The sequence below is a fragment of the Brevibacillus laterosporus DSM 25 genome (assembly GCF_002706795.1).
GTDB classification, from domain to species: Bacteria; Bacillota; Bacilli; order Brevibacillales; family Brevibacillaceae; genus Brevibacillus_B; species Brevibacillus_B laterosporus.
Genome location: NZ_CP017705.1, coordinates 1,367,501 through 1,425,171, shown reverse-complemented (window position 1 = coordinate 1,425,171; position 57,671 = coordinate 1,367,501). Strand labels below are relative to the sequence as shown.

At 40.0% G+C, this 57,671-nt stretch carries 58 protein-coding genes and 1 pseudogene (2 of these 59 running past the window's edge); 43 read left to right on the top strand and 16 right to left on the bottom strand.

From position 1 onward, the window contains the following. Positions 1-317, top strand: partial view of a hypothetical protein gene (locus BrL25_RS06885; protein ID WP_018673727.1) — the 3' end only. 514 nt of this gene lie to the left of the window's left edge; 317 of the gene's 831 nt are visible here — the last part of the coding sequence; the start codon falls outside the window, past its left edge; the stop codon is at positions 315-317. A gap of 160 nt (positions 318-477) precedes the next feature. Continuing rightward, a complete protein-coding gene (locus BrL25_RS06880) occupies positions 478-876 on the top strand; it encodes an ankyrin repeat domain-containing protein (protein ID WP_018673728.1) in 399 nt (132 codons plus the stop codon). A 254-nt stretch (positions 877-1,130) separates the two neighbouring features. On the opposite strand, the gene BrL25_RS06875 is transcribed toward BrL25_RS06880, so the two are convergent. The 4 genes from BrL25_RS06875 to BrL25_RS25520 form a co-directional block, all read right to left on the bottom strand. Continuing rightward, positions 1,131-2,342: a Kelch repeat-containing protein gene (locus BrL25_RS06875; protein WP_018673729.1), complete on the bottom strand. Its 1,212-nt coding sequence runs from the start codon at positions 2,340-2,342 to the stop codon at positions 1,131-1,133. Between the two features lie 299 nt (positions 2,343-2,641). Then, a complete protein-coding gene (locus BrL25_RS25525; RefSeq protein WP_081621652.1) occupies positions 2,642-2,845 on the bottom strand; it encodes a hypothetical protein in 204 nt (67 codons plus the stop codon). Between the two features lie 136 nt (positions 2,846-2,981). Beyond that, positions 2,982-3,353, bottom strand: coding sequence for a hypothetical protein (locus BrL25_RS06865; RefSeq protein WP_018673730.1), 372 nt, complete (start codon positions 3,351-3,353; stop codon positions 2,982-2,984). Between the two features lie 471 nt (positions 3,354-3,824). Next, positions 3,825-4,025, bottom strand: coding sequence for a hypothetical protein (locus BrL25_RS25520; protein ID WP_236847673.1), 201 nt, complete (start codon positions 4,023-4,025; stop codon positions 3,825-3,827). Between the two features lie 163 nt (positions 4,026-4,188). Between BrL25_RS25520 and BrL25_RS06855 the strand changes: the two are divergent. Beyond that, positions 4,189-4,466: pseudogene (locus BrL25_RS06855) on the top strand (YolD-like family protein). An 89-nt stretch (positions 4,467-4,555) separates the two neighbouring features. On the opposite strand, the gene BrL25_RS06850 reads toward BrL25_RS06855, so the two are convergent. Then, entirely contained in the window at positions 4,556-4,723 is a 168-nt protein-coding gene (locus BrL25_RS06850) for a transcriptional regulator (protein ID WP_099327234.1), read from the bottom strand. A gap of 832 nt (positions 4,724-5,555) precedes the next feature. On the opposite strand from BrL25_RS06850, the gene BrL25_RS06840 reads away from it, so the two are divergent. The 4 genes from BrL25_RS06840 (at position 5,556) to BrL25_RS06825 (ending at position 7,581) form a co-directional block, all read left to right on the top strand. Next, on the top strand, positions 5,556-6,005 hold the full coding sequence (locus BrL25_RS06840) for a LytTR family DNA-binding domain-containing protein (protein WP_018673734.1): 450 nt from the start codon (positions 5,556-5,558) through the stop codon (positions 6,003-6,005). After that, positions 6,005-6,424 carry a DUF3021 domain-containing protein gene (locus BrL25_RS06835; protein WP_018673735.1) on the top strand — a complete coding sequence of 140 codons (420 nt, stop codon included), beginning with the start codon at positions 6,005-6,007 and terminating at the stop codon, positions 6,422-6,424. Before BrL25_RS06840 ends, BrL25_RS06835 begins: the two co-directional genes overlap by 1 nt. Positions 6,425-6,617: 193 nt before the next feature. Beyond that, positions 6,618-7,025 carry an NUDIX hydrolase gene (locus BrL25_RS06830; RefSeq protein WP_018673736.1) on the top strand — a complete coding sequence of 136 codons (408 nt, stop codon included), beginning with the start codon at positions 6,618-6,620 and terminating at the stop codon, positions 7,023-7,025. A 76-nt stretch (positions 7,026-7,101) separates the two neighbouring features. Next, positions 7,102-7,581: a DUF2306 domain-containing protein gene (locus BrL25_RS06825; protein ID WP_018673737.1), complete on the top strand. Its 480-nt coding sequence runs from the start codon at positions 7,102-7,104 to the stop codon at positions 7,579-7,581. A 221-nt stretch (positions 7,582-7,802) separates the two neighbouring features. Here BrL25_RS06825 and BrL25_RS06820 read toward each other — a convergent pair whose 3' ends face one another. From BrL25_RS06820 to BrL25_RS06810, 3 genes are all read right to left on the bottom strand, one after another. Continuing rightward, positions 7,803-8,978, bottom strand: a complete 1,176-nt coding sequence (locus BrL25_RS06820; RefSeq protein ID WP_018673738.1) for a CapA family protein — start codon at positions 8,976-8,978, stop codon at positions 7,803-7,805. A gap of 340 nt (positions 8,979-9,318) precedes the next feature. Beyond that, on the bottom strand, positions 9,319-9,609 hold the full coding sequence (locus BrL25_RS06815) for a DUF3817 domain-containing protein (protein ID WP_018673739.1): 291 nt from the start codon (positions 9,607-9,609) through the stop codon (positions 9,319-9,321). 63 nt (positions 9,610-9,672) lie between these two features. Then, positions 9,673-11,022: an MDR family MFS transporter gene (locus BrL25_RS06810; protein ID WP_018673740.1), complete on the bottom strand. Its 1,350-nt coding sequence runs from the start codon at positions 11,020-11,022 to the stop codon at positions 9,673-9,675. A 346-nt stretch (positions 11,023-11,368) separates the two neighbouring features. Here BrL25_RS06810 and BrL25_RS06805 point away from each other — a divergent pair, with 346 nt between their 5' ends. After that, the gene (locus BrL25_RS06805; protein WP_018673741.1) at positions 11,369-13,204 is read left to right on the top strand and encodes an ABC transporter substrate-binding protein; all 1,836 of its coding nucleotides are present in this window, start codon (positions 11,369-11,371) and stop codon (positions 13,202-13,204) included. On the opposite strand, the gene BrL25_RS06800 is transcribed toward BrL25_RS06805, so the two are convergent. Next, entirely contained in the window at positions 13,201-13,548 is a 348-nt protein-coding gene (locus tag BrL25_RS06800) for a hypothetical protein (RefSeq protein WP_018673742.1), read from the bottom strand. The genes BrL25_RS06805 and BrL25_RS06800 overlap by 4 nt on opposite strands. A gap of 179 nt (positions 13,549-13,727) precedes the next feature. Between BrL25_RS06800 and coaA the strand changes: the two genes are divergently transcribed. The 22 genes from coaA to BrL25_RS06685 all read left to right on the top strand — a co-directional run bounded on the left by coaA (position 13,728) and on the right by BrL25_RS06685 (position 37,956). Beyond that, the gene (gene coaA / locus BrL25_RS06795) at positions 13,728-14,687 is read left to right on the top strand and encodes a type I pantothenate kinase (protein WP_018673743.1); all 960 of its coding nucleotides are present in this window, start codon (positions 13,728-13,730) and stop codon (positions 14,685-14,687) included. Between the two features lie 187 nt (positions 14,688-14,874). After that, positions 14,875-15,627, top strand: a complete 753-nt coding sequence (gene hemQ, locus BrL25_RS06790; protein ID WP_018673744.1) for a hydrogen peroxide-dependent heme synthase — start codon at positions 14,875-14,877, stop codon at positions 15,625-15,627. Between the two features lie 188 nt (positions 15,628-15,815). Further along, positions 15,816-17,243 (top strand): aspartate ammonia-lyase, encoded by a 1,428-nt coding sequence (aspA, locus tag BrL25_RS06785; protein ID WP_018673746.1) that lies wholly within the window; start codon positions 15,816-15,818, stop codon positions 17,241-17,243. Between the two features lie 126 nt (positions 17,244-17,369). Next, the gene (locus tag BrL25_RS06780) at positions 17,370-18,587 is read left to right on the top strand and encodes an AraC family transcriptional regulator (protein ID WP_018673747.1); all 1,218 of its coding nucleotides are present in this window, start codon (positions 17,370-17,372) and stop codon (positions 18,585-18,587) included. 290 nt (positions 18,588-18,877) lie between these two features. Further along, complete coding sequence (gene hutU, locus BrL25_RS06775; RefSeq protein WP_018673748.1) at positions 18,878-20,542, top strand: urocanate hydratase; 1,665 nt, start codon at positions 18,878-18,880, stop codon at positions 20,540-20,542. A gap of 40 nt (positions 20,543-20,582) precedes the next feature. Next, positions 20,583-21,863 carry an imidazolonepropionase gene (gene hutI, locus BrL25_RS06770; protein ID WP_018673749.1) on the top strand — a complete coding sequence of 427 codons (1,281 nt, stop codon included), beginning with the start codon at positions 20,583-20,585 and terminating at the stop codon, positions 21,861-21,863. Between the two features lie 607 nt (positions 21,864-22,470). After that, the gene (locus tag BrL25_RS06760; RefSeq protein ID WP_018673751.1) at positions 22,471-23,316 is read left to right on the top strand and encodes a DegV family protein; all 846 of its coding nucleotides are present in this window, start codon (positions 22,471-22,473) and stop codon (positions 23,314-23,316) included. 325 nt (positions 23,317-23,641) lie between these two features. After that, positions 23,642-24,646, top strand: coding sequence for a LacI family DNA-binding transcriptional regulator (locus BrL25_RS06755; protein ID WP_018673752.1), 1,005 nt, complete (start codon positions 23,642-23,644; stop codon positions 24,644-24,646). Continuing rightward, a complete protein-coding gene (gene rbsK, locus BrL25_RS06750) occupies positions 24,643-25,590 on the top strand; it encodes a ribokinase (RefSeq protein ID WP_018673753.1) in 948 nt (315 codons plus the stop codon). Before BrL25_RS06755 ends, rbsK begins: the two co-directional genes overlap by 4 nt. An 85-nt stretch (positions 25,591-25,675) precedes the next feature. Next, on the top strand, positions 25,676-26,071 hold the full coding sequence (gene rbsD, locus BrL25_RS06745; RefSeq protein WP_018673754.1) for a D-ribose pyranase: 396 nt from the start codon (positions 25,676-25,678) through the stop codon (positions 26,069-26,071). A 15-nt stretch (positions 26,072-26,086) separates the two neighbouring features. Further along, entirely contained in the window at positions 26,087-27,619 is a 1,533-nt protein-coding gene (locus BrL25_RS06740) for a sugar ABC transporter ATP-binding protein (RefSeq protein ID WP_018673755.1), read from the top strand. Positions 27,620-27,638: 19 nt separating this feature from the next. Continuing rightward, positions 27,639-28,535 carry an ABC transporter permease subunit gene (locus BrL25_RS06735; RefSeq protein ID WP_176452427.1) on the top strand — a complete coding sequence of 299 codons (897 nt, stop codon included), beginning with the start codon at positions 27,639-27,641 and terminating at the stop codon, positions 28,533-28,535. 28 nt (positions 28,536-28,563) lie between these two features. Next, on the top strand, positions 28,564-29,499 hold the full coding sequence (rbsB, locus tag BrL25_RS06730; protein ID WP_018673757.1) for a ribose ABC transporter substrate-binding protein RbsB: 936 nt from the start codon (positions 28,564-28,566) through the stop codon (positions 29,497-29,499). Positions 29,500-29,666: 167 nt separating this feature from the next. Then, the gene (locus BrL25_RS06725; protein ID WP_018673758.1) at positions 29,667-30,215 is read left to right on the top strand and encodes a hypothetical protein; all 549 of its coding nucleotides are present in this window, start codon (positions 29,667-29,669) and stop codon (positions 30,213-30,215) included. Between the two features lie 250 nt (positions 30,216-30,465). Beyond that, positions 30,466-30,960: a DoxX family membrane protein gene (locus tag BrL25_RS06720; RefSeq protein WP_018673759.1), complete on the top strand. Its 495-nt coding sequence runs from the start codon at positions 30,466-30,468 to the stop codon at positions 30,958-30,960. Between the two features lie 265 nt (positions 30,961-31,225). Beyond that, positions 31,226-32,092, top strand: a complete 867-nt coding sequence (gene glcT / locus BrL25_RS06715; RefSeq protein ID WP_018673760.1) for a glucose PTS transporter transcription antiterminator GlcT — start codon at positions 31,226-31,228, stop codon at positions 32,090-32,092. A 152-nt stretch (positions 32,093-32,244) separates the two neighbouring features. After that, a complete protein-coding gene (locus BrL25_RS06710; RefSeq protein ID WP_018673761.1) occupies positions 32,245-32,745 on the top strand; it encodes a PTS sugar transporter subunit IIA in 501 nt (166 codons plus the stop codon). 66 nt (positions 32,746-32,811) lie between these two features. After that, entirely contained in the window at positions 32,812-33,576 is a 765-nt protein-coding gene (gene nagB / locus BrL25_RS06705) for a glucosamine-6-phosphate deaminase (RefSeq protein ID WP_018673762.1), read from the top strand. A gap of 97 nt (positions 33,577-33,673) precedes the next feature. Next, the gene (locus tag BrL25_RS06700) at positions 33,674-35,119 is read left to right on the top strand and encodes a PTS transporter subunit EIIC (protein WP_018673763.1); all 1,446 of its coding nucleotides are present in this window, start codon (positions 33,674-33,676) and stop codon (positions 35,117-35,119) included. Between the two features lie 228 nt (positions 35,120-35,347). After that, positions 35,348-36,028 carry a copper homeostasis protein CutC gene (locus BrL25_RS06695; protein ID WP_018673764.1) on the top strand — a complete coding sequence of 227 codons (681 nt, stop codon included), beginning with the start codon at positions 35,348-35,350 and terminating at the stop codon, positions 36,026-36,028. 37 nt (positions 36,029-36,065) lie between these two features. Then, positions 36,066-36,398 (top strand): prenylated flavin chaperone LpdD, encoded by a 333-nt coding sequence (lpdD, locus tag BrL25_RS06690; RefSeq protein ID WP_018673765.1) that lies wholly within the window; start codon positions 36,066-36,068, stop codon positions 36,396-36,398. Between the two features lie 100 nt (positions 36,399-36,498). Further along, on the top strand, positions 36,499-37,956 hold the full coding sequence (locus BrL25_RS06685) for a YfcC family protein (protein ID WP_018673766.1): 1,458 nt from the start codon (positions 36,499-36,501) through the stop codon (positions 37,954-37,956). Positions 37,957-38,084: 128 nt separating this feature from the next. On the opposite strand, the gene BrL25_RS06680 is transcribed toward BrL25_RS06685, so the two are convergent. Beyond that, positions 38,085-39,005: a pseudouridine-5'-phosphate glycosidase gene (locus BrL25_RS06680; protein WP_018673767.1), complete on the bottom strand. Its 921-nt coding sequence runs from the start codon at positions 39,003-39,005 to the stop codon at positions 38,085-38,087. Continuing rightward, a complete protein-coding gene (locus tag BrL25_RS06675; protein ID WP_018673768.1) occupies positions 39,002-40,096 on the bottom strand; it encodes a carbohydrate kinase in 1,095 nt (364 codons plus the stop codon). Before BrL25_RS06675 ends, BrL25_RS06680 begins: the two co-directional genes overlap by 4 nt. A 208-nt stretch (positions 40,097-40,304) precedes the next feature. On the opposite strand from BrL25_RS06675, the gene BrL25_RS06670 reads away from it, so the two are divergent. Together BrL25_RS06670 and BrL25_RS06665 are read left to right on the top strand one after the other, a co-directional pair. Then, positions 40,305-41,096 carry a DeoR/GlpR family DNA-binding transcription regulator gene (locus BrL25_RS06670; protein WP_018673769.1) on the top strand — a complete coding sequence of 264 codons (792 nt, stop codon included), beginning with the start codon at positions 40,305-40,307 and terminating at the stop codon, positions 41,094-41,096. Positions 41,097-41,177: 81 nt separating this feature from the next. Continuing rightward, a complete protein-coding gene (locus BrL25_RS06665; RefSeq protein ID WP_018673770.1) occupies positions 41,178-41,738 on the top strand; it encodes a hypothetical protein in 561 nt (186 codons plus the stop codon). 61 nt (positions 41,739-41,799) lie between these two features. On the opposite strand, the gene BrL25_RS06660 is transcribed toward BrL25_RS06665, so the two are convergent. After that, positions 41,800-42,576, bottom strand: coding sequence for a Cof-type HAD-IIB family hydrolase (locus BrL25_RS06660; RefSeq protein ID WP_018673771.1), 777 nt, complete (start codon positions 42,574-42,576; stop codon positions 41,800-41,802). Positions 42,577-42,790: 214 nt separating this feature from the next. Between BrL25_RS06660 and BrL25_RS06655 the strand changes: the two genes are divergently transcribed. The 7 genes from BrL25_RS06655 to BrL25_RS06625 all read left to right on the top strand — a co-directional run bounded on the left by BrL25_RS06655 (position 42,791) and on the right by BrL25_RS06625 (position 48,937). Then, positions 42,791-43,789 carry a LacI family DNA-binding transcriptional regulator gene (locus BrL25_RS06655; RefSeq protein ID WP_018673772.1) on the top strand — a complete coding sequence of 333 codons (999 nt, stop codon included), beginning with the start codon at positions 42,791-42,793 and terminating at the stop codon, positions 43,787-43,789. Between the two features lie 115 nt (positions 43,790-43,904). Then, on the top strand, positions 43,905-44,645 hold the full coding sequence (locus BrL25_RS06650; RefSeq protein WP_018673773.1) for an SIMPL domain-containing protein: 741 nt from the start codon (positions 43,905-43,907) through the stop codon (positions 44,643-44,645). Positions 44,646-44,783: 138 nt separating this feature from the next. Continuing rightward, the gene (locus tag BrL25_RS06645; protein WP_018673774.1) at positions 44,784-45,803 is read left to right on the top strand and encodes an aromatic acid exporter family protein; all 1,020 of its coding nucleotides are present in this window, start codon (positions 44,784-44,786) and stop codon (positions 45,801-45,803) included. Positions 45,804-45,828: 25 nt separating this feature from the next. Further along, a complete protein-coding gene (locus BrL25_RS06640) occupies positions 45,829-46,605 on the top strand; it encodes a polysaccharide deacetylase family protein (RefSeq protein WP_018673775.1) in 777 nt (258 codons plus the stop codon). Between the two features lie 92 nt (positions 46,606-46,697). Continuing rightward, the gene (locus BrL25_RS06635) at positions 46,698-47,717 is read left to right on the top strand and encodes a phosphotransferase (RefSeq protein ID WP_236847675.1); all 1,020 of its coding nucleotides are present in this window, start codon (positions 46,698-46,700) and stop codon (positions 47,715-47,717) included. Positions 47,718-47,967: 250 nt separating this feature from the next. Continuing rightward, complete coding sequence (locus BrL25_RS06630; protein WP_003340731.1) at positions 47,968-48,129, top strand: aspartyl-phosphate phosphatase Spo0E family protein; 162 nt, start codon at positions 47,968-47,970, stop codon at positions 48,127-48,129. 181 nt (positions 48,130-48,310) lie between these two features. Beyond that, complete coding sequence (locus BrL25_RS06625; RefSeq protein ID WP_018673777.1) at positions 48,311-48,937, top strand: SurA N-terminal domain-containing protein; 627 nt, start codon at positions 48,311-48,313, stop codon at positions 48,935-48,937. Positions 48,938-49,081: 144 nt separating this feature from the next. Here the strand turns inward: BrL25_RS06625 and BrL25_RS06620 are convergent, their stop codons facing one another. From BrL25_RS06620 to BrL25_RS06605, 4 genes are all read right to left on the bottom strand, one after another. Continuing rightward, entirely contained in the window at positions 49,082-50,866 is a 1,785-nt protein-coding gene (locus BrL25_RS06620; RefSeq protein ID WP_018673778.1) for a PAS domain S-box protein, read from the bottom strand. Between the two features lie 262 nt (positions 50,867-51,128). Continuing rightward, on the bottom strand, positions 51,129-53,273 hold the full coding sequence (locus BrL25_RS06615; RefSeq protein WP_026315334.1) for a PAS domain S-box protein: 2,145 nt from the start codon (positions 53,271-53,273) through the stop codon (positions 51,129-51,131). Between the two features lie 45 nt (positions 53,274-53,318). Beyond that, on the bottom strand, positions 53,319-53,780 hold the full coding sequence (locus BrL25_RS06610) for a YiiD C-terminal domain-containing protein (RefSeq protein WP_018673780.1): 462 nt from the start codon (positions 53,778-53,780) through the stop codon (positions 53,319-53,321). Between the two features lie 33 nt (positions 53,781-53,813). Beyond that, entirely contained in the window at positions 53,814-54,161 is a 348-nt protein-coding gene (locus BrL25_RS06605) for a DUF952 domain-containing protein (RefSeq protein ID WP_018673781.1), read from the bottom strand. 191 nt (positions 54,162-54,352) lie between these two features. Here BrL25_RS06605 and BrL25_RS06600 point away from each other — a divergent pair, with 191 nt between their 5' ends. The 4 genes from BrL25_RS06600 to BrL25_RS06590 all read left to right on the top strand — a co-directional run. Beyond that, complete coding sequence (locus BrL25_RS06600; RefSeq protein WP_018673782.1) at positions 54,353-55,975, top strand: long-chain fatty acid--CoA ligase; 1,623 nt, start codon at positions 54,353-54,355, stop codon at positions 55,973-55,975. Positions 55,976-56,058: 83 nt separating this feature from the next. Beyond that, a complete protein-coding gene (locus BrL25_RS25135) occupies positions 56,059-56,199 on the top strand; it encodes a hypothetical protein (protein WP_018673783.1) in 141 nt (46 codons plus the stop codon). Between the two features lie 241 nt (positions 56,200-56,440). Then, positions 56,441-57,034 carry a fatty acid metabolism transcriptional regulator FadR gene (locus tag BrL25_RS06595; protein WP_018673784.1) on the top strand — a complete coding sequence of 198 codons (594 nt, stop codon included), beginning with the start codon at positions 56,441-56,443 and terminating at the stop codon, positions 57,032-57,034. Between the two features lie 244 nt (positions 57,035-57,278). Then, positions 57,279-57,671 carry the 5' portion of a GNAT family N-acetyltransferase gene (locus tag BrL25_RS06590; protein ID WP_018673785.1) on the top strand. It continues 504 nt past the right edge of the window, so the window shows 393 of its 897 coding nt (coding positions 1-393); its start codon is at positions 57,279-57,281; its stop codon lies off the right edge, out of view.

The window sequence follows — 57,671 nt, the reverse complement described above, 5'->3', positions numbered from 1 at the left end:
ACTACGGAGACAGTTTGTCTACGTTAATAAAAACGGGTATGAGTAGTAACGCTGCCATAAGTGCGGCTTTTGCTGATACTCTAAACGAACTTCCAAAAATGAAAAAAAATAAAATAAGATCGTTTTCTGATTTTAAACGGTATGTTGATGACTCAAATGTAATGGATTGGAATAACAACGAGTTTGGTAGATACTATTCATATATGAAGGATAAAGATGACGCATTTAAGCAAGCAAAACCTTTCCTAATTTTAGCAGAGAAAAAAGTTTCAAGCTCAGATTATAGAAAAGTATATGATGGAGGTTGGTGGAAATAATTATTTTTTGATTGGTATTTATTAGGCTGACTACTAAGAAAAACCTGTTACATTTTAAATAGTGTGACAGGTTTTTTTAATCGTTTGTCGACTAGATAAAATGTTAACAGATATGATAATCTTTAGTTATAAATGTCCTACTAAACTGAGGTGTCTTAGAATGAAGAGGATAGTTTGGTTAGTGTTGTTTCTCATTGTAATCGTGGGGAGTCCATTAATTTTCGTTAATTCTCCAAAAGAACATATCACTTACAATGAGCAATACGATGATGTATTCAATCCAAAAGAGTTTCTAAGAGCTGCAAGAGATGGAGACCTAATTAAGGTAGAATCTTTTATTGCTAATAATATTAATCCGAATGTTACAAATACTGATGGCAGAACAGCTCTCTACTATGCTACACTTGAAAAGAACTATGAAATAGTAAATTTATTACTTGATAACAATGCAGATCCAAATATAAAAGACTATTACGAAGAGTCACCCCTTAAAATTGCAAAAGGATACAATGATCAAAAATTAATAGATATACTTGTAAATAAGGGTGCAATTGAATAAAAGTTCGTTGGATTTTATTATAGCAATTGGAACATGTTAATGGATTATTAATATCCCTCTCGGAATACAGAGATAATTTTGCATGACATGAGAATATGGGGAAAAAATTTAGCCACTCGGAAAGTAAAACCGTGTGGCTTTTATATTTGGAGGCGTCGTTGAGATGAAGTTTATCTATTATTTATATTTAAACAACTTACCAATCACCTTAAAAAACATGAGAACCCCTCCCTAGATACGAAAGGGGTATCTTATTATCTACTGTATTCTTGAACTTCAAAGCTTTCAATGTGACTGTAGCTAATGAAGTCTTTTCTAGAATTGAAAGGTCCGATGTTGTATTTCTTATTAACGATGTATGCTTCTCTACCGTTTCCTTTTGCTCTACCTTCATACCATTCGGTAAAGTTTCTGATTTCTTCATTTGTCATTTCATATTCTTTGATTAAACCACTATCCATGTAAATAACTAAGAGTGCGTTTCCGGTTGGATTTGGAATTGGGTCTGGATCAGGCTCTGGATTCGGATCAGGATTAACTAAATCTGAAAGGCTTAATTCTAAGAAAGAGCCAAGATTCGGAAATTCTCCCATAGCATAAAGTTTATTGTTAATTATTTCAAAATTATTGATAGCTTTATTTAAAGGTGCAGCAGGATACTTTATTAATTTTTTTGATTTTAAATCATAATAAAATAAATTCTTATCACTTGGAAAGAAAACCTTTTCATTGTGGACTATTACATTCCTAGGCAAAGTAACTTCTGAAGGCATTTCAGCAATATGTGTCCATGTATCTTGTTCAGGGTCATAATTATAAATAGATGGAGTTTCTCCAGGTTTGGTATAAACAAGTACATAGATTGAGTTGTTTATCTTAAAAGGAATCGTTTCGGAGGTTTTAACAGGCATTGGGTTTTTGATATCCCAACTATTTGTTTTGGTATTGAATACCTCTACAACATTAGTTAAAGTATTATTAATCCCGAATCCACCAAAGGTATAAACATAATCACCTATAGAAATAGCACCCACATTACAACGCGGGGTTGGCATAGGTTGTTTATTAGTCCACTGATTAGAGAATGGATCATACTCTTCAACGACATTGGTTACGGCACTTTCAACTCCACCAATCGCATAAAATTTATCCTGATGCTCTACAAACTGTACTAAATACCTACTAATTGAAGAACTAGATAATTGTTCCCACTGATTTGTTTTGGGATCATACATCTCAAAGATTGCTGTATTTCCACCACTTATACTTCCACCACTTACAGTTCCACCATATACATAAATTTTATCATCATAAACTAAACTCCCCATTCCAAATCTTCCTGTTGGCATCGGACTTTTTTCTGTCCAAATATATTCATCTACTTCCGCTGCAAACGAATACGTTTGAAAACTAAACAAGGTCATGATCATCGCAATAGCGAATAGTCCTATTTTCTTTAGGTTCATTTGTCTAACACTCCTACTCTATCTGTATAGAAAGAGAAAAGTGCTTACCTCCTTTATGAGTGTATGTAAGAATAACGAATAAAAAATGTTGTAAGAATATTAGCTATGTCGGCCGACACATTTGCATTATACGAGATTAAATTTCATAAAACAAAACATAAATTGAAAAATATGTAATTAATTATGGTGTATTTTGTATATTTTTAAAAAAATATTTTCTTTTTTAATTATTATAGTTGATTGATCCTCAAATCATTTATACACAGAATAACCCCCTAGGAAGCCCTAGAGGGTTATTGTTATTTAAACAATTTACCAATCACCTTAAATATATCAAACGTAGTCCTGTTGTAAACTTTATTATAAGCATACTTCTTAGGATTTCTGAGCCATCCCCAACCTCTTGGCATCTTCAACCCAGCTCGATGTACTAATTGTCTTTTTAGGCTTGTCCTAGCTGCTAAACGCTTATTGAAACTCGGGAAAGGCTCATGTTCTACTATTTATAATTCCAAAATCCCTCTAGGAAATGAAGAGCCCCCCTTAAGTTCTCGGTTAACCTCAGGGATTTTTCCAATGTTTACTTAAGAGGGGCATTTCATAGTATCTAACAGGTGTTTTATCTTTAAGGATTTAAATTTAAGAATCAAAGAATCCTTCTTCATATAAATGATCAGATTCAGAGGATACATCTTCAATTAATAAACTTTCAAATTTATCCTCTGTAATTAATTGTTCGATAATGGATGTGATTGTCTCGGCTTTAATATTATCGACTATCACCATATCGCTAGACCAGAAATACAGTCCATTCATATTTTCACCATGTTCTCTATTTTGTTGTCTTATACTTTCAATGTTTTTATAAGTAAAGAATGAGGCAACATATCTTATTCGATTCGGGAAGGTTACGATGACATCTGTATTTTCGTCGTAGGGATCAAACTCTCCTTCACCAATTTCTGATCTAATCCAAATGTTTTTTTTCTGATGTTTCTTTAAAAGATTCATCTATAGAACCCCTTTTACAAATATTTAATTATAAAGCACCTTTATTTGGGTTTAGGCCTCTTAGGTATTTTTCGACCAAGTTATTAGCTTCCCTTTGAATAATAGGGCTTTTCATAGCTTTTTCAGTCTCTTTTAAGATAACTTTATCTTCATCGATCCTAGATTTTACAAAATATTTACCAATCTTCTGTCGTCCTTTGAGGACATCATTTGCAAGATCGATTACATCATCACCATATCTTTTCAGTAGGTCATAGGTTTTTTTTCCGGCTTTCGCTCCTTTTCCAGCAGGGAATAGAGAGAATTGCGAATCCTTTCTCTACATCACTAGCTTTTGGATCAAAAATGGTTTTTACATCATCTAAAATTAAGAAGTCCAGTCCTGCTTTGGCAGCGTCTAATAAAAAATTACCAGCATCAACTAACCATCTCTTACTAGAATCAATCCAATCAGAGGCCGTATCTTTTAAATCACCATGAATTAGAACTAGCTGAAGCGCTAGCTAGGTATAATTGTTTACCTTCTTTTGATATTTGTACCCTATCGCTTTGAATATTACCTTGCAGATGATCATTGTTACGTTGCTCTTGTTGATTTCCCAATGCCATTACTTCTCTTGCGCTGTTCATATTTTGCCTGTAAGAATTTGAAGCACTAGAAACTGATACCATGTTCATCCGCCTAATATTTTTTGAATAATAGAAATATACAAATGTATCAAAATAGTATATCGGAAGATTATGTGGGAATGTTTAGTATAAAATAAAAAATGCATATATAAAAAGATGATAGCTTACTAAATTCTTGGATTCACTTTTACCTTAATAAGCAGAAATGGTACGTCAGCTTCACGGGATAAGAAATTATTCGAGAAACCGATAATCGAAGAGGATGAGCTAGCCGAGTTTTGTTATAGAATATCTGACTCACATCAGTATGACTACGCATTAACAATTAGCTGGTGGAAAGAAACAAAAGAGGGTAGAGGAGTAATTGAATCAGCTTGGGGATGGGTAGAGAAGTTTGATTCAACGTTTAAGCAGATCAAGTTAAAGAACGATGAGGATTTTTGGTGGATACCTGTAGAAGATGTGGTCAATGTAGAAGCCTAAGCAGTGCATCTTACAACTACATAGAATGTATTGCCTGTGGGAACAGGGATACGGCAAACACCCCCGCCATTGATAACCTGGCGGGGTGTTTACATCTCCCAAAAGTCGGTTTGCTTCACAGTTGGATCTACTTTGCGTAAGGCGTCCAATATCTTTTTAGCGGTTCTCATCGTTGGAAGCTTTTCATCATTGGAGCAAAGTTGTCCAATTGTATCTCTGTTAACCTTTGAAGCCGAAGAAAGCCACTCCTGTTTCATTCCACGTCGATCGAGATATTTTCCAAGGTTTGTTCTTTTTTTTTCCTAGTCCAAATATTTATCTACCAAATCTTTAATTTTTGTTTTTCAAATATTTTCTAATTATCAAAACTGCTACTACGATTAAACCTACCCATATTACGACTCCAGTCCAAATTTGGAATCCAAACGAAAACATGGTAACAACCCCCTTCAGTTTCAATGATTTGCATTATACATTTTTTGGGGGGTAATTTCATAAAAAATTTTTTAGTCTAGTTTTGAGCTTGGGAGGTTGTAAAACTTAAAAACTTATCTCCAATTGCCAAACCTGACAAATGATACCGAATGGCAACATGAACACCCTTTACCTTTGGGCCCGGGAATATAATCAGATGGTTGAACCGCCCCATACTAACATCTTCCAACTCCCTTCTACCAACCTTCACCGAAACTATTTTTAATGCTGTAGATTGATTCGTATTTAGACTCGATGTTGGTATTTCAAAACCCGTTCCGATATAACCTAAAAGGACAGAATTGATAAATGTTTCTTTGTGTTCTTCTGAAGGGTTATACGGATAATGCATAAGAATGATGTTTCTTATTCGCTCTACATTTTTAAACATTAGTGCTAATGTAGGGCCTCTAAATTATATTGGAAACCCTTATCCCCCTGTATTAGTCTAATCTCCTTAAACTAATAGAAGCAAATAACATAAAAAAACGGTGGTGAATATACATATCATCATCGCTTTTTTGCTACTTATTTGTCATATTGAACCACTTATATAAGAAAATAAAATATAAATAGTTTCCATGGTATATTTTATTTATGGAGTGGAGGGTGCATATGCAAATCAAATTAATCATCGATGAGAATGTAAAGGAAACAGAAATCCATATTCATACAAATGCGTATACAAATGAAATTGAACGAATTATGAGGTATTTTGAGTCTTCTAACACAGAAGTAATTGATGGTTATGTACAACAGCAAATCTATATGTTGAAAATTATAGATATTTACTTTGTTTATTCAGAAGGTTCAAAGGTTTATTTTTCAACAGATGAGGATGAATATGAATCAAAGCGTAAATTATTTGAGCTGGAAGATTTATTAAAAAAGAACTTTGTCCGTGTCAATAAATCAACGCTCGTAAATGTGTCTAAAATTTCCTTTATGAAGATGGAGAAAATAGGTATGATGCAGCTTGTGATGGATAATGGATCAACAGCTCATGTTAGTCGTATGTATTTAAAGGTACTGAAGAAGCGGCTAGGAATCGGGAGGGATGCTTAATGAAAAAAATAATCCAATCTTCACTAATTGGGGCTCTTATTGGGTTAAGTACCTCTTATATCATTCTTACAATTGTTTTATTACAAAATCAAACCAGAGTAATTAATGGGCAAGAGCTTTTGTTGGAATTGCTTTTGGCTGTATTTCTAGGAGTGGGTTGCGGTCTTATCACACTTATTTTTTACTTTGATCGTTGGCCATTTGTGGTTAAATTATCAATACATTATGTTGTTGTCTTAATACTTGTGTTTATTTGTGGTGCAATTGGAGATTGGTATGAAAATCCAGCTGAGAATCCAGTCAGGTTTCTTATGTTTATTGGAGTTCAATTAATTATTTATATCCTTGTCTGGGCGGTGCTATATTGGCTGAATTTACGAGAAATGAAAAAAATTAACGAGAAATTAAAGAGGAAATAATCTTCAGACGATACCTGTAGAAGATGTAGTGGAGATTCGTATATAATAGATTATAATGATTGCTTATACGAATGTACGGGGATCCTTTCCGAGGCAACGATACACTTGGGATTAAAATAATAGAGTGGGAAGCTAAATAGTTCCCACTTTTTTATTTAAAATCAAGAATATTTCTACAAAAAGGAGTTCATTTATGACAAACAATATTCCAAGAGTGGGTGTAGGAGCTGCAATCATAGACGAGAATAGACGTATTCTACTTGTCTTACGCAAAAAAGCACCAGAAGCCGGTTGTTGGAGTCTACCTGGAGGCAAGGTGGACTACATGGAAACGATTGAAGATGCTGTGATACGTGAAATAAAAGAGGAGCTTAATATAAATATCGTTATTGACAGCCTATTATGTGTGACAAATCATATTGTTCAAGCAGAAAATGTCCATTGGGTTGCTCCTACTTTTATAGCTCACATCGCTAGTGGCGAGGTTCAAAATTTGGAACCACACGCTTTAGAGGAAGTAGGATGGTTTCCAATCGACGAATTACCGAATAACATTACGATAACCACCACTTATGCTATTGATCAGTTAAAAAATCAATAAGGACCTTCCCAGAGTCAATTGCTGTGATGATTAAGGACATCATCAAGAACTTATACATAAGGAGAGGTGATGTCAGTTGAGCGTTTTTCAGATACTGATTGCGTTGCATATCTTAGCAGGAACAGCATGTTTACTCACAGGATTATTGGCAATCATCATGAGGAAAAAAAGAGGTCTCCATACCATTTACGGGGAGATTTATCACGGATCGTACGTAGTGATTTTTCTGACATCCATTATAACGGCTATTTGGCATTGGGAGGAGAGCGCATATTTGTTTTTTATTGCGCTGTTTTCGTATGGATTAGCACTATATGGGTATTTAGCTAGAAAACGTAGATGGACTGAATGGGTAGGCAAGCATATTAACGGAATGCTTGGTTCCTACATTGGGGTTATTACAGCGGTTTTGGTCGTAAATCAAGCTAAGATTCCTGTTCTGAACCAGTGGCCGTCACTTTTGCTATGGTTACTGCCAACAATCATTGGTTCTCCGCTTATTGCTATGGTACAAAGACAATCTGGGAAAAGAAAAATGGCAACAAAGCGTGTATAGAGCTTTACAAAGGCATCATTCTATATCTTTAATAAAAAAAGGGGCATTGCTCGCTCAGGTTGTTTATTTGAGGAGTAGCCCTTTTTCTATTCGGAAATGGTTTTTTAATTGTTAATAGCTGTAAAATCGATATTCTTGATTCCTTTCCTGCTTTAAACGTTGCTTTGAGCGGATTCTGATTGCTAAATGATATACTCCCTGCACAGACTACTCATTCTGATTTATCCATTGTTTTCGTCTGTCCCTTTTGAAGCTGTAATTGTACCATCCTCTGCAATTTTAATTCCTGAAGAGATTGACTCTATTCGCTTTATCAATTGAAGAGAATTTTCCTCATTCATTGGTACAGCCTGACCGAGTTCCGCATGGTATGGCACCATTTTAAGCTCCTTAACTCCCTCCTTTGTCAGGGTAGCTTGTAGAACCATGGTTTCCCAGGTTTTAGGCTGTGTCGCACGGGTAAAGATGAAATTTCCCATGCTGTATGCGATCCATTTTCCATCAAGCTGCTCGAATCCTTGTAGTACATGAGGATGACCACCGACAATAAGGTCAGCCCCTGCGTTCACGAGAGCTCGGGCCAATTCTTTTTGGTGCTCTACTGGAAAATCTACTTTTTCTTTTCCCCAATGAGCGATGACAATGACTAGATCAGCTTCCTTCTTGGCAGCTTGTACGGCTTCAACTGCCCGTTTAGGATCATACATTACCGCAAGGCCAGTCTTATTTTTTCCTGCATACCAACTGGTTTCAGGAACGACACGACTAAAACCGAAAAATGCCATTTTAATACCATTACGTTCTACGAAAACAGGGGAGTAAGCACGATCAGCATGAACCCCAGCTCCTACATACTCGATTTTTTCCTTGTCCAACGTGTACATCGTATCTAATAATCCATCTTCTCCCTGGTCCATCGAGTGATTGTTGGCTAGATTGACTAGATCGATCCCTGATGCTTTCATGGCAGTAACTGCTTCCGGTGCTGATTTATAGACAAACTGTTTGTTTGCGGCTGGACTACCTTTTTCTGTGATTGGAGTCTCTAAATTGCCAATTGTATAATCATCGGCTAGAAATATATCTTTTACATGCTTGAAAGCATAGTCATAACCTTTATCCTTTAATAAAGTCTCCACATGTCCAGACATCATGATATCGCCCGCAAACGTAAGTCGAACATTCTTAGAAGTAGGGTCTGTAGAATCTGTAGAAGCATTGTTTTGAGAGGAGAAGAATTTGTCAATTTTTTCGGGAAGATAGATACAAGCGATGATAAGTAGGACTACTGTTAATAGAACAGTATTGGTCATAATAAGCAGGCGGAGTCGTTTACGTTGTTCTTGCTTCTTTTTGTTACGTCTGATTTGAAGACGACTCGGTTTTTGTTGATCCATTATTCACCTCAGGTACTAGATTTATCTATTAATAAGACGGTAAAGGAAAGAAAAAGTGACAAATTAAGGGTGGACACTAGAGTATGGGTACAAAGATTAGTCATTAAATATAGAAGAAGCATTCTGGCTGACCTATGAACGGACTAGCCAGTGGGGATATTATTCCTTGTGAAACCTTGTCCCAAACAGTAGTTTTGGTCCCTTTTATTCTAAGAAAACATCTGTCCTGAAAGGTTACAAATATCTTACAAAATGCTCATATCAAAATAAAAAAAGAGGCTCATGGGTAGCCTCTTCACTAGCATACTAATCATGCATTCTAAATATTACGTGTTCTTAGTTAGGCATCCTTTTTTAATCTCGCATCTAAAACAAAGGTTCCAAATGGAATAACGGATGCTAGCACAGCACCTATCGCACGGATAAATGACCATCTTAACGCAAAAGTAGCATGAGCCACAACAAATAGATAGAGAACAAACAGAACACCATGTAAGGGCCCAATCACTTGTACTCCAACGGGTAGATCAGCATAATACTTTAGTGGCATCGCGATAAACAGCAGGAGTAAGAAGGAAAGACCTTCTAAAAAGCCAATCACACGAACACGTCCCAAAACAGTTTTTAGCATAGATGGATGCGACCCTCTCTTTCTTATATGAACGAATATAGTTATGACTTACGATAGTTAACACTATTTTATTACAGTTTTCTTTCGAAAGTCCACGTCTTGTCCAGTCAATTTGTGAAAATTTGGTGATCGGAAAAAGAGGATTCCAGATAAGAGCAGTAAGATTAGGCAAATGCTAAATAAGGTTCCCCCACCAAAGGCAAGCAAAACGACTCCTCCTAAGAAAGGACCAAATGTGCGTGAGATATCCCAATGAATGCCGTGCAAAGAAAAATAACGGCCACGTTCCTCTGGAGGAGCAATTTCTGAAATGTACGTATGCAAACGCGTTAGCCCGATAGTTTCTCCTACAGTCCACGTTAATTGAACCAGAATAAGGACAATCATACTTTTAGAGAATCCATACGCGACAGCAGTTACCATAAAGCAAGAGCAGGATAACAGCATCACACGTTGAAAGGAGAAGCGCTCTGTTAATTTGACCAATGGTAGCTGTAGTACCACAGAGAAAATAGCTTTGATTGTTGATAGAGTTGCAATAATGGATACATAGTTAACAAAGCTTTTTTGCAGATAGATTCGGAAGGTGGTCTCAGTTTGAGCATAGAAAAAACTGATTGGTAGAGTGTAGATCATTAGCGTGAGTACATGTTTGTATCTAGTGATCAGCGTAGTAATTCGATGTAACGAGAAGAAGCGATGCCTACTCGTTCCTACAGAGACATGGTTTGTTTCGGTACGATCAGAAGATATTGCCTCTTTTTTTTCTGTTCTTGACGCTTCACACTGGTCAGATGAGGAAGAAAGAGTATCAGATGAGACAGGAGCTGTTTCAGGTAATTTCCACCAGCATACAAGCATGTAAATAAATATGGATAGGGCTTCTATACCAAACAGCCAAGTAGGATCATAGTGGAATAATAGCATTCCTCCTACAGGACCTAACGCAAGACCAGTATAGCTAATGGTATTGAGTAATCCGAACACTTCCACACGTTGACTATCTGTTGTGACATCAGCAATTTGAGCACGTTGAGCAGGAACAAACAATGATTGTCCCGCTCCATGCAACATGTACAGCAGGGCAAAACTAAGTACCGAGTCAGCCAAAATAAAACCTGCCATTGCTATGCTTTGCATGGTTAGGGCAAGCAGCATCACGGGTTTACGTCCTAAACGATCGGTAATACCACCCCCGAGCAATGTAACAATGATGTCGGTTAATGGTTGTAATCCGACAATGAGCATAGGTACTAGCACAGCCCCGTTTAATTTATCATGTAAGTATAACAAGAAAAATGGGGCGAGCATTGAGCTAGATAGACTCGTTATGAATGCTCCAAACATTCTGATCCAGATAGTGATATGATAGCGTTGAGTCCAATTTTTTTTCATTGGGTTAGGAAATTTCATAACTTGATCCCCCTTTGTTTTGCTGATTGTATGGCATAGGGGAGACAAGAAAAAGAGAAGAAGAGGAAGCTCTACTTTTTCCTCTTTTATAGAGGGGCAGATCTGAGAGAGATAAACAGTTGATATAAAAAGGGTTAGGAATAGTCGTCTACTACTCCTAACCAATTTTTACTTTATGAAGTAACATGTAGAGTTGGGACTATCTTTTCTGTTTTGCTTAGATTTTCATATGTACTTATCTTGTGTTATATTTTCAAATTTCGGATAACTAGTTGTGTAGCGAGAATCAATAGTTACGAAAATAGAGTAAATAGTGGTAGAGAATAAGTAAAAAGGAAGAGTCGTTATGTATATTTTAGATGATTTTATTCGATTTCGAACGGAATTAAATCATATTCCATTAAAAGAGCCTGTTTCGATTTCGCTTGAACAAATTGCTACTTTGTTGTGCTGTACCACTCGAAATAGTAAGTTCATTTTGCAAAAATGGATTGCTCTTCAATGGATTGCTTGGATACCTGGTAGAGGAAGAGGAAATCGTTCACAGCTTTCCTTTCTAGCTGAGCCAGACGAACTAGTAATTAGCCATGCACAACAGATGATTTATTCAGGGCAGGTAGCAGAGGCATTGTCACTCATACAAAAATATACGATTACTCTGCCAAAAGCTAATGAGAGATTTCAGCGTTGGTTTCGAGGGCAATTTGGATTGCAGTGGGAAAGGGAACAGGGTAAAAGGATCGAGACCTTGCGTCTGCCTCTAGGTGAACCATTAGCTATAGTTGACCCTATCCATGCATACCTACGCTCAGAGTGCCATATCAGTCAGCATATTTGTGAAATGCTGCTTCGCTATAATAAGACGTCGGGTAGTATGGAACCTCATTTGGCCTATCATATCGAAAAAAATGAATCTGGGGACCGTTGGACGATTTTTTTGCGCAAAGGGGTCTTGTTTCACCACGGGCGAGAAATGCTAGCAAGCGATGTAATTTTCAGCCTTAATCGATTAGCAAGGGAGAATTCCCCTTATCAATGGCTAACGTGGGAAATAAGAGAGATGATCCAGCATGATGATCGTGTTATTGAAATAAGGCTCACAGGTCCTCACCATTTATTTGATCGCTATCTAGGGAATGAACATCTTGCTATTGTGCCTAAGGATTATGTAGAGCAAGTAGGTGAGGATTTTGCAAGGATGCCGATAGGAACGGGGCCATTTAAACTTATTCGAAACGATGATGGTCTGGTCATACTAGAAGCGTTTGAAAGTTATTTCGGTATTAGGCCTCATCTCGATCGTGTGCAATTTATTAATTTGCAAACAAAAGCTGATGAAATCGAAATGAAAACCACATATGGCATGTGGTATGAAATGGATGAAGTAGAGCAAAAAGAAGAGAGTCACAGGGAGGATTGGCAAAGGGTAACAAGCGATGATTGGTGTGTTCAGTACTTGAGCTGCAATCAGCGAAAATCAGGACCAATTACTTCTCTTTCATTTCGCCGAGCGCTGCAACTGATCTTATCGCCTGAACAGATGCTGCACGAACTGGGAGGTGCACGTCACGAAATAGCTACGTGTTTTGCTTCTTGGAGGCGAGATAGCTTATTTTTAGAAGAGAGCGAACGACAATCTGATTTATGTCTTTCTGAACGTGTACATCTTTTACTTCAACAGAGCAATTACCAAGGAGAAGCCGTTCGTTTACATACATTTACAGATCAAGATCATGTGGAAGATTGCGAATGGATCAAAGAGCAGTGTGCGATGTATGGCATAAATATTGAAAATCATTATTATACCGTGAGTGAGCTACTGCAACCTATCACTATTGAGCAAGCTGATTTCATTCATGATAGTGCCACGATTGGTGATGATACAGAGCTATCTTTACTAGAAGTTTTTTTGTCACATAACAGTTTTGTGTATTCCCATGTAAAGGATGAGGACCGACAAAAAATTAAGATCGCGATCACTCATCTACAGAGTCTTTCCTCAGGGGTAGATAGACGGAAAGCTATCACCAAAATAGAGCAAATGTTACAACAACAGATAGCTTATCTGCCCCTTTATCGTAATCGGATAGGGCTAGTGGTTGATCCACGGTTGCGTGGAATCAGAGTTAATCGTCAAGGACATGTGGATTATCGTACATTGTGGTACAAGGATATGAGTTAAGTGAACAGACGATGGAGAAAAGGAGCTAGGAATGACAACAAAATACCAATTGCTGTGACGACTAGGAATCCTAGCACAATATATAATATTTTTTCTACCACCCAAGGTAACCCAGAGTTTTGTAAGCCTCTTTTCTCTTGGAAAAATGTCATGAGAACGACAGCACTGGTAAAGATAATGGTATATCTCACCACACGTAAGATGTATTCCATCCAAGTAAGCTCTTGGGTAGTCATCCCACCAGAATACAGATGGATTTCACGCTCCTCTGGCACAATTAGAATCATGATGGCTAAACCAACAAGAAAACCATATTTTGCACTTTTGATCAACTTTTCTTCCATAAGAGAACCTCCAATTCTTTTATTCTTGATGATTATTTTAACAGTTTTTTCCGTATCATTTGTAGGAAAATGCGAAAAAGGTCATTTTTTGTAGAATTCGAAGTGGAAGCATGGAAGCTAGAAAGGTATGATGGAGTGGACATTGTTTTTGATGCATTGCCTGAGAAGGAGGACTTACCGTGGCGAACTATGCCGACAGACGAATTTATTCCCCTTATATGATTTTTTCTAGGGAAGAGTGGAGAGGGCTACGAAATGAAACGCCCTTATCCATTTGTGAAGAGGATTTAGCTGATCTAGAAGGGCTTAATGAGAAACTATCACTACAAGAAATCAGTGAAATCTATCTGCCTCTCTCCAGGCTGTTAAATTTATATGTAGCAGAATCACAAGAGTTGTACAAAGCTGCCGATACTTTTCTGGGAAATCGTTCGGAAAAGGTACCATTTATCATTGGTATTGCTGGCAGTGTCGCTGTAGGGAAAAGCACGACAGCACGCGTACTATTATCCTTGTTGAAACGCTGGCCTAATCATCCGAAGGTGGAGTTGGTTACTACGGATGGCTTCCTTTACCCCAATGAGATATTGGAAGAACGTGGTCTGATGAAGCGTAAGGGCTTTCCGGAAAGCTATGATACAACAAGGCTGATCAATTTTTTAGCAGATGTAAAATCTGGCGTTAAAGAAGTGAGTTGTCCACTCTACTCTCACTTGACCTACAATATTTTGCGTGACCAAGAGCAAATCGTTTCTCAACCCGATATCTTGATCGTGGAAGGATTAAATGTCTTACAAGTAGGACGTATTATAGATAATGAAAGCATGCCACAGGTGTTTGTCTCTGACTTCTTTGACTTCTCAATCTATGTAGATGCCAGAGAACAAGACATTCGCGAGTGGTATTTAAATCGCTTTTTATTGTTAAGACAGACAGCTTTCCAGAAACCGGCTTCCTATTTCCATCGATATGCGCAGCTATCCGATGAAGAGGCGTTGGATGTAGCTAATAACATCTGGCGGGAAATCAATGCAGTTAATTTACATAAAAACATCTTGCCTACACGTTATCGAGCTGATTTGATTTTGACGAAGGGAAAACAACATGCCATTGAACAGGTTATGCTACGGAAGTTGTAAGATGACGCCGCTTTTGTCACAGAAAGTACAACTGTACGCCAAAGCCTAGCAAATCATTGTCTTTTCCAAAAGTTATCAGTAAGATAAAGAAGGACAGGTCTCTCGAATAAGGAAACAGAGGGCTTTTCGTGTATGTACATAGGCGGAGCAAAGGCTCACGCTAAACCATAAGAAGGGGTTGTGTCACATGTCAGCCAATGAAGCATTGCTCACGTTGGAAGGATGGTTTACCTATCATGACTTCCGGAAGATCAACTGGGAAAAATGGAAAAAAGCATCTAGCGAAGAACGCCAAGCGGCCCTTGACGAACTAACTTCCCTAATGCGCGTATGGAATGATGCAGAATCCGAGACTGGTGGTAGCACGGCTGTGTATTCTGTACTTGGACATAAAGCTGATCTATGCTTTATCTTCCTACGCCCTACAATGGGTGAATTGGATGAATTAAAAACAGCGATCAATAAAACTCGCTTTGCAGATTATACAGAGACGGATTACTCTTATATTTCCGTGGTAGAGTTAAGCAACTATGTGAACAATCCTGGTCAAGATCCTAAAGCAAATCCGCATGTGCGTGAGCGTTTGTACCCAATCTTACCAAAATGGGATCACTTCTGCTTCTATCCAATGAACAAGAAACGTGGAGAAAAAGACAACTGGTATTCCATGACAATGGACGAGCGTCGTGAATTAATGCAAACTCACGGTTTGACTGGTCGTAAATATGCTGGTAAAATCAAGCAAATTATTGGTGGCTCTGTGGGGTATGACGATTGGGAATGGGGCGTTACTTTATTCGCTCATGACCCAATTGAATTGAAACACATTGTATATGAAATGAGATTCGATGAAGTAAGTGCGCGTTATGGTGAATTCGGTATCTTCTTGGTTGGTAACCATGTAAATGAAGAAGCCCTACTAAAAATGTTTGCGCTTTAAAAAGGAATAAATGCGTTTAAAAGAAACCGATGAGCAAAGGCTTATCGGTTTTTTGCTTTTTTACCTTTTTGCACAATATGAGATGGCCAGACCTGTTGGAATGGGGCAAACTGGTATATGATAGATACATAAGTGAACTGACAATCAATACGGCTCTAGCTAGAGCGATCAAAGACGGGGGACTAACCATGAGTATCAGTCAAGAAACACGTCAGGAGAAAGATTTTCTTGGAACAAAAGAGGTACCATTGCATGCTTATTATGGCATTCAAACGTTGCGTGCTGTAGAGAATTTTCCGATCACAGGCTATCGTATTGATGGGGAGCTAATTAAAGCGCTAGGCTATGTAAAAAAAGCAGCAGCTTTAGCCAATATGGAAGTAAAGCAGCTTTCTTCCAAATTAGGTGATCCAATCGTACAAGCTTCTCAAGAATTGATTGATGGCAAATGGCAGGAGCAATTTATTGTCGATCCGATTCAGGGAGGCGCCGGTACCTCTATCAATATGAATGCTAACGAAGTGATTGCGAATCGAGCATTGGAAATCATGGGTGCGGTGAAAGGCGATTATTTTACCTTAAGCCCAAATACGCATGTAAACAAAGCACAATCCACAAACGATGCGATTCCAACAGCCGTACATATTGCGGTTTTGCGCTTAATTAATCAATTGCTAGGTACTATGGAAGCATTGAAAGATGCTTTTGTAGATAAAGCAAAGCAATTTGATCATATAATTAAAATGGGACGCACTCATTTGCAGGATGCTGTTCCAATTCGAATGGGCCAGGAATTTGAGGCATATAGCCGTGTATTGGATCGAGATATTAAACGAATTGGGCAGACTCGTCAGCACCTTTATGAAGTAAACATGGGGGCAACAGCAGTAGGTACGGGTCTAAATGCCGATCCAATCTATATTGAACGCGTTGTTAAAATTCTTGCAGAGCTGACTGAATTACCATTGGTTAGCGCAGAGAATTTGGTGGATGCTACGCAAAATACGGATGCTTATACAGAAGTATCTGCGGCTCTCAAGGTTTGTATGATCAATATGTCTAAAATTGCAAATGATCTGCGCTTACTTGCTTCTGGTCCACGTGCAGGATTAGGGGAAATTAGCTTACCTGCTCGTCAACCAGGGTCTTCTATTATGCCAGGAAAAGTAAACCCAGTAATGGCAGAGGTAGTCAATCAAGTGGCATTCCAAGTAATCGGGAATGATCATACGATCTGCTTAGCCTCTGAAGCAGGCCAATTAGAGTTAAATGTGATGGGGCCTGTGCTTGTATTTAATCTGATTCAGTCCTTGACTATTATGAATAATGTATTTACAGTGTTCCAGAAAAATTGTCTGGAAGGTATTGAAGCAAATATAGATCGTTGTCGCCAATACGTAGAAAATAGCGTGGGAATTATTACTGCACTTAATCCACATTTGGGTTATGAACCAGCAGCACGTATTGCAAGAGAGGCAACACTGACTGGCAGATCAGTACGCGAGCTGTGCTTGGACTATAATGTGTTGACGGAAGAGGAACTCGATATTATTTTAGACCCATATGAGATGACACATCCCGGAATTGCTGGCGCATCTCTTTTGGATCGCGAATAAAACGATAAAGTAAGATAATAGAAGCGACAATGTAACAAAAGGATGGGCGGTCAATTCCGATAGAATACACGGAAATGATCGTCTATTTTTGTACTATGTGAAACAAAGGGACAAAGGAGGGAGCCGATGCTTACTTTACAACAAGCAGCAGCGATACAGGCAACATTTGCTCACGAACTGATAACAGGAACAATGGTACATGAGGCAGAGTTTACGACGCGACAGCAACAGCTACAATTAACAATTTGTCCTAAGCTTGCAATGGTGATATCACTGGATCGTTATCCTGATTTGGCAGCGAGTAAGCCTGTAGGATGGTGCCAGGAAATCGGACAGCAATTACTCAAGGTATTGCACCAGGCTTTATCTGTTCCTTTTGTGTGGTGCTGGGTCTCAGAAGGAGTTATGGTCATATTGCTTGAACTGCTAGATGGTAACGAGAACAAGCACCAGGATTTTGCTGGTCAGAAAGCTCGTCAGATCGCTTCTGAAATTGTTCAACATGCCGATGAAAAAAGGATATCGATCTCCATCGGAATTGGGGGCGTCTATGATAATCCGCTGGATATGCAGCATTCTTATGAAGAAGCACAAATGGCTTTAAAAGATCGTTTTTTTCAAGGAAATCAGCTAGTTTTGCCCAAAAGGACGAAACAAGATAGAGATAGCAGAAGCAGAAGAAATTCGTCCATACTTAGCAAAAATCGAGCAGATGTTATTGCTAGTGTGAGAATTGGAGATGAACGCGCTACGCTAGAATCCTTGCGCACGCTGCTACATGATATGACGATGGTGGACCAGCAGGATGTGGAGAGCTTTCAATCGGAAGTGGTTGAGATTATAACAGCTATGTCAAGGACGGTGCTAGAGCTGGGAGCAGATGCTTCCACTATTTTAGCAGAGAATGCACGATTCATTCAGGATCTCTATAAAACAATACGCTACGATACCTTCTTGCAAAAAGTGGAGCGGTATAGCATAAGTCTGGTTCAACAGGGGGAACAGCTAGGCATGAAAAAATATTCTCCTGTTATTCGAAACGCGGTTTTGTATTTGAAGGAGCATCTAGGAGAAAAGATAGGGTTGAAGGAAGTAGCACAAAATTGCTGTTTGAGTGTTTATCATTTTAGCCATCTTTTTCAGCGAGAAACAGGATACAGCTTTATTGAGTACGTTCATCATATGAAGCTACAAAAAGCTGTTATCTATTTAGAAACAACCGATTTATCTATTAAAGAAATTGCTTTTGAACTAGGATTTGAAGATGCTAATTATTTTAGTCGTCTATTCAAAAGACATATGAACATGAGTCCACGCGAATATCGTACAGCAATATTGTGCTAGTATTTCGCAAATTACACTAGATGATTCGTAAGCGCATTCCGGTAAACTGAAGAAAACAAACGGTTTTTGGGAAAAATCATATAATTACAGTTGAGGCTAGGCAACCATCCTAAGGTAAAAGTCTTTGATATCGTCTGTGTTGACCCGTTACAAGATCCACGGAGAGCGACGGTACGAGTTTCTTATATAATATTTTGAATTTTCCAACAGGATATGCCAATCAAGCTCACAGCTAGAAATCCCATTGTGTTTGTAAGCAAATGTTTGTCTATACGAAAGGGGAATGTAGAATGACAACAACGAATAAAAGAGTAGTGCGAGCTCCACGCGGTAATGAATTAATCGCGAAAGGCTGGGAACAGGAAGCGGCTTTACGCATGCTGATGAATAATTTGGACCCAGAGGTTGCAGAACGTCCGGAGGATTTGGTTGTGTATGGAGGTATCGGTAAAGCCGCACGTAACTGGGCTAGTTTTGACAAGATCGTTGAATGCTTAAAAGAATTGGAAGCAGACGAGACATTGTTAATTCAATCGGGTAAACCAGTAGGAATATTCCGTACACATTCCCAAGCTCCGCGTGTGTTGTTATCTAACTCTATGTTGGTTCCCGCTTTTGCAAATTGGGAGACATTCCGTGAATTAGACCAAAAAGGCTTAATGATGTACGGGCAAATGACAGCTGGTAGCTGGATTTATATTGGAACACAAGGAATTCTGCAAGGAACTTATGAGACTTTTGCAGAAGCTGCACGCCAGCACAATAATGGCACATTAAAAGGTACCATTACTCTAACAGCAGGCATGGGCGGTATGGGGGGAGCTCAACCATTAGCGGTTACGATGAATGAAGGTGTGGTCATCGCAGTTGATATTGACGCTACTCGCATCCAACGTCGGATTGAGACTCGCTACTGTGATGTAATGGTACATGATTTAGATACAGCATGGCAGATGGCAACAGAAGCGAAAAATGAAGGTAGAGCACTGTCCATTGGTTTGGTCGGTAATGCCGCAGAGATTTTTCCAGAGATGGTTACACGGGGGCTAACGCCTGAATTTGTCACCGACCAGACCTCTGCACATGATCCTTTGAATGGATATGTACCAGTCGGTTATGGATTAGAAGGTGCAAAATCATTAAGAGAGAGCGATCCAGATCAATATATCCAACTGGCGAAACGTTCAATGGCCACCCATGTACAGGCCATGCTTGATTTACAAAAGGCAGGTTCGATCGTTTTTGATTATGGTAATAACATTCGGCAGGTTGCTTTTGATGAAGGCGTTGAGGATGCTTTTCATTTCCCGGGTTTTGTACCAGCCTATATTCGCCCATTATTTTGTGAGGGCAAAGGGCCGTTTCGTTGGGCTGCTTTGTCAGGCGATCCAAAAGATATCTATAAAACAGATGAGCTTGTCCTAAAGCTATTCCCAGAGAACGAGCATCTCCGCCGCTGGATTACGATGGCTCAGGAAAGAGTAGCATTCCAAGGCTTGCCTGCCCGTATCTGCTGGTTGGGGTATGGAGAGCGTGTCAAAATGGGGCTTGCTATCAATGAAATGGTACGAAGCGGTGAAATTTCTGCACCTATCGTTATTGGACGGGATCATTTAGATTGCGGTTCGGTTGCTTCTCCAAATCGTGAGACAGAAGCAATGAAGGATGGTAGTGATGCGGTAGCTGACTGGGCTATTTTAAATGCGTTGGTAAATACCTCAGCGGGTGCAAGCTGGGTATCCGTACATCATGGTGGTGGTGTAGGGATGGGCTATTCCTTGCATGCTGGAATGGTAGTTGTTGCAGATGGCTCTGTGGAAGCAGAAGAGCGCCTGAAACGTGTACTTACAACAGATCCGGGCATGGGAGTTATCCGTCACGCTGATGCTGGTTATGATCTAGCAGTTGAAACAGCAAAAGAGCGTGGGGTTCGAGTACCAATGCTAGATATCTAAGCAAGGAAAAACGGAGTATGGTCAATAGGGGGAAAGCGTGATGTCGAAAATCGACTTGCTTGTTCATAATATCAAAGCGCTCGTCACTATGGCTGGCTCAGCTCAGGCACGATCTGGAGCTGAGATGAAAGAAATCGGACTGGTTCAAGACGGGGCAGTGGCCATAGCAGATGGACGTATTGTGGCTGTTGGAACAGAACAGGATGTTCGGAAACAAATTCAAGGGTCAAGCATTTCTAAAGAGTGGGATGCTGAAGGAAAGCTAGTTACACCTGGATTAGTCGAACCGCATACGCATCTAGTTCATGGAGGCTCTCGTGAGCATGAATTGTCTCTTAAATTAAACGGGGCCAGCTATCTGGAAATTTTGGAACAGGGTGGGGGTATTTTAAGTACGGTGCGTGCCACGCGTGCGGCTACGGAGCAGGAGCTTTTTCTGAAGGCAAAGAAGAGCTTAGATCAAATGCTACAATTTGGTTCAACTACAGTAGAAGCAAAAAGTGGCTATGGCCTTAGCGTAGAGGAAGAATTAAAACAGCTTCGGGTAACCAGTGCGTTACAGCAAGCGCATCCGGTCGACTTAGTCTCTACATTTATGGGAGCACATGCAGTCCCCACCGAATTTAAGGGACGAACAGATGAATATGTTGCTTTAGTTATAAACGAGATGTTGCCAGAGGTAAAACGTACTGGATTGGCGGAATTCTGTGACGTATTTTGTGAGCATGGGGTGTTCAGTGTAGAGCAATCCAGGGCTATTATGCAGGCAGCTCGTAAGCTTGGCTTTAAACTGAAGCTACATGCAGATGAAATTGAGCCGTTGGGGGGAGCAGAGTTAGCCGCCGAGCTAGGCTGCATTTCTGCTGAGCATTTGTTAGCGGCAAGTGATGAAGGCTTATTAGCGATGAAGGAAGCAGGTGTGGTGGCAGTTTGTTTGCCAGCGACCTCCTTTAATCTTCGACTGAGCAAGCATGCTCGCGCTAGAAAAATGATCGAGTTAGGTGTTCCTGTTGCCCTCTCCACTGATTATAATCCAGGCAGTTCACCTACAGAATCGTTACAGCTTGTGATGACGCTAGGCTGCCTAAATCTGGGGCTAACGCCAGAGGAGGTATTGACGGCTATGACGATCAATGCAGCCCATGCGATTGGACGTGCAGAGCAGGTTGGAAGCCTTGAAGTGGGTAAACAAGCGGATTTGGTCATCTATGATGCGGATAATCTTGATTATTTGCCTTATCATTTTGGCATCAATCATGTCAAAACCGTTGTGAAAAATGGTCAGATTGTGGTACAAGATAGAAAAGTGGCTTATGAGTAAAACTGAAATAGAATAAGATTGAATGAAAGGCGTCAATTCTCAAAAAGGGATTGACGTCTTTTTTGCGAAGGAATTGAAAAATTGTTACTTAGAATTTTTGATGTAAGGAAGGGGATTAATTACGGCATAGGAAAAGGTTCCCATACTAAAATCCCGGCTCATTGAGAAGCGGGATTTTAGTATGTGGTTCTACATCCCCAGCATTTACATAGGTAACACCCTTCGTATTTACACCCACTACATAAAAGTCATCAAACACGGGCATTTCATTTTCATAGCGCGTGTAGGTAACGGCGTCCCAGCTATTATCTTTCGAGGTCTTACTAGCTTTATACTTTTTGAAATCTTCACCCAAAATTACTTTTAAAAGGGTTGCTGATTTTCTATCTAATAGTCGGCAAATATCAGCAAAGGTTACAAAATTGCCAAAATATATTTTTTATTTTATAGAAGTACTCTACATTACTAAAAAACAAATAAAAGCTCAGCTCAAATTGTGAACATGTTGAGAGAAAGTGTTCACTCCTCTAAGAAATAGGCCATAGGAAACAGATAGAGAAGGATATATAATTTTACTTATATCTCTTGAACATAAAGGAGCGTTTCAGTGAAAAAACAAATTGCCTGGGTAACAGACAGTACGGCTTATATACCGGCTGACCTTCGGGAGAAGCACGATATTTATGTTGTGCCACTCGAAATTATTTTCTCCGACGGTACCTACCGCGATGGCCTCGATATGACGCCTGAGCAAATGTACGAAAAAATCGAGAATACTCGAGAAGTTCCGAAGACCTCTCAACCTTCGCTGGGCAAGTTTGTGGAGCTATATGAGACCCTAAAACAAAAATATGATTGTGCGATTGCTGTACATGTATCGAGTAAGTTAAGTGGAACACTCAATGCTAGCCATAGCGCTGCAGCGATGGCGGAGTTCCCCGTAGAAGTCGTAGATTCAAAAACGATGTCCTATCCGATTACACATATGATTTTACAAGGAATGGAAATGGCGAAAACGGAAGCTTCACCAGAGAAGATCGCTAGTTCGTTGCGTCTTATCGCTGAGAAAGCGGAAAGCTACATCCTCCTTGGAAGTCTTGATCAGTTTTATCGTGGGGGACGAATGAATGGAGTACAGTTCTTCATGGGCAATCTACTCCAGATCAAACCAATTCTACGTATCAGAGATGGTATTTTTGAAGTCTATGAAAAAATCCGAACCGAAAACAAAGCAATTGTGTGCATGCTAGCACAACTCGATCAAGCAATGCAGAAACAAAAGATTAAGAACGTACAGATTCTACATGGGAACGTAGTGGAAAAAGCTCAAGCTCTCAAAAAGCGAATCAAAGAGAAGTATGACGATTTAGAAATTATTATTGGACCTATTAGTTCAACGATTGGTGCACATGCTGGGCAAGGGACAGTAGCACTATCATGGATTAATGAATAGTCAGAATAAAGTATATTCATGAGTATTGAAAGGAGCGGATATGCTCCTTTTTTGTTTGTTTTATGCCACGTTATTTTTACAACTTATGATTTTAGGGGACAGGATGGTAGTTACAAAGGCAGTTTCTACCAGTAATCACTTTCGCTTGACACCCTATCTGTGAGCGAGTATATTTGTGTTGTAAGATTATGAAACCGGTTACAGATTTGAATAAACTGAATACTACGAGATTTTATGCATGTATTTCTAAAATTTGTATGGTCTTATGTAATTTATGTGAAACCGGTTACACATTAGATGGTTAACGAATGTGGAGTGACGTATGATGGCAACGATTCGCGATGTAGCAAAGCTGGCAGGTGTATCTGTGGCAACTGTTTCTCGTGTGCTTAACAAAACGGGTTATGTGAATGTAGAGACAGGTCGCAAGGTTGAAAAAGCAATTCAACAGCTTCAGTATGAACCTAACTCGGTGGCGCGAGGCTTGGCGGGTAAGCGAACAAGTACGATTGCTTTTATCTTGCCGGATATCACGAACCCATTTTTTTCAGAAATGGCGCGTGGTGTGGAGGACAAAGCTAGAGAATTAGGATATACGGTTATCTTATGTAACTCTGATGATCAGGGGCAAAAGGAAAAAACATATATTGAAGTTCTTAAGAAAAAATATATTGATGGCATCATTATCGCTTCTCAAACTTTAAGGAGTGAAGACATCCAAAAGATGCAACAGGATCAGATTCCCTTGGTGGTCATGGATCGTGCTCCAGAGAATCAACATTGCTCTGTCATTAGATGTAACAACTATGTGGGGGCAAAGGAAGCTGTGGCTCATTTAGTGGAGCAGGGCTGTCGCAAAATTGGACATATCTATGGTCCACAAGAATTAATTACTGCCAGAGAGAGAATGCTTGCCTATGAAGAAAGTGTTCAAGGATTCGCTTGGTATTCGCCAAGCTTAATGGAACCGGGATATTTTCAATTAAATGGGGGACAGGAAGCGGTTAAAGAATTACTGAGAAGGCATCCAGATATTGATGGCATTTTTGTAGGTAATGATTTAATGGCCATTGGGGTGCTAAAAGGATTAAATCAACTAGGCAGAAGGGTTCCAGAAGATGTAGCGGTATGCGGCTTTGATGGCATTGCCCTAGCCTCGATGACGATTCCAGAATTAACAACGGTAGCTCAACCGATCTACGAGATGGGGGAGCTAGCGGCACTTACACTAACCCAGCAAATAGAGAGTACAAAACTAGTACCGAGTGTGTTTGAACTAGAGCCCATCTTTATTGAGCGCAGTTCAACCAGAAGGGAGCCATTGGGATGAAACCACTACGAATAGCTGTCATTGGCAGTCTTAACATGGATGTTGTAGTAGAAGCCCCGCGTCAGCCAAAAATGGGGGAGACAATCAGCGGAGATCATGTACATTTTATCCCTGGGGGTAAGGGAGCGAATCAAGCGGTTGCTGCTGCGCGTCTAGGAGCCCACACTGCCATGATCGGTTCCTTGGGGAGAGATGCATTTGGAGATTCCTTGGTGAAAGCGATGAAGCAGGAAGGAATTCAGGTCAATACGATAAAACGTGTTGAAAATGCTCCTACTGGGATCGCATCTATTTTGTTAGCAGAAGGAGATAACCAAATTATTGTAGTAGCGGGTGCCAATGCTCATACCTCTATGGCAGATGTTGATCTGCATGCTGATACGGTGAAGGCGGCAGACATCGTGCTACTGCAATTGGAAATTCCCATCGAGACGGTTGTTTATACGGCAAAGCTCGCCAAAGAAGCCGGTAAAATGGTCATCTTAAATCCAGCTCCAGCGCAGAAGCTTCCAGATGAATTATTTGGTTACATCGATGTGATGACACCCAATGAATCAGAATTATATCTCTTGACGGGGATGGAACAAGACCAAGCAACAGACCAAGCGACAGACCAAGAAAATACACTGCCTGTTGCCATGAAAGCACTTCATGCAAAAGGAGTGAAGCACGTCGTTACCACACTTGGATCTACAGGTTCTGCCTACTTAATAAATGGTGAGACATTTGGGACGATCGCTAGTCATAAAGTTCAGGTCGTCGACACCACAGGAGCTGGAGATTCTTATAACGCAGGGCTCGCTTATGCGCTAGCCTCTGGACAAAGCATTCCAGAAGCTGTTGAGTTTGCGAGTGTTGTCTCAGCGCTTGCCGTAACTAAGTTAGGGGCACAACAGGGAATGCCGACAATGAAGGAAGTGCTAGCTTTTCAATCCAAGTGCTAGTTTACATGCTAGTCGCTATAGATTAGGGTAGCGACAGCTACAGCTACAGCTAAGGAAATTCTTGCACAGCTAAAGGGTGAGAAACATGAAGAAAATCGGGATCATGAATAGTGAAATTTCGACTATCATCAGTAAGCTGGGACATACAGACCGCATTGTCATTTGCGATGCGGGTCTGCCGATCCCAGATGGGGTACAGCGAATCGATGTGGCTCTCAAGGCGGGGCTACCAAGCTTTCTGGATGTGTTGCAAGTGATATTAGCAGAAATGCAGGTGGAGCGTATCCACTATGCGAACGAGATGATCGAGGTTAGCCCTGCTCTTTATGAAAAAATGAAACAGGAGCTTCCTCATGTAGAAGAGAGCATAATCAGTCATGAAGAATTTAAAAAACGGACGAATGAAGCGAAAGCGATCATACGTACCGGAGAGTGCACGCCATATGCCAATGTGATTTTAGAAGCTGGAGTTACTTTTTAAAGGCGGTGTGAACGTATGACAGATTTATTGTTAGAAATGAAGGGCATCTGCAAGTCGTTTCCCGGTGTCAAAGTACTCGATCAGGTTGAGTTGACAGTGCGCCCAGGTGAACTAGTAGCGCTAATGGGTGAGAATGGAGCAGGTAAATCTACTCTTATGAAAATCCTTGGTGGTATTTATACCAAAGATAGCGGTACTATCACGGTCAAAGGTCAGTCGGTACCTGAGATGACTACGAAATTGGCTGCTGAACTGGGAATTGGGATTATTCATCAAGAATTGAACCTGATTTCCCATTTATCAGTTGCCGAAAATATCTTCTTGGGACGCGAATTTACGTATGGAAAAACCAAATTTATCAATTGGAAAAAGCTACGTCAGGAAGCAAAGATATATTTAGACCAATTGGGCATTCAAGTTGATCCTGATACCAAAGTGGGAGATTTATCAGTTGGTCAGCAACAAATGATCGAAATTGCTAAAGCGCTTTCATTGCAAGCGGACATCCTTGTACTAGATGAACCAACCGCAGCTCTTACCAATCGTGAAATCGATGCCTTGTTTGAGGTGATTTTTGCCCTCAAGAATAAAGGAGTAGGTATGATTTATATCTCGCATCGGATGGAGGAAATCTTTCAGGTCAGCGATCGCATCACCGTTCTTCGTGACGGTCAGTATGTTGGCACGAAAGTAACGGCTGAGACTAGCATGGATGAGCTGGTCAAAATGATGGTAGGTAGAGAAATTACAGATCGCTTCCCCAAGGTGGATGTTTCACTTGGCGAAGAGAAGCTGCGAGTAGATCACCTGTCGGTTAAAGGAAAACTGGCTGATGTCTCCTTTGCAGTACAAGCTGGCGAAATATTGGGATTTGCCGGATTAATGGGAGCAGGGCGTTCGGAAGTTGCTAAAGCTATTTTTGGACTCGAACGGCTGGAGTCAGGAAGTATTAAGGTAGAAGGCAGGTCTGTAACCATAAACAAGCCCAAGGATGCGATTGCGGCAGGGATTGCCTTTGTAACAGAAGACCGAAAAGAGGAAGGCTTGGTCCTTTCCTTATCCGTTCGTGAAAATATAGCGTTACCTAATCTGTCCAGCCTTTCATCCTTAGGGGTCCTTCACAAGCAGAAGGAACAGCAATTAGCAGATGAGACGATTAATAAATTGCTAGTTAAAACGCATAGCAGTGAGCAGAGGGTTGGTTCGTTGAGTGGGGGCAATCAGCAAAAGGTTGTTATTGGCAAATGGCTGGCAACTGCTCCAAAAATTTTAATTTTAGATGAACCGACGCGCGGTGTGGATATTGGAGCTAAGAAAGAGATTTATGATTTGATGAATCGCTTGGCACAGGCAGGTGTAGCAATCATCATGATCTCGTCAGAATTGCCAGAAGTCTTAGGAATGAGCGATCGTATTATCGTTATGCATGAAGGAAAAATGACGGGTGAATTCTCACGGGAGGAAGCTACTCAGGAAATCATTATGCACGCGGCAACAGGAGGAGGTCATTCAATTGCAAGCACAAGCGAAACCGACGCTTACGTTTAAGGGTAATTTTTTGCAACAAATGGGCCCGTTACTGGGACTGTTTCTGTTAGTGATTATACTGTCCATCGTCAGCTCTGATTTTTTAACGGTAAGTAATATTTTTAATGTGCTACGCCAGGTATCAATTAATGCATTGATTGCATTTGGAATGACCTTTGTTATTTTAACAGGTGGTATTGATCTATCAGTAGGCTCTACCTTGGCTTTATCAAGTGCGTTGTCAGCAGGGATGATGGCTAGTGGTGGCGATCCATTCCTAGCAATCGTGGTTGGATTATTGGCAGGTCTGGTAATGGGTGCATTCAATGGGATTTTAGTTGCAAAGGGAAATGTAGCTCCCTTTATCGCGACATTGGCAACCATGACTGTTTTTCGAGGATTGACACTTGTTTATACAGAGGGAAAACCAATTACAGGACTGCCAGATAGCTTCGGAATGGTAGGAAAAAGCTTCTTTTTACAGATTCCGATGCCGGTGATCTGGATGTTACTTTCCTTTGTCGCATTGTATTTCATCTTAAAACATACGACATTTGGTCGTCATGTCTACGCTTTAGGAAGCAATGAGGAGGCAACCAGATTATCAGGGGTTTCTACCACTAAGGTAAAAATCTGGGTGTATTCTATCAGCGGTCTGTTTGCATCCTTAGCGGGTATTATTTTGACCTCACGCCTTAACTCTGCTCAGCCAACGGCAGGTACATCCTATGAGCTAGACGCCATTGCAGCAGTTGTTCTAGGGGGAACTAGTCTCTCTGGCGGTAAAGGCTGGATTGTTGGTACCTTAATCGGTGCCATGATTATCGGTGTGCTCAACAACGGTCTAAACCTGTTGAATGTATCATCCTTCTATCAACTGGTAGCCAAAGGGGCAGTCATTCTGATTGCTGTTTTGTTAGATCGTTCTAAAAAATAAATGTATGAGAAAAAGGAGAGGTTTCGACATGAAGAAGTACCTGAAAGTAGCATTGGCATCAACTATGCTTTTATCTGTACTAGCAGGTTGTTCAACTCAATCCAGCTTAGAGGACAACAAGGCACCAGCCCCTGATGCGAAAAAAGAAGGTGTCACCATCGGGCTCTCTATCTCTACTTTAAATAACCCATTCTTTGTAACGCTTAAAGAAGGGGCAGAAAAGGCGGCCAAAGACGCAGGGGTAAATCTGATTGTCGTAGATTCTCAGGATGATACCGCTAAACAAATAAGCGGAGTCGAGGATTTAATCCAGAAAAAAGTGGATGTCATTTTGGTTAATCCAACCGATAGCGCAGCCATTTCCACAGCAGTTGAATCAGCAAATGCAGCGAACATTCCAGTAGTTACGGTGGACCGTGCCGCGGAAGGCGGAAAAGTAACTGCACACATCGCTTCCGACAACGTGAAAGGTGGAGAAATGGCTGGTCAGTTCATACTAGATTCTTTAGGTGGGAAAGGAAACGTGGTTGAACTGGAGGGTATTCCGGGTTCCTCGGCAGCACGTGATCGAGGTAAAGGCTTCCACAATGCTGTAGACAATAAAGATGGTCTAAAAGTAACAGCTACCCAACCAGCAGATTTTAATCGTGCTAAAGGCATGAGCGTTATGGAAAACATTTTGCAAGGAAACAAAAACATCCAGGCTGTGTTTGCCCACAATGATGAAATGGCTTTGGGTGCCCTACAAGCAATAGAAGCAGCTGGTTTAAAAGAAGTGAAGGTAGTAGGCTTTGACGCTACTGATGATGCTGTCACAGCTGTAAAGGATGGAAAACTAGCGGCAACAGTTGCCCAAAAACCGGCTGAAATCGGTAAAAAAGCTGTAGAGACTGCTATTAAAGTATCCAAGGGTGAAAAGGTGGATGAGTTTATCCCAGTTGATTTGGAGTTAATTAAAAAGTAGCTACCCCGTGCTCCCAAAGCTTGCTAAAAAAATAAAAACATCAGGTGAAACTTCAGATATACCTGGTGTTTTTATTTTTTGTGTAAATTGACCCTATTTTTGTTCAGCAGAAATTTCGATACATAACGTATATACAAGAAGTTAGGAAGGGAGACACTATTACACGAATGGAGTGTCAAACAAAGAATAATCTATCGCATGCTGCAAATAGTCAAAAATGTGATTACGATATTCAGGCATTAGAAAAAATCTTGCTGGACATTTCTAAAATAACAATAGAAACACAGCGATTGGCCAAGCAGACTATGTTGAATAGTGAACTGGTAAACGAACACAACAATGGAGTTTTTTTGGCTATGGAAGAGACTGTGAAGCAATTAATGGAGAAATCAGCTGTCATCTGGCATGATTGCAAGCAAGCCGTTAGAAAGATTCAACTAGAAATCCGAGCATATACCACTCTTGTAGAACCATTGAATCTAAACGAAAATGAAACGACGAACCCAGCCTTGAAACAGGGAATAACGATTACATTGATATATGAAATGCTACAAGAGGCACATCGGGAAATAAAGGAATTATTTCTCGCTGTGCAGAATATAACCATCAAAACCAATATCTTGCTACAAGTAACGGAACTAAGTCAACGGGTAGCAAAGCATAACAGTAGGAAAAGAGAACTGATTGGCGCGGAAGGTCTGAGTCTAAAAGACTAGTGGAAGTAGTGTTTATCGGTACTTGCTAAGAAGAATAACAGCCCTATCTTGTAATGTTCATTTGTTGCTCAAGGAGCTTTGACAAACAGCCTACATATCCAAAAGTGTCCAGTGTAAATAAGGAAGTACGGGTATGATAAAGGTAGAAAGAAAAGTTATAACCTAGCAAGTGTTAATTGGTTGCATAGTGGGAGAGAGAACTTGCAGTAGAAACCAAAAGCTTTTTACAGAGAAAAAAGGAGTGGTGTGTATGGTAGCTTGGCTACGACAATCTCAAAGTGCTTCAGTAGTTTTATTATTGGTTCGTCTTTATTTGGGGTATACGTGGATTACCTCTGGTTGGGGCAAGATAAGTGGTGGAGGCTTTGCAACTGAGGGCTTCTTAAAAGGAGCGATTGAAAAAGCGTCTGGTGATCATCCTTCTGTTCAAGGCTGGTGGGCTGCTTTTCTGGAAAATTTCGCATTACCGGGTGCTTCCTTTTTCAATTTCTTAATTCCTTGGGGAGAATTCCTGGTAGGACTTGCGTTATTACTAGGGCTGTTAACCACATTCGCTGGATTAATGGGAATTTCTATGAATTACGCATTCTTATTTAGTGGTACAGTAAGTATTAATCCATACTTGATTTTATTAACCACGTTTATTTTAATTGCTGGTCGTAATGCCGGCTACTTTGGGTTAGATCGATTGGTCCTTCCATATTGGGATAAAAAACGAGGTAAGCAGAATATGCGGCTTCGTTAAAGTATATAGTTAGCTAGAAGGTCCTATAAAGGTGATAAGTTATGATTGACTTTTATCAACTTTATAGTAAAATGAACTTGAAGCGAATAATGCGTTTACAGGCGTGTTACTGTTACAGACAGGCATGAGCCACACAAAGGATTTTTCTTTCTTGTTTTTTCATGGAGAAAATCTGATGTTGGCTCTTTTTTGACTTTATTACTGTTACAGGATACGCAGGGATTCTCAATGCAAGTTCGTAATTCTGATCTATGGTGGTGTCTGCGTGTACAAAAGCCAAGATTATAACATAAGCCGAATTTTAAGTAATAACGTCGTCTTGGTAAGCGATCCAACTGTGAATACAGAAGTGGTCTTGCTTGGGAAGGGTCTTGGATTTGGGCAAAAAGCAGGCAACCCGATTGCGAAGAATGATGAACGTATTGAGAAGCGCTTTCGAATGGAAAATGAGCTTCACTTAAATCAGTTCCAATCTCTTCTGACCCAAATCGATCAGACGGTGATTGAAATTGCAGAAGAGATCATTTCATGGGTTTGCGATGAAATGACGCCTGAAATCAATGAATTGATTCATGTTGCTTTACCTGACCATATCCAGTTTGCTGTGCATCGCTTGTCAAGCGGTATGGAAATTGTAAACCCTTTCCTATTCGAGATTCAAGCGCTGTATCCGCAGGAGTTCATTCTTGCTGAACGATCGGCGGCCTTAATCGAAGATACCTTCACGATTACTGTTCCAGAAAGTGAAATCGGATTCTTGGCATTGCATATTCACTCGGCTGTTAGCTACATTCCAGTAGCGCAGACAGTGAAGCATACAAACCTCATCCTTGAGATGATTCAGATGGTGGAAGAGCGTTTAACATTGAAGGTAACAAAGGAAAGCTTACATTATACTCGAATGATTACGCATTTCCGTTTCGTTCTAGAACGATTGATGGAAGGCAAAACAATAGAAAATCCCTTGTTGGATCGCGTAAAGTCCATGCTTCCAGAGGCATATGAGCTTGCCCTGCAATTGGGAGAGCTTATCTCACAAAAGTTAGATGTTAAAGTGCCCGAGGATGAAGTGGGATACATGGCAATGCATTTGTTCCGTTTGTTTCAACTCGTAAAGGACATAAAAGAATAATTGTCTTTTCACAGCGTGTTACTAGTTCGACTAGGCATGAGCAGTGGAAGATGGAGTATCCTAAATGATATCACTTTGTTTAGGCATATCCGTTTTCTATGCTCATGCCTTTTCTATTTGATAAAGTCAGTGAATACCTAAGGAGGCCCTACATGTTTAGCAAACTATTTTCACGTAAAAAAGAAGTTCAGCCAACTCTACTGCTAGCACCACTAACTGGTAAGGCAGTTAACTTAGAAGAAGTACCAGATCCTGTTTTTTCTCAAAAAATTGCTGGTGATGGCTTAGCTATCGATCCAACAGAAGGTGTTTTGGTAGCACCTGTTGATGCGAAAGTGGTTCATTTGTTTAACACAGGACACGCAATCGGCTTGCAGACAGCTGATGGTGCTGAAATCTTGATGCATATCGGGATTGATACTGTTAACTTAAATGGCGAAGGTTTCTCAGCAAAAGTAACGACTGGCCAAGATGTAAAAGCTGGCGATACTCTGATTGAATTTGATTTAGATATCATTAAGAAGGCAGGCTATCCTGCAATCACACCAATTATTATTACAAATAGCGATGCTGTAGAAAGCATGAAACAATTTGTAGGTGCTTCTGTAACACGCGGTCAGGAAAAAGTTCTTGAAGTAACGCTTAAAGCTTAATCCTATCAAAACAACTAGACATCATGTAGATAGAAATAATTACATTTGGATAGTGAGGGATGAGTAATGAGAGTAATCGTATCAGAAAATTATCAGGAATTAAGTAAAAAAGCTGCTGAAATAATGGCAGAGCAGTTGAAAAAAAAGCCTACATCCGTGCTAGGCTTGGCTACAGGAAGCACACCAAGAGGTATGTATAAGGAATTAATTAGCATGCACCAAGCGGGAAACGTTGATTTTAGCCAAATCACAACGTTTAACCTTGATGAATATGTGGGACTGACTGCTGACCACGATCAAAGCTACAGCTACTTCATGTGGGATAACTTGTTCTCTCATGTAAATATTAAAAAAGAACAAACGAATATCCCATCGGGTATGTTTACGGATGCAAAGGCAGAGTGTTCCCGATATGAGAAGGCACTGGAAGAAGCAGATGGCATCGATATTCAAATTTTGGGTATTGGCCATAATGGGCACATTGGCTTTAATGAGCCGGATCAAGCGTTTACATTATCCACCCATGTAGTAGAACTAGCACCTGAGACCATCGAAGCAAATGCTCGCTTCTTTACTGATATATCCGAAGTGCCTAAGCAAGCAGTTACGATGGGGATTGGTGGGATCATGAAAGCACGCCACGTCCTGTTACTTGTAAATGACAAGAGTAAAGCTGAAGCTGTGCGTCATTTATTCACAGGAATGGTTGATCCACAAGTACCTGTATCAATCTTACAGCTACATCCTAATTTGACCGTATTGGTAGATCGTGCAACGGCTGATTTATTGCCTTTGCAAGCTCAATCAAGAAAAGCTGTTCTTCAAGGCTAGCACGTTTTGCGTATGTACAATAAGCGATATGATGTGAAACCTTATGGACGTCATGAGGTTTCACTACTCATATATAACTTTAAAAGGAGGAAATGATATGTTGGCTTTTCTTCAAAAGATTGGTAAAGCTTTGATGCTTCCAGTCGCAACATTACCAGCTGCAGCTCTATTGCTACGTTTTGGAGCGATCGACTATGTTAATGACTTTAACATGGGCACAACTGGTGAATTTTTAAATCATTACATTGCTCCATTCCTGAAAGCAGGCGGTTCTGCTATTTTTGATAACTTACCTTTAATATTTGCTGTCGGGGTAGCCATTGGTTTGGCAGGAGACGCAGTTGCAGCTTTAGCAGCGGTAATTGCACAATTAGTTTTACTGAATGTGTTGAAAGCGGTTCCACCTGCATTCGCTTTCATCGATGATGCGATGAAATTGGATATGGGCGTACTAGGCGGTATTATGTCTGGTGGATTGGCGGCTTTCTTCTACAACAAGTATTACAATATCAAGCTTCCGGATTGGCTAGGATTCTTTAGTGGGAAACGATTTGTTCCAATCATTACATCCTCTACCATGGTAGTTTTAGGTCTGCTATGTGGTCTTGTATGGGGTCCTGTACAAGAGGCGCTTAATTCATTTGGTAATACGGTTGTAGGTATGGGGGCTGTAGGTAGTGGTATCTTTGGTATCGCTAACCGTGTACTAATTCCATTTGGTTTGCACCATGTTATTAACACGATAGCTTGGTTTGAAATTGGTACCTTTACAAGTGCGGCTGGTGAGCTCGTAAAAGGTGACTTGAACCGCTTCTTTGCGGGAGATCCATCTGCTGGACTATTTATGACAGGATTTTTCCCAATCATGATGTTCGCTATGCCAGCGATCGCACTCGCAATCGTTCACACAGCGAAGCCTGAAAACCGCAAAACGGTTGCTTCTATCTTCTTAAGTACAGCAATCGCAGCGTTCTTGACAGGTATCACAGAGCCAGTAGAATTTGCATTCATGTTTGCTGCTCCATTACTATATGGTATCCACGCTGTTTTAACAGGTGCTATCGCCTTTATCATTGTTGAATTAGGTGTACGTCTAGGCTTTGGATTCTCTGCTGGTCTTATTGACTACTTGGTTAACTTTAAATGGTCGCAAAAACCACTTCTGCTTTGGCCGATTGGTCTTGCTACCTTCGTACTTTACTACTTCCTGTTCCGCATTATGATTAAAAAGCTGAACCTGAAAACGCCTGGTCGTGAAGATGATTTCGTAGCAGCAGCCGATGGTGATAAGGCGAAAAGCAATGATGCTATGAAGGAAAAAGCAGAAAAAGTTTTGACAAACATCGGTGGAAAAGAAAATATCAAGAACATTGATGCATGTATTACTCGTCTTCGTTTGGTAGTAAATGATGACCAAAAAGTAAATGATGCAGCCTTGAAGCAACTAGGTGCAGCAGGTGTTATGCGCTTAGGTCAAGGTAGTGTACAAATTGTTTTTGGTACACAATCTGAGATATTAAAAGATGAGATTAAAAAACTGTAACGAGTCGTAAGTAAAAAATAGCACGATAAAAGAGGGCATGATCCGATGAGGGTCTTGCCTTCTCTTTTTGTATAAAGTATAGATTATTGGATCAAGCTGTCTGGTTTAAGATAATAAAGCAATGGCAAGCCGTAAGAACTCTTGCCGTTTTTGATGCAGAGTGGTCACTCACCATGCTAAAGTAAAAGGAATAACCAATGTGTGTACAAAAAAGGGAGTGAAGGTAGCATGCTGCTTGAAGTAATTGCAACTACAGTAGATGATGCGAAGCGAGCAGAGGCAGGCGGAGCGGATCGATTGGAATTGATTACAGGTATTGTGGAAGGAGGACTTACTCCTAGCTATGCTTTAATAAAACATGTGGTCAATCAAGTGAAGATCCCCGTACATGTGATGGTGCGTCCTCATAGCCAATCCTTTGTTTATACGATAGACGATCTAAAAGTGATGCAGCAAGATATACAAACCATCCGGGAATTAGGTGCAGCAGGTGTGGTTCTTGGGACTTTAACGCCTGATAATCACATTGATTTTCGGGCATTAGAGGCTTTGTTAACAGAAACAGGTCATATGCATGTTACATTTCATCGGGCGTTTGATGAAGTAGAGAACCAACTAGAAGCGCTTGAACAATTACTACAGTATAAAGAGATTACTCACATTCTAACATCTGGTGGCAAGTCAAGTGCCCTACAAGCGGTTGATCAGATTAAAACATTGGTAGAACGAACTGCTTCTACACACCTAACCATATTAGCAGGTGCTGGTTTAACAATAGATACCGTGCCCACCTTTGTAAAAGAGACAGGCGTTAGGGAAGTCCATTTTGGCACGGGAGTAAGGCAGAATGGACAAGCATTGGAACCGGTGGATCCGCAATTAGTTGCTTTATTGAAAAGGAAACTATAATGATAGAAGCTAGTGAGATAAAAGGAGGGAGTAAGTAATGAAGAAACGCCCGTTTAACATAGAGATACGACGACAGATGATGGGAGAGGATATCGTCTATCTGATAGGTGGTGGAGTGGTACATATTGGTGCAGTTGCGACAGCTTATTGGCGGAATGAGCAAGTAAAAGTGGAGCTTATAACATTACCTGGTCATAAGGAAGATCAATTGGCATTGGAATGTGCAAGTTTAGCTTGTGAACAAAAAAAATGCACAGTAACAGCTATTGTGGGCATTCATATAGATCAAGCTAGCAAGGAAGAAATCATGCTGGCAGTAAAGACAACTCGTGAAGCAATGCATGAAGAGCTCTTTGGAGAAGGAAAATAGTAATTAGTTACCCCTTTTTTCAACTGTCATAGAACTGAAAAAAGTTGGTTCTTTTTTTCACGTTATAATAGACGGATGCGAAAGGGGGATTTTGTTTTACATGAATGCACTATTTTTCAAGATGAAAAGGAGAAACAAGCATCCTAGAGAATTAAACGTCTTCGTCTTGTTGCTAGGCATTTTACTATTGGCAACTGTACTTACGTATATAGTACCTGCTGGAGAATATGCTCGCGTTGAGATTGATGGGCGTAATGTGGTTAATCCCACTAGCTTTCACTTTCTACCGTCTAAGCCTGTCCATCCATTTGATACGCTGATTAGTATTCATAAAGGAATGGTTGAGACAGCCGACATTATTTTCTTTGTCCTCATGGTAGGAGGAACATATGGAATTATTACATACTCCGGCGCAATGGAGGCTTTGGTGCTAACTATGGCACGTAGGCTAGGGAATCAGGAAAAATGGCTGGTTCCACTGATGATGCTATTCTTTGGTGTCTGTGGTTCCTTAATGGCAATGGCTGAGGAGACACTACCGTATCTAGCCTTACTTATTCCTTTAGCTTTGGCATTAGGTTTTGATGTAATTACAGGTGCAGCGATTGTACTAGTAGGGGCCCAAATCGGTTTTAGTACTGCTCTTATTAATCCTTTTACTATTGGTGTTGCTCAGAAGATAGCAGAACTTCCTCTGTTTTCTGGTATGAGCTTTCGAATTGGGCTATTTGTGGTTCTATACATAGTTAGTGTTACCTTTGTATATCGCTATGCGATGAAAGTGAAGAGAGACCCATCTAAAGGTTTCTTTGTGGAGAATAGCTTTGGAAAAGAGATGCCTCGTAGTTATTTTACTCCTATTGATTTGCAAGCCTCAGACAAACAAAAGGTAGTAGATCACAAAGTATTTCTCACCAAGCACAAGCTTGTTCTACTTAGCTTCCTGCTGACATTAGGTACAATTGCATTTGGTGTCATCAAGCAAGGGTGGTTTATTTCTGAGATTGCCACCATATTTTTAGGTTTAGCGTTGGTATCTGGTTTAATCTGCCGTATGAGTGGAAACGAGTTTGTTACTTGCTTTATCAGAGGGGCAGCAGATTTATTAGAAGGGGCTCTAATCATTGGAATGGCCCGGGCTATCTTACTGGTTCTGACAGAAGGGCAGGTAATGGATACGATTCTGTTCTATTCAGCTCAAGCTATTCAGCAGATACCCTCCTCTTTAACAGCTATGGGCATGTTTATCCTTCAATGCTTTTTAAATGTGATTGTCCCGTCGGGGAGTGGTCAAGCGGCACTAACAATGCCAATCATGACACCTTTGGCTGATTTGGTGGGCATCACTCGTCAGACCGCAGTATTAGCCTTTCAATTGGGAGACGGCTTTACTAATATTGTAACTCCTACCTCTGGATATTTTATGGCTGGACTAGCCTTGGCCAAAATTCCGTGGATTCGCTGGTTTAAGTGGATTATGCCTCTAATTGGTTTGCAGATAATAGTGGGAGGTATTGCTATCATCGTTGCACAGGTGATTGGATATGGGCCTTACTAACAAACCATGCGTAGGCTATTAAAATAAAAATGAGAGCAGTTCCAGAAGATGGGGAAACCACTTTGGAACTGCCCTTTTTAGATAATTGAAGTGTTTTAGACCAAAATGATATCTAGATTTTTACTATCTTATTGATGTTGTTTCTTTTTGTATTCAACTGCAATCTTAGCAGCTACCTCTGCGTTGTGATATACAAGTGCGATGTTGGTTTCTAAGCTTTTGCCTGCTGTTAGTTCTTTTACTTTTGAAAGCAAGAAAGGTGTTACTTTTTTACCAGCGATATTATTTTCTTTGGCTTCAGCTAATGCTTGCTGGATTGCAGCTTCAATCTGATCGTATGGAAGAGCAGATTCTTCTGGTACAGGATTGGAGATAACCATTCCACCCTGCATACCTAGCTTCCATTTCGTATCCATTACGGAAGCTACTGAATCAGGCGTGTCCAATTTGAAGTCAACGCCGTAGCCGCTCTTACGGGAGTAGAAGGAAGGGAATTCGTCTGTTTTGTAACCAACTACTGGTACACCTTGTGTTTCTAAGTATTCCAATGTACGTCCGATATCTAGAATTGATTTGCAACCTGCGCAAACCACGGCTACGCTAGTATTCGCCAATTCTGTTAGGTCAGCAGATACGTCCCACGTTACTTCTCCTTCACGGTGAACCCCACCAATACCACCTGTAGCAAACATTTCGATACCAGCTAGTTCAGCAGCAATCATAGTGCCTGCAACAGTGGTCGCTCCAATTTTACCTGTTGCTAGGATATAAGGGAAATCACGGCGGCTTACTTTCTCGACGGATTTGTTAGTAGCGAATTCTTGTAATTCTTGATCGGTAAGACCAATTTTAATTTTGCCATCCATGATACCAATAGTAGCTGGTACAGCACCGTTATCGCGAATGATTTGCTCAACTTTTTTAGCCATCTCAATATTTTGTGGATACGGCATACCGTGAGAGATAATGGTTGTTTCCAAAGCGACGATCGGTAATTTATTTTCTAGGGCGTGTGCAACCTCTTCAGTAAAAGTTAAGTAGTTTTTCATTGTGCATTCTCCTTTACGAACTGATATAGTTTTTCCGGCTGTAATTCGGGAGAGACAGATTGTTCTGTTACTAGCGTCAGAGCTGATGCAGCAAGACCTAAGCGGCAAGCATCTAAAAGCTCTTCACCATGTAGAACACCATGCAGCAAACCTGAAGCAAAGGCATCACCAGCACCGGTAACATCAACTACATCAACTGGATATGGTGGAAGTAAAACCTCATGCTCAGGGGAGGACACAAAAATGCCTTGTTCACCCATGGTTACGATGACATTGAGAGCACCGCGTTTACGAATCAACTGGCAAGCTGTTTTTACATCCTCTACATTGTTAATCTTCATGCCAGATAGAATCTCAGCTTCTTCCTGATTAGGTAAAATGCTTGTGATACCCATGAGAGATTCTGGTAATTTTTTCGCTTTGGCAGAAGAGACGGGATCAATATACAAAGTAATGTTCTCATCGTGGCAACGTGTGATCATGTATGCCAACACTTCCTCAGGTAAGTTCGTATCTAGAAGCACAATGTCGGAAGCAACGATATGAGTCCATTTCTCTGCAATCATCTCGGTTGTTACTTTTTCATAAATATCCATGTTTGCTAGGGAAACGTACATTTCACCATCTACATCTAGTAGTGCTGTGTAAGTACCTGTTTGTTCAGAGGAGAGCATCCAGGATTGACTAACGTCTACGCCATGCTGTTTGGTTTCTGCAAGAACCCATTCACCTTCTTTGTCATTACCTACGCTTGTAATAAGCGAGGTAACGCAACCAAGACGTCCCAAATTTTCGGCAATGTTTCGGGCAACCCCTCCACATGATGAAGAGATGCTAACTGGATTGGAAGAGTGCAGTTTTACTTGTTGTTTACTGCGAGCTTTGCGATCCAGATTGGCTCCCCCAAGGCAAGTGATGGAAGCTTCTTCTTTTAAAATGTAGGCTCTTCCTTTGATTTGGCCTTGTTTCATCATAGTGGCAATATACCCTGCTACAGCTGAGCGGGAAATTCCCATTTTATTGGCTAATTCTTGTTGACTGATGAAGGGATTCAAACGGATGTAGTGCAAGATTTGTTGTTCTTTATCCATATGACACTCCTCCTTTCGAACAAAAGTTTATCATTTAAACAAAAGTTTGTAAAGTATTTGTTTATGAAGTATGATAGGAGAAAACATTTTACAAAAATTCTTGTGGGCTATTTCTAGTAATAGTTTCTCTACTATCTAAGCAAAAGTCTATCTGAAAAACAAAAGTTGAGTTACAATAACAAAAAGTGGCGAAAAAGGGGCGGTTGGTGTGTCATTAGTAGGAGAGGAACGAAAGGAGCTCATCTTAGAACTACTACAACAAGAAGGAAAAGTAAAAACAACAGAGCTAGTAGAAAAGCTACAAGTCTCTTCAGAATCCGTACGTCGGTATTTAGAAGAGCTGGAACAAGAGCAGAGGCTCAAGCGAGTTTATGGAGGAGCTGTAAAAGTTGGTGGAGACATTGAGTTACTTTCTTATAAAGATGACTCAGAAATTTGTTATAGCAGCATAAAAGGAATTGCGCAGACAGCAGCAAATTTAGTACAACATGGTGAGAGTGTAGTGCTAGATGATGGGGTTATTTCACTATATATGTTGCCCTACTTATTAGAAAAACAAGACGTGACGATCATTACCTGCTCTGTACGATTACTGCAAGCTTTTTTTCTGCAAGAGAAAAGGGATGAGTTTTCAGGAGATATCTATTTTCTAGGTGGGAAGGTACATCAAAAGCATGCACGTGTATGCGGATTGATGACAGAAAAAATGATGGAATATTTCCATGCAGATAAAGCTTTCTTGTGTGTAGATGGATTATCCTTACAAAAAGGAATGAGCCATCATGATGCTGAACGAGCTTTTTTAGTCCGCAAATTTATGGAGAATTCAAAGAAATGTATCGTGCTTTGTGATCAGGCTAAATTGGAATTACAGACTTTTTATAAAATTGCAGACATAAAAGACATCCAGACGATTATTTGTGATAGAGAAATACCAGAGGAATGGATAGAAAAATGTCAAGAATGGCAGGTACAATGGTTGATTGCCTCCGAGGTGTAACCGGTTACACAGAACTTTCGTACATATTCTTACTGTGCTAACACATAATAACAGCAAACATGAGAGTTCAGGAGGCACAACATGTGGTACAGCAGTTGGATGCTTACGGTATTGATGATTGGATACACAGGATGGGGCGGAGATACGGCGAACTCTCTTCGGGGAGAACAGCACACCCAAGTCATCCAAAATGAACTAAAAATCCGTTCCGTCAAAGAACTAACCAATGAGTCCCAGGCTATTATTCATGCAACAGCATTGGAATCCATTAATGAACAAGCTACAGACCGATCTGTTCAAGGAAGAAGAGTTGTCAAATATACACAAACCTTTCAAGTAAAAACGACACTAAAGGGGAACATAGGGAGCCAAGTACGGATTATCTTTTATGGATTGGAACCTAAACCTGTGGCTAGAGACCCTTTAAATTTACAGTATCCTGGGGCACTTGGGGATGGTGAATATTTTTTGTTCTTAAAAAAATTGGATTCCAATTCCTACACAACCGTAGATAAATGGCAAGGAATCTATCCTATCTTCGGGGGAAGAACGGTTGCTCTGGAGGGACAAGGAATTTCTGAATTAAATGGATTAACACCGAATCAGATGATTGATAAAATAAAACAGATAACAAGACAATAATAGAGAAAGCCGTTTTCTGTATAAAGAGAAAACGGCTTTTTTAGGAAGCTCTTATTATAAATTAGTCTAGCAATCCCAACATAGCTAACCCCTTTGCAATCCCATCCTCATTACAATGTGCTGTCACATAGCGGGCTTTTTGTTTTGCTTCTGCAACGGCATTGCCCATAGCCACACCGTGTCCTACGGTTTCAAGCATTTCTAAATCGTTTAGACCATCACCAAAGGCATAGGTGTGTTCAAGAGAAAATTTACCGTGTTCCAGCATTTTTTGAATACCGACTGCCTTGGAGCTTCCTAATGGAATAATATCTAAGGCATAATCATGCCAGTGAATAAAGCCTAACTGCGGGAAACGCTCTACGTACTCTTTTGCAGGCTCCGGTGAGCAGAAGATGATGCTTTGATAGATCGGGTTTTGCTTGTAATAATCAGGATCAAGCAAAGGTTTAGCCAATTGCAGCTCACCATAAATTTCGTCCAAACGAGGATCGTTAAGATGGTTGGCACATAACATTTCATGATTTACATAGGTGAGAACGTGACCGTGCTTGTCGGCAAGGTTCGTTAAATCTGTTAATTGCTCCATCGAGATCGGATTACTATAGATTGCTTCTCCTTCAAACACAACATATTGACCGTTTATAGAAACATAAGAATGGATGTCTAATTCCCTACAAATATCTTCTAATTGCTTAGGCATACGACCAGAAGCAATAGCCGTATAGATTCCATTTTCACGTAATCGACGTACAGCGTCGCGTGTGCTTGCTAGCAATTGCTTATCATCGGTAAGTAAGGTTCCGTCTACATCAAAAAATACGATTTTTCTCTCCACTTGGATTTCCTCCGCTTTTCTCTAGTTGATCTAAGTGATACCACTGTGTCGTAACGCCCAGAGGTCACGCCGACACCAAGTGATACTAACAAGACTAACCTTACAATATGAAAAGCATTTCAGGTCAAGTAATTTCTTCAGATTTTCTAGAGAACAATGAGAACATAGCATCTATAAACGGCTTATTTTACAATGGAGAGAGGGGGGATGACACATGGCTAATATAAAACAGATAGCTGAGCTAGCAGGTGTATCTATTACAACCGTATCACGGGTTCTTAACAATCATCCCTATGTACAGGAAGCTAAGCGTAAGGCAGTCTGGGATGCCGTACATAAGCTTAATTACTCGCCGAACAGTAACGCTGTTCATTTGGTAAAGGGGAGAACAGGTATGGTGGCGGTCCTCTTACCGTTTGTCAATCATCCCTTTGCTGGAATGGTGTTGGAAGGAATTGCTGAACAAGCACTACTGAATAATTACCGATTAATTTTATGTCAGACCAATTATGATCAAAATGAAGAAAAGCGTGTATTGGATATGCTGAAATCCAAGCAAATAGATGGAGTGATCATTGTTTCAAGAAAAGGCAAATGGGAAATGGTAGAGTCGTACGCTTCCTATGGACCTATTGTTGCTTGTGAGAAAGTAGATAGTGAAGTTATTTCTTATGTACATGTTGATCGGTATAAAGGTACGAAGGAATGTTTTCGTTATCTAGTAGAAAAAGGCTATCGACAAATTGGTTTTTCTCTTGGAACTAGTGGAACTCATAATGGAAAAAAACGTATGCAGGCTTATTTGGAAGGTATTGCTGATTTGGGAGAACGCGTAAGACCAGAATGGATTTTTGAAAATTGCTATCAGATGGAGGATGGTTCGCAGGTTGTGCAGCGATTGGCTCAGCTAAAAGAACGTCCACAAGCGATTATGGTAGCAGGTGATTTACCGGCAGCAGGTATGATAACAGAAGCAAAAAAACTAGGATGGGGCATCCCTGAGGACTTGGCTATTATCGGCTTTGATAATTTACCGTTGGCGAGCATCCTTGATCTAACAACCATGAATGTACCTAGCTTTGAAGCAGGAAAGGTTGCTTTTCAGTTATTTATCGAACAAATTCCTGAGCGGGGAAACAAGCTAAAGGATAGAACAATCGTCACTAGAAAGGTAGAACTTCCGTTGAAGTTTATCACACGAGGCAGTGCGTGATCTTTTCTGTTGAAACGAATTCAACAATAGGTTCGTCAAAGCAGATATTCAGATAATGCGTAGATTGGCAGAATGCTGAAAAAGTGTAGCGCATGAGTGAAAGGTGGCAATAATCATGAGAAAAAAAGCAATGAATAAAGTAGTAGCATCCTTTCTGACGGTTGGATTGTTAACAGGGGGGAGTTTATTGGCTTCTGTACCTGCCGTACATGCTCAAGAAGCACAGATAATCCGCAACATTAGTGTTACAGGAGTAGGTAGTATCTCTATTGACCCAGATGTGGCTTATCTTCAAGTAGGAGTAGAGACGAATGCTAAAACAGCGAAGGAAGCACAAGAAAAGAATGCAAAAATTTTTGCTGCAGTGGAAAAGGTGTTGAAACAAGAGGGGTTATCTGAGAAGGAAATTCAGACCATTCAATTTACAACCAGTCCACAATACAATTACGAAGATAAAGCAGGTCCTGTCCTAACAGGTTACCAAAGCCAGCATATTGTGAAGGTAACGTATCGACATTTAGATAAGATTGGTAATTTGTTAGATAAGCTGTCGGCAGCTGGCGCTAATCGAATTGATTCGGTTCAGCTGAGCACAGATAAACAAGCAAAATATGAAGGGCAAGCTTTAACGCTAGCTGTGCAAAATGCAAAAGCTAAAGCAGAAGCGTTAGCAAAGGCATCTGGAGTGACAGTGAAAAAAGTACTAACCATTTCAGAGAGCAATGTCATAGAACGTCCCTATATGCTAGCGAAGAGCGAATTATCGATGCAGGATTCAGCAGCACGAGGCAGTTCAATCGCTCCTGGACAAATTAAAGTAGAAACAACTGTTTCGGTACAGTTTGAAATTGAGTAGAACGGAATAGAAAAGAAAAACGGGGAGACTTGAACAGTCGCTCCGTTTTTTTATTTACTCAAAAAGATTTCATCTTTTTCCAATAAAGGTAGAGAGCTTATAGTATAGTGAGGAGAAGAGGAAGAAAGGAGGCAATAGATGCCGTATATTGGTTACCGAACACTGAAAACAGCAATTGGTGCTGGATTATCTATTTTTCTCGCTCAATTACTTGGACTAGAGTTCTACGCTTCAGCAGGTACATTAACCATCTTATGCATTCAAATTACGCGAAAGCGTTCGTTAAGCGTCTCCATCGACCGATTTCTAGCATGCTTACTCGCTATGGTTTTTAGCTTTCTGTTCTTTAAGCTGGTTGGATTTCATGCTTTCACCATCACGATGTTGATGTTGATTTTTATTCCGACATTAGTGCGCTTACGTGTAATTGAGGGGTTTATTTCCAGTTGTGTCATCATGCTACATATCTATTTAAAACAGGATTTGAGCTGGGGCTTCTTATGGAACGAAATACAATTGGTCACGATCGGTATAGGAATCGGGCTCCTTATGAATTTATATATGCCTAATAAGGATAAGGAATTGTGGGAGCTTCAGCAAAAAGTAGAAAAAAACTTTTCTGTAATTTTAAAGGAATTGGCAGGCTATTTACGCCATGGGGAAGATGGATGGCCAGGATCAGAAATGGTGGAAACACCTATCTTGATTAAAAAGGCAAAAGAGCTCTCCTTACTGATTGTTGAAAATAATTTGTTGCGACCCGAATCGACCATTTATCGTTATTTTGGTATACGGGAGAAACAATTTGATATCTTAGAGCGCATGCTACCTATAGTTTCTAGCCTTTCTTTACAGGTTCCACAGGGAAAACAGATTGCTGATTTTCTTGATGAGTTGAGTGTAAAAATCCATCCAGGCAACACGTCATACGTATATTTGGATGGTATTCGAGAAATAAGGGAACGCGTACGTCAAGAGCCTTTGCCTGTTACACGTGAAGAATTTGAAGTGAGGGCATCACTTTTTTATCTGTTGAGTGAGATTGAACAATATCTATTACTCAAACATAATTACATTCGTTCAGAGAGAGAAGCAGAACGAATGCATGCGCGTTTAAAATTGGGGAAAGCCAAAGCAAAGGCAAAACAAAAAGAGTAATTTTTAACCAATGGGAGATGTTTTGATGAAGCAAGTGATTTTATTTTTGCAAGTAATTGCATTGATGTTGATACTTCCAGCTTCTGTGGGAGCCGTATACTCAATGAAGGGGATTCCTGTATTGATTTATCATTCCATCGCGGATAAGCCGGATAATCCGTACTGCGTACCTCCTAGAGAGTTTGAGGAACAAATGAAATGGTTACATGATGAAGGATATCAGACTTTGACAGCAACTGAATTACTTCAATACTATAATGAAGGAAAGCCTGTGCCAGACAAGGCCGTTGTGATAACAATTGATGACGGGTATGATGACAATTATCTGATCGCCTATCCAATTTTTCAAGCCTATAAGCAAAAAGCGACAATCTTTGTTACAGCTGGTTCAGTAGGAAGACCTTCCTTTATGACCTGGGATCATATGAACGAAATGCACAGCAGTGGATTAATTGACTTTCAATCACATACAATGACGCATGCTCATCTAGATAAATTATCACCTGATGCTGTTTATCAGGAATTAGCTCTGTCCAAGGCCATGTTGGAAGCTAAACTACATAAAAATATAGACATCCTTGCTTATCCATATGGAGGATTTAATCGTGCTATGTTGCCAACGGTACGCGAAGTGGGATATAAAATGGCGTTTACAACTGTACCTAGTAAGACAACCCAGAAGCAAGGCATGTATACTCTTCACCGCCTAGAAATCCATCCTAAAGCTTCACTTCAAGCTATGCTTCAACCAAAGCTAAAACCAACTACTCATCTTACATTTTTAAACTCTCTGTCACGATAGGTGATGGAGAGTTTTTTTGAAGAAAAAATGGGTGCTTATTTCCGTCTGTTTTCACCATCCGTTCTCATCTTCTCGGCGTATGATGAAAGAGAATGAACAGATTGGATGTGATTCTGTTGAACACGGATTTAAGGAAAGCCGTGGAACATACGTATTGTATGCAAATCCTAGAAACAGAAATTTTGCATGATACGGGGAGAACGATCGTAATCCATTTGAAAACATCAAAGGGAGACTACGTCCTGAAGAGGATCATTCTGGAAGAGGAACGATTACTGTTTATCCTAGCAGTAGAGGATCAAATTCGGAATACTGGTATCTATATTCCAATTGTTTTACCTACAGCCGATGGAAAGCGTTATTTTACTTGGGAAAATCAATATTATTTAATGCAACAGTACATTTATGGCGATCCATCAGCTGATCCGAACATGGGTGAAACCACCGTAGATAATATATGGGAGCGTGGTGTTTTATTAGGCCAATTGCATCGTGCATCTTATGGGTTTAGTACTCCCATGAGCCAAAAATACATGGGATTGAATAATTGGGATGAACAATATCAATCAGGACTTCGTTATTTGAAACGATGGTATGAAAGAAACAAGAACCGCTCCTCAGAACGAAAACAGGTGATGTGTGAGTATCTCCCATATTTTCAGGTGGCTGGTCATCAGATTTACCAAGCATTACAAAGGTCTAGCTATTATGCTAATTTGAAATACCGATCAGTTGCCGAACAATGGATTTGTCATGGTGATTTTCATCGGGGGAATGTCTTTAAACGAAGAGGGCAATTTTGGGTCATTGATTGGGAATTTACCCGTCATGATTTTCCCTCTAAAGATTTGGAACGGTTGGTGAATTTGCTTGTGAAAAAACAGAGCCAGTGGAGCAGAGAAGCTTTTACTACCTTAATAGACCAATATTTATCTAAAAATGCTCTGTCCCAGGCGGATCAATGGATACTGTATCATGACTTAGCTTTTCCACATGGAGTGAGAAGAATGGTTCGGTACGGTATGTATAAAAAGGGTTCTGTTAGTGATTTGGAGGAACTTTTACAAAAAGAGTGGGATCGAAGCGAGCATCTAAAACAATTGCTAGACTAACTGAATTAGGATATATTAGGAAACTAAACAATGAGAGGGAAAGTGTCGAAAGAGTCTGTTTAGTAGAAAATGCTGGCGCTTTCTCTCGAAAATAGGTAAGGCATCTCAGTAAACTTTTTTTGATTAGGGAAATGCGAGTAATTATGACAAGCTCTCGCATGTTTTTACAGGGAAAGTCGAAAGGTTTTACTAGTAAACAATTGGAAACATACCTATACTAAGTAAGGAAAGTATACGTGTGGAGGGTGTTATGGAAGAGGTAACGTTAGAATCAACAATTGAAATTTTACGATCAGACATGATTCAGGCTTATAAAGAAAAAGGTAATTTTGTCGATTCACGGGTAGTACATATAAGTCAACAGCTAGATACCTACATTGTCCAACTTCAACTGCTACGTCGCCATTCATAGGATTACAGTATTTCCTAAGAAACATAACAGGAGAAGTTTACACAACCTGACATGGTTAGGTTGTTTTTTGTTTGAGTTTCTTACACGGATTCCATATTTTTTACACAAGTTCTCATTTCTTTTATGTTACACTAGGTGAAGAATATGAAGGAAAGTATAGAATGGCAAAAGGAGTAGAATGATGAAAAAATTTGACGCAACCATGCTTACTATTGCAATCCTAGTAGTAGGTTTAGTTATACTAGGCGTGACAGGTAAGCAGGAAACAAAAGAACCAGCAGTTGCTACTGTTAATGGTGAGGCAATCACGAAAGATCGTGTAATTAATGGCTTTACCCCTAAAGGTCAGCAAAAGGTTATGGAAAATGCAATCAAAGAAATCGTTATAAGACAAGAAGCGAAAAAGCTTGGGGTACAGGTCGACCAGAAAGCAATAGATGCTGAAATAGAACAAATTAAAAAAAGCTGGGGCACGAAAGAAGAATTTGAGGAGTTCTTAGACCGCAAGAAAATTACGGAAGCAGACATGCGTAAGGATTTAGAGATGAGCGAGCTTTCTGAGAATGCCTTTGCTAAATCCATTCCATTGAAAGACGAAGAAATTAAGAAATATTTTGAACAGCATAAAACAGAATTTGGTGAAAACGCTGTTTATGAAAATGTAAAAGATAAAGTAAAAGAGAAGGCAATGAGTGAACACAAAAAAGAGTTTTTTGATCAATGGATCCATACTCTAGTGAAAAATGCTGATATTAAATACATCAGTAAAATTGAACAACCTGTCTTCGAGGAAACCGAGAAGAAGTAAAAAAAGTTATTTAGACGCAATCAAAATCACTCCCTATGTATTGACTAGGGAGTGATTTTTTTATGGTAACAGTTATACAAGGGATAGAGAGACTCCTATCTCTGAAAAATGAAAAGCCTCATGTTCTCTAGAATTCCCTTGTTACTATGACATGTAGGGTAGGGTAATCTCAATGGTAGTTCCCTGATTCATTTCACTTCGTAGCTGTAGGGTGCCATTGTGCTCACGAATAATTTTGGAACTAATCATGAGCCCAAGTCCAGTTCCGGTTTCTTTGGTTGTATAGAATGGTTTTCCTATTTTTTCTAGTGTAGACAGAGGTATACCGCAGCCTTCATCCGAGAAGCGGATTACTACATGTTGCTCTAGTTTTTTTACCTCAATATGTATGCAACCTCCAGAGGGCATAGCTTCTACACTATTTTTAATAAGATTGATAAATACTTGCTTTAACTGACGGGCTTCACAGAGAAGGTAGGGAATATCTGTTTCCCAGTGAGTAGAGATGGTGACATTAGCTAATATAGCTTGCGACTCTAATAGTGTAATCACATCCTGCAATAAAGAGAGGATATCATTTGTTGCTAATTGGTATCCCTGTGGTTTAGCTAACAGTAATAATTCATTTGCAATAAAATGGATGCGATCTAATTCCTTTAGCATGATGTCTGTATATTTACTGCTGTCTTCAGGGTGGGTTTGCAAAAGCTGAGTGAATCCTCGCAAAGCCGTAAGCGGATTGCGAATTTCATGAGCTATACCAGCAGCTAATTCTCCAATAAGGGAGAGTTTTTCAGATTGACGTAAGAGGTTCTCGGTTTGTTTTTGATTGTGTATGTTCTCTCCGATGATGGCAAAGCCTAGAATATCTCCGTCTTTACTAAGCATGGGAATACAGGAAATTCGAATAAATAAAAAGTGTCCATCATGATGTCTGGCCCTGAATTCTATAGGATCAGCATCCGATTGTTTTGATTCGTATATATGATAAAACCATTTGCGCAAATGAGGGATATCATCAGGATGAAGATAGTCAAATGGGTGTTGTTGATAGTAGTCTTGCAGAGGGTGTCCGAATATATGTTCATGGGAGGGAGAAACAAAGACTACTTTACCGCGTGAATCTAGAAAAGTAATGAGATCTGAAGAATAATCTGCTAGAATTCGATACTTAAGTTGGCTTTCCCATAATGCTTCCTCTAACAAATGCTCGTGTGAAATTTCTTTTGCCATTCCCTGCATACCGACGATTTGATCTAAGGCAAGCAAGGGGAGAAACATAACCTGTATCCACACGGGATGTCCTTTTTTATGCCGGATGGAAAGAGTAGTTGCAAATGGAGTCCCTGTTTGAAGGCGTTCATAGATATGATGTGCTTCATTCCAATAATCTGGTTGTAGCAGGTCATAGACATTTTTTTGTAATAATTCAGACCCAGTGTAGCCAGTTAAGACACTACATTTCTCGTTCACATCTCGAAAAGCCCCTGTAATATCTAGGGTCATGTAAGCATCGTCAGGTAAAAGATGTGCATGATTTTGTTTGAACTTTTCGAAAATTTTACGCCATTTCGTTTTTTTGCCCAACTTTCTAATGAGAAGGAGATGAGCCGTTTGTCCCTGCTTCTTGTAGGACTGAATTAAAGTTTTTACATAAAGCGAGCCGTTATCTATCGTGTTGATTTCATAATGCCGTTCAATAGGGGATTTCTCGTCTTCGCAATCTCTCAGTGTAAAAGCAGGAAAAAACTCTTGTAGCGGCCTACCAATCAATTCTGTCTCTGCATACCCAATCCATTGGAGTAAAACGTTGTTCGTATAAACGATGATTCCTCTACTATCGATCTGAATGACTCCTGTTGGTAGATGATCAAGGATATCCTGATGCGATACAGAGGAAAAGAACGGGAGAGCTTTCAAGTTACTCATGTAAAAAAACCACCCTGCCTTCTTAAAAACTGGAGCACACTCTTCCATTTAAGGATGAAAAAGGAAAACGTTATCTTTACTTTAAGTCATGAAAGCTTTTTGTTCAATACTAGTCTTTATTAATTGTTAGGAGGGTGATAAAAATAAGAGCCGTTCCTCTTACTCTTACAAGATTGGCGAAATCGGCTCTAATTAATTGATCATAGAGGAACTCCAAGGAAGCATGTAGTTCTGGCATGCATGGTAATACGTCTGACCGCTATTACTTAGAAGCTTGGGGGGGAGCGAGTGGTAGACGGATTGTGATTGTTGTACCTTTGCCTACTTCACTAGTTATAGACAAATTACCACGATGCTCTTTTATGATTTTTTGGGTAATCATTAAACCCAGCCCAGTTCCTTTTTCCTTTGTAGAGATGAAAGGTTGTCCTAACTGAGAGATAAGCTCATCAGGAATTCCACAACCTTGGTCGATAACTTGAATATAAGTACTATCTTCTTTTGTACTTACCGAAATTTGTATAATGCCACCACTATCCATTGCTTCCAATGAGTTTTTAAGTAAATTGATAAATACTTGTTTTAATTGGTTTTCCTCACATTCTACATAGGGATCGTCATCACCAAAATCTAATAGTACCTGGACGTTGCTAATAATTGCCTGTGTCTGTAAAAGCAGAACAACGCTGGTCAACAGCTGATGCAGGCTCTTTTGCTGTAAACGTAATACTTGCGGTTTTGATAGAACTAAGAGTTCGCTAACAATCATGTTTATACGATCCAATTCCGTCAGCATAATTTGAAAATAAGGTTGATAATCCTTTACTGATGAACGTAGCAATTGTACGAATCCGCGTAGAGCTGCCAAGGGATTGCGAATTTCATGGGCTACCCCAGCAGCTAGTTCGCCGATAGCAGACAATTTTTCAGAGTTAAGTAATAGTTGCTCGGTTGCTTTTCGTTCTGTTATATCCCGTGAAATAGTTGCTGTTCCTACAATTTTTCCAGTCACATCATGAATAGGAGATAGGCTTAAGCTGACATAGAGCTTGCTACCATCTTTTCGCTCTTGATGTGTTTCATAACTGGTGATGTAATTATTTTCCTGATTATCACGGCAAACGAAAATCATCTGCTGTGAATCATTTGGCAGAAACTCATGCAAAGGACGACCAATCACTTCTTCACTACTCCAACCATACATTTTTTCAAAGGCACGATTTATACGTAATACAGTACCATCTAAATCCAAGACATAAATCGCATCGGTTGAGTTGGTAAACAGAGATTCAAGTAAATCTTTGGTTGAGCGTAGTTCTTCTTCTGCTTTTTTTCGTTCAGTTATATCAATACATGAAGCGATTACCTCGACCACACGATCATTGCGGATAATTGGGCGTAAGGAAGCTACATAGCAGACACCTACTACATTTTCTTCGTAGGTAACAGTTTCTCCCTGCCAAGCCCTTTCGTAGTAGCTGCGTTTACTTTGTAGATACGGGAGCACATCTTGCATACGTCGACCTACTACGTATTCTGGTGTGAGACCTAGACGATACAGCAATTCCCCATCTGCCATTGTATAGATAAATTCCTTACCAGATTTAATGAATTTAAAGGTCATACCTTTTTGCATTTGGAGCGTATTTTTCAAATCCTCCTGAGCCATCATGAGGGCACGCTCTGTTTGCTTTCGAGCAGTAATATCGAACCCCATAAAATAGACACCTACTACCTGTGACTCAAATACTTTAGGAAAGCTAATCAGGCAAATGTAGATGAGATGCCCTTGTTTATTGCAAAAGGGGATCTCTAGCTTGTAATGTCCACCTTGAAGAACACGACGGAATCGGATGCTCTCAGCTGTTCGATCTTCCTCAAACATCATTAAATCTTGATAAGAACGGCCAATTAATTCATGTGCGGAGTAGCCTAAAATCTGTTCGCTCGCATGGTTTAAACTGAAAATTCTGCCTTGTAAGTCCGTCGAATAAACAAGGAAGGGATTCTGCTCAAACAAGGATTGATAAAGATCCGATTTTTGGTCCTGATTTTGTTTGATATAGATAGCAAGAATTCGTGGAGTACTATTTGTGATAATTGTTGTGTGTACATCTATGGAAAAGCTAGCTCCATTCTTATGTAGACCAATCCATTCCTGGTTATAGGACGGAATAGATTGGTTTTCTTGTTGAAATAAAGAATGAAAGGTAGATCCATGAATGGTTGGAAATAAGATAGGGAAGGATTTGCCGATGATCTCTTCTTCCCGGTAGCCAAACGTGCTACTGGCTGCATGGTTGCAGCTAAGGATGTGACCAGTATCCGCTACGCTAATGATGCCTAACGGGGATTCGGCAATAAGTGACTGAAATAACGTATCGTTACCGGAAGAAAATAAATTCATATCATTCACGACCTGTCTCATCCAGTGTTAGTAACGTTGATAGCCCTATTGTCTACCGTCTTCGTTACGTTTCATATACATCTCAAAGTGAGCCAATGCACTTATTTCATCGGTACCTTCACGCTTGATTTCAGTGTGTACTGTAAAACGTATCCGATCGCTGGGTTGTACAAGTGTGTTACGAACCAATTGTTCTGTCTCTTTGGAAATGGAAGCTATCGCTACAATATCACCTTGAGCTGGTGCAGAGTATTCGATAGAACTTTTGGTTACCAGTAGCAGAATATGAGGAACTAAGTCAGAAAAGGTGGATAAAATGGAAGCAGCAGCGGCCGATTCAGCTAACGTAAATAGGGCACCAGCATGTATGGTGCCGACATGATTTACATTAGAAGGTGAAAAGGGGAGCTGAGCACATGCTTCACCAGGTGATGTGTGTGTGATGGTAACTCCAATGGTTTTTGCAAAAGGCACTTGCTTGACAAAAAATTGTTGAACGGGGTTCATTCTGACACTTCCCTTCTTATAACTTTACTTTCGTTACAAGGAAGAAAGTTCGGCAGGTAGGGAAAAATATCCTTTTTTGTCAGATGAAAACGATATTACTCGAATGACGGCATCTAAGTTGAGAGGACCATAAATATGTGGATACAATTGGCCGTCTTTAGCTAGATCATATTTTAATTCCGAGCTAAGTCGAGTAGGATCAATCACTAAGAGCAGTAGATGCTGTTGTCCTTTGTAGATTCGATTAGCAACACCTTCAAATTGTTCTGGAGTAGAACAGTGAATAAATCCTTCCGTGTCTAGGGATGGATGCAGATATGTACCTTGCTCTTGGGCAGTATTCCATTGCTGTTCTGTAGATATTTTAACAATAATCTCCATAGCTAACATTCTCCTTTTTGTGGCAGAAATATACAATTGTTTATCTGTACTATTCTACAACTTTCTTTAAGACTTGGGAAAGGAAAAACAAGAATTAGCAAGAATGAATATTCAGAAGCAAACGTTTAAGGCGGTTCGTGCAACTAGAAGAGCTCCGGTCCCAAAAGCAAAAAGAATAGGGGGAGTTTGCGATGATGAATGCACAATTAACACTTGCGCCTATGATGGAAAGAGCAGAAAAAATGTTTGGCAAAAAACAGGTAATATCACGTACATCTACGGGTATCTATCGATTCACCTACACAGAGATTGCAGAGAGAACTAGACGTTTGGCTAGCGTACTTGAATCACTAGGTATTAAACGTGGAGAACGAGTAGGGACTCTAGCGTGGAATCATCACCGACATTTAGAAGCCTACTTTGCCATTCCTAGTATGGGGGCGGTATTGCATACCATTAATATCCGCTTATCTCCTGAACACATCGTCTACATCATCAATCACGCAGAAGACCAGGTATTGTTGATAGATGATGACATTCTTCCATTAATCGAGCAACTAAAAGATCACTTACACACTGTAAAGGCATATGTACTGATGACTGATCACGATCAATTGCCTGCCTCCAGCCTAGAACCTCTTTATTCCTATGAACAGCTGTTAAACGAAGCAGACCCTTCCTATCAATATCCAACTGACATCCAAGAGAACGATCCAGCAGGTATGTGTTACACGTCTGCTACTACAGGGAATCCAAAAGGTGTTATCTATTCTCATCGAGGAATTGTATTACACTCCATGTCTCTAGGGTTAGCAGATACATTAGCATTAGCTGAACAAGATATTGCAATGCCAGTAGTTCCCATGTTTCATGTAAATGCGTGGGGCTTTCCTTTTGCTGCTACCTGGTTTGGTTGTACGCAGGTGATGCCGGGCCCACGTTTTACGCCTCAAATCTTAGCTCATCTGATTGAAACAGAAAAAATAAGTATTACGGCGGGAGTACCAACGATCTGGTTAGGTCTTTTACAGGAATTAGAGAATGGCCGATACGAAACCTCAAGTTTGCGAGCAGTTGTCTGTGGTGGATCTGCTTCCCCACGCAGTTTAGTAGAAACGTATCGCAAAAAATTTAACATTCCCTTCTATGTTGCCTATGGGATGACGGAAACCAGTCCGTTGGTTACATGCTCTAAGTTAAAAAGCTATCAGGAGGCGGAGCTATCTGAAGAAGAAAAATTAGATATTCTCTGCAAACAAGGAACGCTGGTTCCTGGACTTCAGATGAAGATAGTTGGTCCTCATGGAGAAGTGAAGGCGGATGGTGAAGAGATGGGTGAGCTGTTAATTCGCGGCCCATGGATTGCGGATAGCTATTATAAAGATGAACGTAGTGAAGAGACATTCCAAGATGGCTGGCTACATACGGGAGACGTAGCTACTGTGGATGCAGAGGGTTTTGTGAAGCTAGTCGACCGTACAAAGGATTTAATTAAGAGTGGAGGGGAGTGGATTTCTTCTGTAGATGTGGAAAATGCTTTAATGGGACATGAGTCCATATTAGAGGCTTCATGCGTGGGTGTACCTCATCCTCAATGGGGAGAACGACCAATAGCATGCGTGGTAATAAAAGAGGGACAAAGCGTTTCAAAGGACGAGATTCTTGCCTTTTTGGAACCTAAATTTGCGAAGTGGTGGCTACCAGATGATGTACTATTTGTGAAGGAGATTCCTAAAACATCTGTAGGCAAATTCCTAAAACGTGCTTTACGTGAACAAATTGTTGAGCATTATTCCAAGGAACCGCAAGCATAAAGAAAGATAGGTGTACGTTATCAGTTAAACGTCTAGCTCTTCTTTTTCTCTAATGAATATGTTGAGAGAAAGGGGGACTTTCTATGGAGTGGATACGCATTCAGTGTCAGCGATATGCGCAGCTTTGGTGGAAGGAACAGAATCTCGACGTGCAAGGAATAGCTTTACTATTTGGATTAGGTATGGTTAGTATTTTTGGGGTTATTTATATTATTTTACTATAGTCGTATAAAAGTCTTCTCTGCATCTAGGAGAGGGCTTTTTTACTTATCAAAATTTTTCTAGATTCACTATCCTTCATAGAGAAATTAGGGAAGTTATATGAAGATGGGCTGATTCTCGGGATAGTTGGGAAAGCGGACTTTGGTTTGTCTTTTAATAAACATTGGTGGGGGAGGTTTGTTATAATAGTCTAAAATAATGGGAGATTGATAAATAGCTCTATCAGTAGGCGAGGGGTTCAAAGTGCGGAAATTAAAGCCAAAGTATAAAAAGATTATTGAGGCTGCAACAGTAGTTATAGCTGAAAATGGGTTTCAACAGGCCCATGTGTCAAAGATTGCTAAAAGAGCTGGCGTTGCTGACGGTACCGTCTATCTATATTTTAAAAATAAGGAAGACATTTTGTTGTCGTTATTTGAAGATAAAATTACAGAGTTTCTAGAAGAAATGTCTCCTGATATAGATCGTGCGACTAAGGCGACCGATAAGCTACGAGTATTTGTAGAAGGTCATTTTTCACGATTCTCGAATAATCCTCATTTTGCTATGGTAACTCAATTAGAATTGAGGCATTCTGACAAAGAAGTACGGCGCACAATTAACAAGATCCTAAAGGATTATCTATCTATGATTGATAAGATATTAAAGCTGGGTATTGAAAATGGAGAATTTGACCCTCAATTAGATGTTAAAGTAACCCGTAGAATGGTCTTTGGAGTTGTCGATGATTTGATGACTAACTGGGTGATGAACGACCAAAATTACGATATTATGGAGCTTACGGATAGTGTTTATCAATTTGTAAGTCGAGGCTGTAGAGTTGTTCAGAAGGTATGAAGCAGTGAATAGTGTAAGGGGAATATGGGAGAAGCCGTATTTCCTTTTTTATTTGCTTTTTTCTCATTGTTAATTATAAAGGAATATTCATTCAATTTTTTTTGATAAATAAGTTTTTTTATCAGACTTAGTTGAACAAAGAAGAATCCAATGAGAGAATAAACTTGTTTTTGTGAGATAGTTTCAAATTTAGAAGCATCGTTTCTTTATGGATTTGCTTATTATTGATTAAAGGAGGATGAAGATGATTACTTTTAAACGATTGAGTCAGCTTACTTTTGAAGAAGCGGTGCAGCTTTGGAACGCAGGGTTTTCTGAATATTTCGTTGATATTCAGGTCGATACCAACTCTTTTCTGAAACGGTTAGGCAAGGATGAGCTTTCTCCTGATTTATCTATTGTGGCCTTTGAAGACGAGGAACCTATTGGTTTTATTCTGACTGGCTGGCGAATAATTAAAGGTAAAAAAGTAGCCTGGAATGGCGGAACCGCAATTAAACCAGAGTGGCGTGGACGTGGAGTAGGGAAGCTACTGATGAAGGAATTGCTCAGCATCTACGAGGAGATAAATATAGACGTGGCTACCTTAGAAGCGATTGCTGAGAATAAAAGTGCAATATCTCTTTATGAAAAAATG

Excerpts from the sequence above, each read along its gene's own strand:
- BrL25_RS06735 (WP_176452427.1), top strand. The coding sequence starts at position 27,639 with ATGGGCCCGTTACTGGGACTGTTTCTGTTAGTGATTATACTGTCCATC.
- BrL25_RS06805 (WP_018673741.1), top strand. The coding sequence starts at position 11,369 with ATGTATATTTTAGATGATTTTATTCGATTTCGAACGGAATTAAATCAT.
- BrL25_RS25135 (WP_018673783.1), top strand. The coding sequence starts at position 56,059 with ATGGAGTGGATACGCATTCAGTGTCAGCGATATGCGCAGCTTTGGTGG.
- hutU (WP_018673748.1), top strand. The coding sequence starts at position 18,878 with ATGACAACAACGAATAAAAGAGTAGTGCGAGCTCCACGCGGTAATGAA.
- BrL25_RS06645 (WP_018673774.1), top strand. The coding sequence starts at position 44,784 with ATGCCGTATATTGGTTACCGAACACTGAAAACAGCAATTGGTGCTGGA.
- BrL25_RS06665 (WP_018673770.1), top strand. The coding sequence starts at position 41,178 with ATGTGGTACAGCAGTTGGATGCTTACGGTATTGATGATTGGATACACA.
- BrL25_RS06630 (WP_003340731.1), top strand. The coding sequence starts at position 47,968 with ATGGAAGAGGTAACGTTAGAATCAACAATTGAAATTTTACGATCAGAC.
- BrL25_RS06725 (WP_018673758.1), top strand. The coding sequence starts at position 29,667 with ATGGAGTGTCAAACAAAGAATAATCTATCGCATGCTGCAAATAGTCAA.
- rbsK (WP_018673753.1), top strand. The coding sequence starts at position 24,643 with ATGAAACCACTACGAATAGCTGTCATTGGCAGTCTTAACATGGATGTT.
- BrL25_RS06700 (WP_018673763.1), top strand. The coding sequence starts at position 33,674 with ATGTTGGCTTTTCTTCAAAAGATTGGTAAAGCTTTGATGCTTCCAGTC.
- BrL25_RS25520 (WP_236847673.1), bottom strand. The coding sequence starts at position 4,025 with ATGGTATCAGTTTCTAGTGCTTCAAATTCTTACAGGCAAAATATGAAC.
- BrL25_RS06815 (WP_018673739.1), bottom strand. The coding sequence starts at position 9,609 with ATGCTAAAAACTGTTTTGGGACGTGTTCGTGTGATTGGCTTTTTAGAA.
- BrL25_RS06880 (WP_018673728.1), top strand. The coding sequence starts at position 478 with ATGAAGAGGATAGTTTGGTTAGTGTTGTTTCTCATTGTAATCGTGGGG.
- BrL25_RS06835 (WP_018673735.1), top strand. The coding sequence starts at position 6,005 with ATGAAAAAAATAATCCAATCTTCACTAATTGGGGCTCTTATTGGGTTA.
- BrL25_RS06655 (WP_018673772.1), top strand. The coding sequence starts at position 42,791 with ATGGCTAATATAAAACAGATAGCTGAGCTAGCAGGTGTATCTATTACA.
- hemQ (WP_018673744.1), top strand. The coding sequence starts at position 14,875 with ATGTCAGCCAATGAAGCATTGCTCACGTTGGAAGGATGGTTTACCTAT.
- BrL25_RS06850 (WP_099327234.1), bottom strand. The coding sequence starts at position 4,723 with ATGAAACAGGAGTGGCTTTCTTCGGCTTCAAAGGTTAACAGAGATACA.
- BrL25_RS06625 (WP_018673777.1), top strand. The coding sequence starts at position 48,311 with ATGAAAAAATTTGACGCAACCATGCTTACTATTGCAATCCTAGTAGTA.
- lpdD (WP_018673765.1), top strand. The coding sequence starts at position 36,066 with ATGAAGAAACGCCCGTTTAACATAGAGATACGACGACAGATGATGGGA.
- BrL25_RS06830 (WP_018673736.1), top strand. The coding sequence starts at position 6,618 with ATGACAAACAATATTCCAAGAGTGGGTGTAGGAGCTGCAATCATAGAC.
- BrL25_RS06635 (WP_236847675.1), top strand. The coding sequence starts at position 46,698 with ATGAACAGATTGGATGTGATTCTGTTGAACACGGATTTAAGGAAAGCC.
- BrL25_RS06605 (WP_018673781.1), bottom strand. The coding sequence starts at position 54,161 with ATGGAGATTATTGTTAAAATATCTACAGAACAGCAATGGAATACTGCC.
- BrL25_RS06620 (WP_018673778.1), bottom strand. The coding sequence starts at position 50,866 with ATGAGTAACTTGAAAGCTCTCCCGTTCTTTTCCTCTGTATCGCATCAG.
- BrL25_RS06600 (WP_018673782.1), top strand. The coding sequence starts at position 54,353 with ATGATGAATGCACAATTAACACTTGCGCCTATGATGGAAAGAGCAGAA.
- BrL25_RS06780 (WP_018673747.1), top strand. The coding sequence starts at position 17,370 with ATGCTTACTTTACAACAAGCAGCAGCGATACAGGCAACATTTGCTCAC.
- BrL25_RS06875 (WP_018673729.1), bottom strand. The coding sequence starts at position 2,342 with ATGAACCTAAAGAAAATAGGACTATTCGCTATTGCGATGATCATGACC.
- BrL25_RS06840 (WP_018673734.1), top strand. The coding sequence starts at position 5,556 with ATGCAAATCAAATTAATCATCGATGAGAATGTAAAGGAAACAGAAATC.
- BrL25_RS06610 (WP_018673780.1), bottom strand. The coding sequence starts at position 53,780 with ATGAACCCCGTTCAACAATTTTTTGTCAAGCAAGTGCCTTTTGCAAAA.
- hutI (WP_018673749.1), top strand. The coding sequence starts at position 20,583 with ATGTCGAAAATCGACTTGCTTGTTCATAATATCAAAGCGCTCGTCACT.
- nagB (WP_018673762.1), top strand. The coding sequence starts at position 32,812 with ATGAGAGTAATCGTATCAGAAAATTATCAGGAATTAAGTAAAAAAGCT.
- BrL25_RS06810 (WP_018673740.1), bottom strand. The coding sequence starts at position 11,022 with ATGAAATTTCCTAACCCAATGAAAAAAAATTGGACTCAACGCTATCAT.
- BrL25_RS06820 (WP_018673738.1), bottom strand. The coding sequence starts at position 8,978 with ATGGATCAACAAAAACCGAGTCGTCTTCAAATCAGACGTAACAAAAAG.
- BrL25_RS06640 (WP_018673775.1), top strand. The coding sequence starts at position 45,829 with ATGAAGCAAGTGATTTTATTTTTGCAAGTAATTGCATTGATGTTGATA.
- BrL25_RS06755 (WP_018673752.1), top strand. The coding sequence starts at position 23,642 with ATGGCAACGATTCGCGATGTAGCAAAGCTGGCAGGTGTATCTGTGGCA.
- BrL25_RS06800 (WP_018673742.1), bottom strand. The coding sequence starts at position 13,548 with ATGGAAGAAAAGTTGATCAAAAGTGCAAAATATGGTTTTCTTGTTGGT.
- BrL25_RS06650 (WP_018673773.1), top strand. The coding sequence starts at position 43,905 with ATGAGAAAAAAAGCAATGAATAAAGTAGTAGCATCCTTTCTGACGGTT.
- BrL25_RS06710 (WP_018673761.1), top strand. The coding sequence starts at position 32,245 with ATGTTTAGCAAACTATTTTCACGTAAAAAAGAAGTTCAGCCAACTCTA.
- BrL25_RS06685 (WP_018673766.1), top strand. The coding sequence starts at position 36,499 with ATGAATGCACTATTTTTCAAGATGAAAAGGAGAAACAAGCATCCTAGA.
- BrL25_RS06675 (WP_018673768.1), bottom strand. The coding sequence starts at position 40,096 with ATGGATAAAGAACAACAAATCTTGCACTACATCCGTTTGAATCCCTTC.
- rbsD (WP_018673754.1), top strand. The coding sequence starts at position 25,676 with ATGAAGAAAATCGGGATCATGAATAGTGAAATTTCGACTATCATCAGT.
- BrL25_RS06865 (WP_018673730.1), bottom strand. The coding sequence starts at position 3,353 with ATGAATCTTTTAAAGAAACATCAGAAAAAAAACATTTGGATTAGATCA.
- BrL25_RS06615 (WP_026315334.1), bottom strand. The coding sequence starts at position 53,273 with ATGAATTTATTTTCTTCCGGTAACGATACGTTATTTCAGTCACTTATT.
- BrL25_RS06680 (WP_018673767.1), bottom strand. The coding sequence starts at position 39,005 with ATGAAAAACTACTTAACTTTTACTGAAGAGGTTGCACACGCCCTAGAA.
- BrL25_RS06720 (WP_018673759.1), top strand. The coding sequence starts at position 30,466 with ATGGTAGCTTGGCTACGACAATCTCAAAGTGCTTCAGTAGTTTTATTA.
- aspA (WP_018673746.1), top strand. The coding sequence starts at position 15,816 with ATGAGTATCAGTCAAGAAACACGTCAGGAGAAAGATTTTCTTGGAACA.
- BrL25_RS06740 (WP_018673755.1), top strand. The coding sequence starts at position 26,087 with ATGACAGATTTATTGTTAGAAATGAAGGGCATCTGCAAGTCGTTTCCC.
- BrL25_RS06695 (WP_018673764.1), top strand. The coding sequence starts at position 35,348 with ATGCTGCTTGAAGTAATTGCAACTACAGTAGATGATGCGAAGCGAGCA.
- rbsB (WP_018673757.1), top strand. The coding sequence starts at position 28,564 with ATGAAGAAGTACCTGAAAGTAGCATTGGCATCAACTATGCTTTTATCT.